We start from the raw sequence: 56,089 nt of genomic DNA on the forward strand, positions 1-56,089 counted from the left end.
TCGCCGTAGGCCAGCACCGAAAGCTGCGGCACGCTGTGGCGTACCAGCCGCGAGATCGCCGCGCGGATCCCGCCCGGGACCAGCAGGATCGCGGGTTCGCCGCGTTGTTCCTGCCGGGCCACGCACTCGCTGAGGTTCTGGTGCAGACGCTCGGCGAGTCCGGGTTCCAACGCGGCGCCCTGGCCGCTGACCGAGTCCTGCAATATGCGTTCCAATTGCGGGGCCAGGGTGAATACCGGCAATTCCGGCGCCATCCCGTTGAGCTCCTGCACGATGAACGGGCCCAGTGCGGTGCGCACGGCGGCGGTCAGCACCGACGGGTCCTGGGTATGAATGCCGTGCTCCAGCAGCGCCTCCACGATCCGGCGCATCTGCCGCAGCGGCACTTTCTCGGTCAGCAGCGACTGCAGCACCCGCACGATCACCGACAGCGGCAGCAGCTTCGGCGTCAGGTCTTCGACGAGCTTGGGCGACGCCTTGCCGACACTGGCCAGCAGCTGCTGCACCTCGTCGTGGCCGAGCAGTTCGGCGGCGCGTTCACGCACCAGATGCGACAGGTGGGTGGCGACCACGGTGCCGGCATCGACCACCGTGTAGCCCAGCGATTCGGCGTGGGCGCGCTGGCTGGGCAGGATCCAGGTGGCATCCAGCCCGAACGCCGGGTCCTTGCCGGGGATGCCTTCCAGCGGGCCGAACACCCGGCCCGGATCCAGTGCCAGCATCCGGTCCGGATGCAGGTCGCCGCCGGCCACCGGCACCCCGTGGACCAGGATGCGGTACTGGCCCGCGGCCAGTTCGAGGTTGTCGCGCACGTGCACGGCCGGGATCAGGAAGCCCAAATCCTGGGTCAGCTTGCGGCGCACGCCCTTGAGGCGGGTCAGCAGCTCGCCACCCTGCGCCTTGTCCACCAGCGCAATCAGCTTGTAGCCCACTTCCAGGCCCAGCGGCTCCACCGGCGCCACTTCGTCCCAGCTAAGTTCCGCCACCGCGCTGGAGCCCGGGGCCGCCATGTCCTGCGCCGCCGGTTCGGCGGCCGCGTCTTCGTGCTTCTTCAAGCGCCAGGCCGCGTAACCCAGGATGCCGGCGAACAGCAGGAACGGCAGGTTGGGCATGCCCGGCACGATGCCGATCAGGCCCATCAGCGCCGCCGCCACCACCAGCGCGCGGCGCTGGCCGAACACCTGCGCGCCGACCGCGGCGCCCATTTCCTGTTCGCGGGTGGCGCGGGTGACCAGCATCGCTACCGCGGTGGACACCAGCAGCGCCGGCAGCTGCGCCACCAGGCCGTCGCCGATCGCCAGCAGGGTGTAGGTCTGCATGGCGTCGCCGAAGGCCATGTCGTGCTGCAGGATGCCGATCAGCACGCCGCCGATCAGGTTGATGAACAGGATCAGCAGGCCGGCGATGGCATCGCCGCGCACGAACTTGCTGGCACCGTCCATCGAGCCGTAGAAATCGGCTTCGTTGCGCACTTCCTCGCGACGCAGCTTGGCTTCCTCGCGGGTCAGCAGGCCGGCGTTGAGGTCGGCGTCGATCGCCATCTGCTTGCCGGGCAGGGCGTCGAGGATGAAGCGCGCCGACACTTCCGAGATGCGCCCGGAGCCCTTGGTCACGACCACGAAGTTGACGATGGTGAGGATGGCGAACACCACGATGCCGACCGCGTAGCTGCCACCCACCACGAAACTGCCGAACGATTCGATGACGTGGCCAGCCGCGGCCCCGCCCTGGTGGCCGTGCAGCAGCACCACGCGGGTGGAGGCAACGTTCAGTGACAGCCGCAGCAGCGTGACCATCAGCAGCACGCTGGGGAAGACCGAGAATTCCAGCGGGCGCTTCACGTAGACGACCGCCAGCAGCACCATCAGCGACATCGCGATGTTGACGGTGAACAGGAGGTCGAGCAGGAACGGCGGCAGCGGCACCACCACCATCGACAGCATCGCCAGCACCACCACCGGCGCCGCCGCGCCGCTGCGCATCGACTGGAGGAGCGAAGACATCGAGCTGGCGCCCTGCGCGCGGTTGTCCGGGGCGGCGCTCATCGCGGCGATTTCCCGTCATCCAGCGACGGATCCACGGCAACCGTGGCCAGCTGGGGCATCGGGCCGTGCGAAGGGTGCCAGCGGCGCAGCTGGAATACGTAGGAGAGCACCTGGGCGACGGCGGCGTAGAGCTGCACGGGGATTTCCTGGTCGAGCTTGGCGTTGCGATACAAGGCGCGTGCCAGCGGCGGCGCCGCGACTGTCGCCACCCGGTGGGCGTTGCCGATCTCGCGGATCTTCAGCGCGATCTCGTCCACCCCCATCGCCACCACCTTGGGCGCCCGCATCTTGCCGGCTTCATACTTCAGCGCCACCGCGTAGTGGGTGGGGTTGGTGACGATCACGTCGGCCTCGGGTACCGCCTCCATCATCCGCCGCTGCGACATCTGCCGGGCCAGCTGGCGGACCTTGCCCTTGACCTCCGGGTTGCCCTCGTTTTCCTTGTGCTCGTCGCGCAGCTCCTGCTTGGTCATCTTCAGCTTCTGGCGCCAGTTCCAGTGCTGGTAGGGCACGTCGGCGGCGGCCAGCAGGCCCATCGCCCCGACCACCGCGACCAGCACGTGCAGCATGAAGCCCATGCCTTCGGACACCGCCGCCTCCAGCGGCATCTTCTGCAACTGCGGGATGAAGCGCAGCGCGCGGTGCACGGCCCAGGCGCCGATGGCGCCGATGATCAGGATGCGCAGGATCTGCCGGACCAGCTCGGCCGCACCTTCTTGGCCGTAGGTGCGGCGCAGCCAGGCCATCGGGCTGAGACGGTCGAAATTGGGCTGCAGCGCCTGGTTGCTGAATACGATGCCGCCCATCGCCAGCGGCGCGATGAAGCAGGCCAGCAGCGCCACAGTGAGCAGCGGCAGTACCGGCAGCGCGGCACCGGCCACCAGCAGGGCTGCGTATTTGGGCAGACGGTCGGCGTGGCCGATCAGCGTGGGGTCGAAGCTCAGCGCGCCGCGCATCCAGCCCAGCGAGGTGCGCGCCATGTAGCCGCTGCTGGCCAGGATCGCGACCGCGGTCGCGCCCAGCACCGCAACATTGGCCAGCTCGCGCGAGCGCGGCACGTCCCCGCGTTCGCGGGCTTCGCGCAGGCGTTTGGGACTGGGGGCTTCTGTCCGGTCCTCGCGATCCGCCGACTCACTCATTCCGACTCAACCCGTGATGGCGCGGGCGGCCTCGAATGCCTGCCCGAACAACGCCTCAACAGGAGGAAGCAATTCCCGTACCAGCACCATCAGCAGGAGCAGCCCGACCAGCAGCGCCAGCGGCATGCCGATCTGGATGGGATTGAACTGCGGCGCGGCGCGGGAGAGCACGCCGACCACGATGTTCACCGCCAGCATCGCCACCGTGACCGGCAGCGACAGCAGCACGGCGGTGCGCAGTACGGTAGGGAAAAATCCGGGAACCACCGCCAGGAACGCCGCAAAATCGGCGAATGGGGCGCCAATGGGCTGTGCCCGGTAGCTGTCGGCCAGCAACTTGAACAATGCCAGATGGGCATCGAGCGTGAAGAAGATCAGTCCGAAGCACAGGTAGAACCACAGCGACAGCACCGACATCTGGCTCTGGTTGGCGGGGTCGGCCATGGTGGCGAACGACAGCGCCATGTCCTGCGAGATGAACTGGCCGGCCAGGATGCCGACCTCGAAGGCCAGCCGCAGGACCATCCCGATGGCGATGCCGATGGCGAATTCACGCAGCACGTTGAGTGCCGTCAGCGCGTCCACCGCCGCCGGTGGCGGCACCGGCAGCATCCCGGACAGCGCCGCCGACACCGCCAGGGTGATGATCAGGCGTGCCCGCGCCGGCATGCCGCGGCCGCCGATGAAGGGCAGCACCTGCAGGGCAGCACCGATCCGGATCGCGTGCCACAGCACCGTGCCCAGCATCGCGAACAGGTTGACGCCCTGCGCGCTGATGAAGGTGATGTCGTCCATGCCCCGGGTGTCAGCCGATCAGGTGCGGGATCTGCTGGAACAGCTCGGTGGTGAACGACACCAGCCGTCCCAGCAGGAAGTTGCCCATCAGCGCCACCACCGCCACCAGCGCGATGACCTTGGCCACGAACGCCACGGTGGGCTCGTTGATCGAGGTGGCGGCCTGCAGGATGCCCACCACCACGCCGGTGGCCAGCACCGCCAGCAGCAGCGGCATGGCCAGCAGCAGGGCCATGTACAGCCCTTGGGCCAGCTGGGTGAGGGCGGTTTCCGGACTCATCGGCGGGCCACGTCAGATCGTGTTGAAACTGCCGGCCAGGGCGCCGACCACCAGCACCCAGCCGTCCACCAGCACGAACAGCAGGATCTTGAACGGCGCCGAGATCAGCATCGGGGAGAGCATCATCATGCCCATCGACATCAGCACGCTGGCCACCACCAGGTCGATGATCACGAACGGGATGTAGATCAGGAACGCGATCTCGAACGCGGTCTTCAGCTCGCTGGTGAGGAAGGACGCGGCCAGCACCCCGAACGGCACGTCCTGCGGCGTGGCGTAGGGTCCCGTGTTGGACAGGTTGGCGAAGGTCATCAGGTCGTTTTCGCGCACCTGCGCCAGCATGAAGGCGCGGAACGGCCCCGATGCCGCCTCCCAGGCGGTGCGGAAGTCCATCTGCTTGTCGAGATAGGGCGCGATGCCCGCGTTCCACGACTGGTCGAACACCGGCTGCATCACCATCGCGGTGAGGAACAGCGCCAGCGCCAGCAGGACCTGGTTGGACGGCGCCTGGCCGGTGCCCAGCGCCTGCCGCAGCAGGCTGAGCACGATGATGATGCGGGTGAACGCGGTCACCCCCAGCAGCAGCGCCGGCAGCAGGGTGATGCTGGTCATCAGCAGCAACACCTGCATCGGCATGCTGACCGGCTGGTTGCCGATCTGGCCGACGTTCACCGCCGGCAGCGACGGTGAAGCAGGTGCGGCCGCCGGCGCCGCCTGGACGGCTTGGGCAGCCTGTGCGAATGCGTCACCCGCGAACAGGCAGCAGACCAGTGCGCACAGGACCAGCAGCGTGCGCGGGCGGGGCAGGGACAGGGTCATGCCGGCTTTTTCCCGAGGCGTTGCGCCAGCAGTTGTGCGAACGGCGTCGGCTGCGCGGGGGCGTCGTCAGCGAGCGGGGTTTCCAGGGTGTGCAGCAACCGGGTGCCGCCGGCGCCGGTGCCGAGCAGCAGCTGGGTGCCGCCCACCTCCACCACCACCAAGCGCTCGCGCGTGCCCAGCGCCAGCGAGCGCACCACACGCAGGCCGCCGTTGCCGCGCAAGCCGGTCATGCCTGGCATCCGCCGTGCCAGCCAGGCCAGTCCGAAGATCAGGCCCAGTACCAGCGCCAGCGCGAACAGGGTGCCACCGATGCTGCCGGCCACGCTGGGCGGGGCGGCATGCGCGGGCTGCTGGACGCCTGCAATGGCCTTGGTCGGGCGCGCCGGGATGCCGGCGATGGTCTTTGCTGTCGCGACCGGTGCCGCCACGTCGGTACCGGCCGGGGCCGCTTGCGCATGCGTCGCAGTGGCTGCGCCTGGCGCCTGCGCCAGCTGCCCACTCGGGGAGGCGGCATTGGCCGGGGCGCTGGCGTCCTGCGCGGGAGCGGCGCCCGTGGGCGCGGGCCGCGACGCGTTCTGCGCAGGTGTGCTGCCGGGAAGTGCGGTGTTGTCCATCGGCTCAGCGCAGGCGCTTGATGCGCTCGCTCGGGCTGACCACGTCGGTCAGGCGGACACCGAAGCGGTCGTTGACCACCACCACCTCGCCCTGGGCGATCAGGGTGTCGTTGACGTAGACGTCCAGTGGTTCCCCGGCGGCGCGTTCCAGCTCCACCACCGAACCCTGGTTGAGCTGCAGCAGGTTGCGGATCGGGATGCGGGCATGTCCGACCACCAGTGACAGGGTCACCGGCACGTCGAGGATGACATCGAGGTTGAGGTCGACCTTCGGGCCGCTGTTGGCATTGGGATCGGTGGCGGTTCCGGCGGTCAGGGCCTCGAAGGCGGCAAGCTGGGCAGCTTCGTCGATGGATGTCATAGCGTCGGTACCGGAGTCTGTGGGGAGCGGGGGGCGTGTACGTCGGTGATCTTCACCGCGTTCCTGCCGTTGTGGACGCCGAATTCGCCGGTGAACAGCGGCAGGTGTTCGACATGCACGGGGATCTCGGGCTTGAGATCGATCGGGATCACGTCGCCGACCTTGAGCTTGCTGAGCTCGCGCAGGCTGATCTGGCGGGTGGCGAGGGTGCTCTTCACGTCCACCGCCACGTCCTGCAGCTGCGCGTGCAGCGCGCTGGTCCAGTTCTCGTCCTTCTCGACGCGGTCGCTCTGCACGCCGGCGTCGAGCTGCTCGCGGATCGGTTCCAGCATCGACCACGGCAGCGCCAGGTGCAGCTCGCCGCCACCGCCTTCCAGTTCGACGTGGAAACGGCAGACCACGATGTACTCGCGCGGACTGATGATGTTGGCGAAGTGCGGATTGACCTCGGAGTTCATGTACTCGAACTCCACGTTCATCACCGGCGCCCAGGCCTCGGCGAAGTCCGAGAAGGTCTGCTTGAGCAGCAGCTGGATCACCCGCATCTCGGTGGGGGTGAACTCGCGGCCCTCGATGCGGGTGTGGTACTTGCCGTTGCCGCCGAAGAAATTGTCGACCACGGTGAACACCAGGCGCGGCTCGAACATCACGATGCCGGTGCCGCGCAGCGGCTTCATCTTCACCAGGTTGATGTTGGTGGGGACCTGCAGCGAATGCATGTATTCGCCGAAGCGGATCATGTCGATGCCGCGCACCGACAGGTCGGCGGAGCGACGCAGCAGGTTGAACAGGCCGATCCGCCAGGTCCGTGCGAAGCGTTCGTTGATCATCTCCAGGGTCGGCAGGCGACCGCGGATGATCCGCTCCTGGGTGGCGAAATCGTAGGTCCGCGCCTCGCCCGGGGCGGGCGGTGGCTCGACGTCGACCGCGCCCGAATCCACCCCGTGGAGGAGGGCGTCGATCTCGTCCTGGCTGAGCAGGTCGGTGGTCATCGGGCTGGTCCGCCTACTGGATCACGATGCTGGTGAACAACAGTGCGTCCACCTGGTTGGCCGCATGCTGCGCCTTGAGGGTCTTCTTGACCTCGGCCAGCGCTTGCGCCTGCAGCTGTTCCTTGCCGTTGCGGCCGGTCAGCTGCTGCGAGGTCTGCTGGCCGAACAGCAGCAGCAGCTTGTTGCGGATGATCGGGGTGTGCAGCGCCACCGCCGCGGCGGTGTCCCCATCCCGGGTCTGCAGTTGCACGTCCGCCTGCAGGTAGCGCGCGCCGCCCTCGTCGGCCAGGTTGACCACGAAGGCCGGTTCCAGCGCGATGTACTGGGCAGGGCCTGTCGGCTTGGCACCGGCAGGGGCGGCGGGCTTCAGGAACCACAGCGCCGCGGCGGCACCGGCGCCGATGATCGCCACCAGGGCCAGGACGATGAACAGCATCTTCTTCGGCTTGCTCTTCGGCAGTGGCGCTTCAGGCGCGGCGGCGCCGGGCTTGGCAGTCGGAGTTCTGGCAGGTGCTGCTGGCACGGATCGGTCCATCCTTGAGCGGGCTATGCCCGACATGGTGCAAATCGCGTGCCGGCAATGCAATGGTCAATGCTGCCGGACTGCCTGCGCGGCGGGCATGGCAAGCGCTCAACGCCAGCCACGGGGCGTATGCGCGGCTTGGCGGTGCCTGTGATCAGGCGTAGACGTCGAGCAGTCCGCGGCCGCGACGGAAATCCGGCGGCAGCGGCGAACCGGCCTCCTCCGGCAGGGTCAAACCGCTGCCCTGGCCCGGCTGCGGCAGGCCGTCGCCGGACTGGCGCTGGCCGCCCTGGCCCTGGCCGACGCCGGCATGGGCCAGCTGCAGGCCGTGCTGGCCGAGCATTTCGCGCAGCCGCGGCAGGCTGGCTTCCAGCGCCTGCCGGACTTCCGGCTGGGTGCTGTGGAACTCCGCGCGCACGTTGTTGCCGTCCATCTGCAGGCGGATGTCGATGGCGCCCAGGTGCTCGGGGACCACCCGGATCTCGGCCTGGCCGATGCGTTGCCCGGCCAGCCAAGTCACGTGGCCGCTGAAGCCGTCGTCATAGCCGTTGGCGGGGTCGGCCGGCTGTGTCAGTACCGGTGCCGCGAGCGGCGCGGCTGGCGTGCTGGCCGGTTGAACCCCGGCCAGCGACTGCAGCGCGTTGATCGGGCCGGTGGCGGATGCCGCCGCAGGCGCCTCGATGGGGGTAGCGGCCTGTTCCGCGACGGGCAATACGAAGCCCGGCAGCGACGCATCGGCGCCCGCTGCCTGGTGGGCGAAGCCCGGCTGCGACAGGGCGGAGCGCGCGGCGTGCGCGGCCGGCAGGCCAGTGTCGGGCGCGGTGTCCGCCGGCAGGCCGGTCGTGGGAGAGGTGGTGGTTGCGGGCGCTGGCATGGTGATATCGGCGCCAACCAAGCCCACGCCCAGACCCGGTTGGCTGGCCGCCAGTACGGCCAGCGGCCGCGAGGCGGTGTCGGCAGCGGCGTTCGTCGTGGGCGTTGGCAGGACGGGCGCAGCCACCGGCAGCACTGCCACTTGCGGCGTTTGCGGCATCTGCGCCAATACGCTCAGCAGCGGATCGGCGGCAGGCGTTTCTTCCGGCCGTTCGCTGGTAGCGGGGCGGGTGGTGGCCGGCAGCACGCCAGCCAGCGAAATCGCGGCCGCTTCCGACTGCTCGCCCAGCAGCAGGTCGAACAGCAGGCTGGGGTTGCCGGCCGGGGTGCCGGGCGCGTCCTGCGCGGCAGTGCCCGCAGGGGGGGCGGTGGTGGCCGTTGCCGCCAGTACCGCGGCGGCGGGCGCAGCCGCAGCGGTCGGCAGCGGCAGGCTGGCGGTTTCGCCCATCATGGTTCGCTGCCTTCCTGCGCCACGCGGACGCGGCGCGCGCCCAGGTCGTCCAGCTCGCGCTGCTCGCGGCGGTCGGCCACGCGCAGTTCCTCCGCGCGATAGCTGGCGGCCAGCTGCTCCAGCACCTTGTTGTCGCGGCTGGCCAGCATCAGCCGGGCGCGCTCGACTTCGCAGTTCTGGCGGGAGGTATCGACCACCTGCGCCTGCTGCTGCAGGGCGGTATCGAGTTTGGCGCGGAACGCCACGTGGTTGGCCAGCATGGCCGGTGCCAGCGTGCCGCCGGACGGCGCGACGCTGTAGGAGTCGGCGTACTCCTTCAGCGTGTCGAGGCGCTGCTGCTGTTCGGCCAGCGTCTTGTCGCGCTCGGCCAGCATCTTCGCCACCGTGTCCTGGCGCTGCTGGGTGACCCGGAGGAGGGGGTTCAGTCGTTGCGAACGGGTCATAGGGCGATCTCCGGAGCGCCGTCGAGCAGACGGGCGAGGGCATTGCGACTGGCTTCGACGTCCGCCGATTCGGCGACATCCTGGCCAAGGAACTGGAGGATCTGCGGCCACAATGCAAGGGCGTCATCGACTACCGGGTCGTTGCCGCGCTGGTAGGCGCCGATGGCGATCAGGTCGCGCTGGGCGTTGTAGGCGGCCATCAGCTGCTTGAGGCGGCGGATGCGGCCGCGCCAAGCCGGATCGGTGATGTCCTGCATCACGCGGCTGACCGAGACCTCCACGTCGATGGCCGGGTACAGGCCGGCGTCGGCGATCCGGCGGGTGAGCACGATGTGGCCGTCGAGGATGGCGCGGGCGGCGTCGGCGATTGGCTCCTGCTGGTCGTCGCCCTCGGTCAGCACGGTGTAGAAGGCGGTGATCGAGCCGCGGCCGTCGGCGCCGTTGCCGGCGCGTTCCACCAGCGCCGGCAGGCGTGCGAATACCGACGGCGGGTAGCCGCGGGTGGTCGGCGGTTCGCCGACCGACAGGCCGATCTCGCGCTGGGCGTGGGCGAAGCGGGTCAGGGAGTCCATGAGCAGGAGCACATGCAAGCCCTGGTCCCGGAACCATTCGGCGATGGCGGTGGCGCGCAGGGCGCCGTGCAGGCGTGCCAGCGGCGGCCGGTCGGCCGGGGCGGCCACCACGACCGAACGGCGCAGGCCCTCGGGTCCGAGGGTGCTTTCGACGAAATCGCGCACTTCGCGGCCGCGTTCGCCGATCAGGCCGACCACGATCACGTCGGCGGCGGTGTAGCGGGTCATCATCCCCAGCAGCGTCGATTTACCGACGCCGGAGCCGGCGAACAGGCCGACGCGTTGGCCGCGGCCGATCGGCAGCAGGGCGTTGATGGCGCGCACGCCGACGTCCAGCGAGCGGGTGATCGGCTCGCGCATCAGCGGGTTGATCTGGACGCCCGACAGACCGACGAAATCCTCGGCGCGCAGCGGCGGGCGGCCATCCAGCGGCACGCCGTCGCTGTCGATGACGCGGCCCAGCAGGCCTTCGCCCACCGCCACCTCGCCACGGCTGGAGCCGGTGATGACGCGTGCGTTGGGCAGCAGGCCGGACAGGTCGGAGGTGGGCATCAGGAAGGTGCGATCGCCGGCGAAGCCGACCACTTCGGCGTCCACCCAGCGGCCGCCGCTGCTTTCCACGCTGCAGCGCGATCCCAATGGGGCCTCGCAGCCGGTGGCCTCCAATGTCAGGCCAACGGCGCGGCGCAGTACGCCTTCGCGGACCATGCCCATGGCCGGAATGCGCTCGGTGTCCATGCCGCGCAACCGCATCGCCAGCCGCAGGCTGCGTGCTTCGTCCCATTGTGCGGCGGCAATGCTCATCGGCTGCTTCCCGCGGGGCTGCGTTTGGCGTCCTGCAATGAATCGCGACGGACGTCACGGTTCTCCATGCCTATCCAGCGCTTTTTCGCGCAAAAGATCAAGGGCCTTGCGCACCGGTTCACGCGCCGGCTCCGGCGATGATCCGCTGCAGGGTGGCGTTGAGCCGGGCAGACAGACTGCCGTCGATGCGCACGCTGTCGGCATGCAGGCGCAGGTCGCCGCGGGCAAGGGTGGTATCGCCGCTCAGGCGCACGCCCTGCAGTGACAGCAGCTGTGGGCTGAGCATGGCCAGGTCGTCCGGATGCAGGCGCAGTTCCACCTGGCGCTGGTCGCTGCCGGCCAGCTCCAACGCTTCGCGCACCAGCGCCTCCAACAGCGCCGGCTCAACCGCATAGCTGCGGCGCAGCAGGGTGCCGGCGATGCGTACGGCGAGATCGCCAAGCGCATCGCCGACTTCACCATCCAGCCGCGCCAGCGGCCGGGTGAACGCGTCGAGGATGCCTTCCATCTGCGCGGCGATGCGACGCACCTCGGCCTGGCCCGCGGCCACCCCTTCCGCGTGCCCGCGGGCATAGCCCTCCGCGTGCGCCGCCTCCTCGATGGCCTGCAGTTCCTCCACGCTGGGCATGTGCCGCAGCGGCTCCTGCGGCGGCGGGGGCGGCGGCGGTGCGAGTTCCGGCGCGGCCCAGCGCACGGTGTTGCTCATACGAAGACCTCGGCCTTCACGGCCAGCTGGATGGTTCCGTCTTCGGCCATCTTGCGGACGATGGCGAGGATTTCCTTCTGCGCGGCTTCGACCTCGGCCAGGCGCACCGGCCCGCGGGCTTCCATGTCCTCGACCAGCATCTCTGCGGCGCGCTGGGACATGTTGGCGGCGATCTTGTCCTTGACCTTGGTGTCGGCGCCGCGCAGGGCCAGCGCCAGCCGGTCGGCCGGGACCTCGCGCAGGACCGACTGCATGGCGCGATCGTCGATCTCGGCGAGGTTGTCGAACACGAACATATGGTCGCGGATGCTGGCGGTCAGCGTTTCGTCGATCTGCGCGATGGTGCCGAGGATGACCTCGTCCTGGCCGCTGTCCATGAAGTTGAGGATATTGGCCGCCACCTTGACGCCGCCGATGGAGGAGGACTTGAGGTTCTGGTTGCCTGCGAACTGCTTGGCCATCACGTCGTTCAGTTCATTGAGCGCGTGCGGCGGGATGCCGTCCAGGGTGGCGATACGGATCAGCACGTCGGCGCGGGTGCGCTCCGGCAGGAACTTCAGCGCGTCCGCGCCCTGGTCCGGGTCCAGGTGCGACAGCACGATGGCGATGATCTGGGGGTGTTCGTTGCGCACCAGGTCGGCGATGGCCCGGGGCTCCATCCACTTCAGGGTGTCCAGGCCGGTGGTGTTGCGGCCCAGCAGGATGCGGTCGATCAGGCTGCTGGCGCGCTCCTCGCCCAGCGCCTGCACCAGCACGCTGCGGACGTACTCGTCGGCGCCGCTGCCGATATTGGGTTGCTCCAGGGTGTCCACGAAGTCGTCGATCACCTTCTCGACGTCCTGCCGGGACACGCCGCCGACCGAGGTCATGGCCACGCCCAGCTTCTGCACTTCCTTGGCGCCCATGTGCTTGAGCACCTCGGCGGCCTGCTGCTCGCCCAGCGACAGCAGGATGACGGCGGCGCGCTGGACGCCGGTCAGGGTGTAGTCACTCATCGGCATTCACCAGGTCGCGCACCACCGAGGCGACGCGCTTGGAATCGGTGGTGACGGCATCGCGCGCCACCTGCACCTTGGCTTCGAAATCGCGGCGCTTGGCGACGCGTTCCTGGGTGAGCGCCGGGGTCACCGGCTGGTCGTCGTGGTCGAGCATCTCGGTGACCTCGGCTTGCTGCGGCTCATGCTTGACCAGCACCTTCGGCGTGGTGAGCGCCCGGAAGGCGGGGCGCAGCACGAACCACACCACCGCCAGCACCGCCAGGCCGCCCAGCAGGGTGCGCAGCAGGTCGCGGGCGCGCGGGTTTTCCCAGAACGGCGCCGGCTCCGTCGCCACTTCAGGCTGTCGCGCGAAGGGCGAATTGACCACGGTGACCACGTCGCCGCGCTGGGCATCGAAACCGATTGCCTGCTGCACCAGCGACTGGATGCGTTGGACTTCCTGGGCATTGAGCGCCCGCTCGGTGGGCTTGCCGTTCTTGCCGGGGGCGCCGGCGAGGTTGTCCACCAGCACCGCGGCGGTAACCCGGCTGATGCGCCCGGGCGCCTGCCGGGTATGGGTCAGGGTGCGGTCGATCTCGTAGTTGCGCACCGAGCTGCGGCTGCCGTTGCCGGTCGCGGCGGTGGCCTGCGCGGCGTTTGCGGTGCCCGCCGCGCCGGCGGCGTTGGGATCCGGATTCGCAGCGGCAGTGGCGGCCGGGGTGTTGCTGGCGCTGCCGGGAACGCCCTGCGGGGGATTCGCCGCCGCGAGGTTGCCGGATTCGGACAGTTGCTCGCTGCGCACGATCGCGGGGTCCGGGCCGTACTTCTCGCTGGCCTGTTCGGTCTGGCTGAAATCCATGTCCACGCTCACTTCTGCGCGGACCCGGCCGGGGCCGGTCATCGGCTCCAGCAACTCCTGGATGCGGCGCACGAACACCGCTTCCTGGCGACGCTGGCGCTCGAACTGCTTGGCACTGATGGCGGCGTCGCTGTCGGGGTCGGGGTTGGACAGCAGGCGGCCGAACTGGTCCACCACGGTGACGTTGCTGGCCGGCAGGCCGGGGATGGAGGAGGACACCAGATGGACGATGGCGTCCACCTGACCCTGCTCGAGGCTGGCGCCGCTCTGCAGCTGCAGCACCACCGAGGCACTGGCCGGATCCTTGTTGCGGGTGAACGCGGACGGCTTGGGCATGGCCAGATGCACCCGCGCCTCACGGACCGGGCGCAGGTTGGAGATGGTGCGGGCCAGCTCCGTTTCCAGCGCGTGCTGGTAGCGCGCGTTTTCCACGAACTGGCTGGTGCCGAAACCCTGATCGCCCTCCATCGCGGCGAACCCACGGTCCTCGCCCGCGCCGATGCCGCCGGCTGCCAGCGCCATGCGTGCCTCGCCGATGCGGTCTTCCGGCACGGACAGCGCGCCGGTGGTCGGGTCGATCTTGAACGGCACCTGCGCAGTGCGCAGCACGTCGCGCGCCTCGCCGGCGGTCTTGACGTCCAGCCCCGGCAGCGGCGCGTAGGTCGGCTTCTGGGTCCAGAAGAACAGCCACAGGCCCAGCGCGATGGCGGCCGCGGTCACGCCTAGGGTCAGCAGCTGCCGCACCATCGGGATGTCCTGCAGGCGTCCCAGGTTCTTCAGGCCTTCGGTGGTCTTGGGAAGTGCGATGGCGCTCATGGCTGGCGGGATTCTGGCTGGAAGGGGTGTTTAGCGGCGGAGGGGGGTCGGGCGCACAGTGCCGGCGCCGGCAGTCACGCGGGTCAGACCGGCATGTTCATGACGTCCTGGTAAGCCTGGACCAGTCGGTTGCGCACTTCCACCGCCGCCTTGAACGCGACCTGGGACTGCTGCATCGCCACCATCACCCGGGCAAGATCGGCCCGGGGATCGCCGATTTCGAACGCATGCTGCAGCGCCCCGGCCTCGTTCTGGGCCTTGCTGACGCCGTCGATGGCGTTGCTGAGGGTTTTCTGGAAATCGGCGCGCCCCGGCTGCCCGGTTTCGATGGCGTTCGACGGGCGGGCGTCGACCGCCGCGGGGTTGCCCAGCGGTCCCTGCGCCCGCGTCTCGTGGGCGCGGATCTGGGAGAGGATCGAGCTGATGGCATCGGTCATCAGGGCAAGGGGACGAGGAAAGCCTGTCGCCTTTCGTGCAAAACCCATGCCGCGGTGCCGTCGGAAAACCGCCGATGGCCGACGGATTTCAATCAATTTCTTTATCTACATGAGGTTGGGAGACAAACTTCGAGCGAAATCACGAATCATCCGCTGACGACCGCACTCCTGAAGTGAATGTGCGTCAAAGGACTGCGATCGGGAAGCTTGCGCCGCCGGGGTCAATTGCCAGGCGGATGGCGGACCCGCTCAGGACTCGTGCTGGCTGTCTTCCACCGGGGTTTCGCTGCCGCGCCCGATCCCGTACTTGCGCAGCTTTTCCAGCAGGGTGGTGCGCCGCAGGCCCAGCAACGGGGCCGCGTGGGCGACCACCCCGCCGCTTTGCTGCAGGGCCTGGCGGATCAGTTCGTTCTCGATTTCGGCGATGTGCTGGCGCAGGTCCAGGCCGCCCGCCGGCAGCGATACCAGTGGTGACAGGGTGGTCGGATCAGGCGGTGGAGGCGGCAGAGGCGGTGCGGGCGCAGGCGGCGGTTGCAACGGCGGCAGCTGGTCTTCGCGAGCCGGGGCCGCGTCGCGCAGCATGTCCTCCGGAACTGCCGCGCGGTAGCGGGCGGGCAGGTCGCCGATGCCTACCCGGCCTTCCGGATGCAGTACCGCCAGTCGTTCCAGCAGGTTGCTGAGCTCGCGGACGTTGCCCGGCCAGTCGTAATGCTGCAGTGCCGCAACGGCCTCGTCAGTCAGGGCGACCCGGCCGCGCCCGGCTTCGGCCAGCTGGCGGGTGATCGCCGCCACTAGGTCCGGCAGATCGTCGCTGCGTTCGCGCAGCGCCGGCATTTCGATGGGGAAGACGTTGAGCCGGTAGAACAGGTCCTCGCGGAACCTGCCGTCGGCGATATGGGCTTCGAGATTGCGGTGGGTGGCCGCCAGCACGCGCACGTTGCAGGTGATCGGCGGACCGCCGCCGACCCGCTCGAACACGCGTTCCTGCAGCACCCGGAGCAGCTTCACCTGCATCGCCATCGGCATGTCGCCGATCTCGTCGAGCATCAGGGTGCCGCCCTCGGCCATCTCGAAGCGCCCCTTGCGCTGCGTCAGCGCGCCGGTGAACGCACCCTTCTCGTGGCCGAACAGTTCGCTTTCCAGCAGGTCCGGCGGGATCGCGCCGCAGTTGATGGCAACGAAAGGCTTGTCCTTGCGTGGCGAGCGCGCGTGGATGGCGCGCGCGGCAACCTCCTTGCCGGTGCCGGACTCGCCGAGGATGAGCACGGTGGTATCGAAGCGGGCCACCTGGTCAATGAGCCGGTTCAGGCGCAGCACCGCGGGACTGCGCCCGGTGGGGCCGATCTGCGGGACTTCACGCTGCTCGTCGTCGTTCAGGCGCTTGATGCTGGCCCGCCGCAACACGTCCTGCAGCTGGTTGCGCCGGATCGGATAGTCCAGCGTCCAGACCATTTCGGGATGCAGGTGCCGGCGCCAGCCGTCGGCATCGGCCGGCGCGGGCAGGGCGATCACCGGCGGGTGCATGGGCTGTGCCCCCAGCCAGGCGATGAATCCGTCCCAGGCGGCGGCATCGCCTACGTCGCCGGTAATGACCGCCACCCAGTCGGTAGCACGCGCCTTGCCCAGGTCGATATCCGCGGCATCGGCAACGATGCGCGGGGTGAAGTCCATGAAATCCAGCAGCGTTGCCAGCCGCTCGGTACGGGCGTCGTCGCCATCGACCACCAGGATGCGCGATTCACTCATGCGCCAGCCCCGGCCCCTGCCAGGCCTTCCAGCAACGGCAGCACTTCCTGCATGTAGTTGAGCTTGCTGACGAAGGCATCACTGCCGGCCCGCAACGCGTGCTCGCGATGTTCGGTGTCGTCGAAATGGCTGACGATGGCAACGAACGGCGGGGCGTCCTGTGCCTTGATCAGGCGGGTGGCCTGCAATCCACCCATTTCCGGCATGGCCAGGTCCATCAGCACCACGTCGGGACGCAGGGACTCGGAGCGGGCCACCGCTTCGATGCCGTTGGCCGCGGTGCCTGCGATGTCGATCCACGCATGCTTGCGCATGTGCCGGACCACCGCGTTGATGAAGCCCTCGTGGTCATCCACGAGCAGCACCCTGATCGTCTTCAACATCTTCTTCCCCTGCAGAAGATCACCCCAGCCGCGCCATCGGGGCTGGTGCCTGCTCCCGGCGGCGCATCCGCGCCGGCGCGATCGACAGCTGTTCACGATACTTGGCCACGGTGCGCCGCGCCACGCGGATGCCCTGCCGGGCCAGCATCGCGGCGATCACTTCGTCGGCCAGCGGCGCGTGCGCCGGTTCGTCCTCGATCAGGCGCCGGACCATCGCCTTGATCGCCGCACCGGATACCTCCGCGCCCTCCAGCCGCACCGCGAACAGGCGCTTGAGTTCAAGGGTGCCGCGGGGCGTCTGGATGTATTTGCCGGTGGTGATGCGCGACACGGTGGATTCGTGCACCCCGATTTCCTCGGCCACCTCCTTCAGCGTGAGCGGCGCGATGGCCTCCTCGCCCTGTTCCAGGAAGGCCTGCTGGCGCGTGACCAGCGCGCGCGCGGTCTTGAGCAGGGTTTCGTTGCGGATGCCCAGGCTGCGCAGCAGCCAGCGCGCCTCGTCCAGCAGCCCGCGCATGCCGGCGTGACCGGAGGCCTGCTCCGCATGCGCACAGAGGCGCAGGCGCGGGGCGCTGCGGGTGTTCAGGCGTACCTGCCAGCCCCCGCCGGCGCGCCAGGCGATCACGTCCGGCACGATGAAGGCGGGCTCCGGCTCCGGTGGCTGTTCCACCGGGTGCGGTTGCAGCGACAGCACCAGTGACACGGCCGCTGACAGGTCGGCGGCGGATGCCCCCAGCCGTTCGGCGATGGCGGCAAGGTCATGCCGGGCCAATGCGTCCAGCTGCTCGCCGACCATGCGCAGCGCCAGGGTGCGGGTGTCGCTGGCGGGCAGGGCGCGCAGCTGGGCCAGCAGGCACTCACGCGGATCGGCAGCGGCCATGCCGGGCCAGTCGCCGTCCAGCAGCAGGCGCTGGCGCACGGCCATCAGGCTTTCGGCATCGACCTCTGGCAGGGCGTCGCGCAGCTGCGCTGCACCCTGACGTGCCAGTTCCGTTGGTTCACCTTCCAGATAGCCACGGTCGTCGCAACAGTCCAGCCACCAGGCGGCCATGGCCAGGTCATGGGCGTTGCATCGCAGTTGCAGCTGTTGCAACAGGCGCTGGCGCGGGTCGCTGGATTCGCCGGCGGCGATCCGCGTGGTGGCGTCCTCATCCATATCGCCGGTGTAACTGCCGCCGGACAGGAACATCGGTTCCGGGAGCTCGTCCCAGGCGGCGGCTTCCAGCGCGGCGTCATCGCCATCACCGGCGGAAACGGGCTCTTCCTCGTCCGCCTCCTGTTCCAGCAGGGGGTTGCGTTCCAAGACCTGCTGGAGTTCCTGCTCCAGCTGCAGCGAGCTGACCTGCAACAGACGGATCGACTGCAGCAGCTGCGGGGTCAGCGTCATCGACTGCCCCATCTTGGCCTGCAAGCTAGCCTTCATCCCCGGCCCCCGTGGTTCCTGCCCGTGTCGCCATCTGCTGTGGTTAAGTCGCCCCTACCGCGTCGCCGCGCAATGCGTCTTGCATTCAGTGTAAGGGGAATCCAGCGGAATGGGCGCGAACGGAGTCGGAAAATCGACGCGTGCGGAGTCACTGCCGTTGGAACGGCCTTCTGGCAGCTGTCATGGGGCGGGGAGACGCGGAAGAGGGTGGGCGGCCGCTACAGATCGCGCTGGGCGCGGCGCTCGGCGACGGCGCGCCGATGCTGCCGGAACACGTGGCGCTCAAGGGCTGCGCGGGTGGATTCGGGGAGGGGGCCGAATTGCAGCCACTGGCAGGGGGTTCCGTCCTCGCCCGGCGCACAGGCGATGACCTGGGCCGGCAGCACCAGCGGCTCCGGCAGCCAGGGCGTGGCCTGCATGCGGAACAGTCCGGTGCTGCCCTCCGTGCAGTCGCTGCTGGCCGGCATGCGGACGCCCTGCGCGGACCATTTCAGCTGCACGCGCGAATCGCCGTTTGCCTGCGTGTGCAGGCTGCCGACCAGGGTCAGGAGCAGGTCCAGTTTGGCCTCGATGCGCCGCAGCGCCAGCCCCTGCGTGCCTTCTTCTTCCTCGTTGCGGCTGTCCTCGATGACGGCGATCGCCGAAAGGTGGATCTCGGCGCGGGCGCAGGTGGTTTCCACCCAGGCCGGATCCAGCGTCTGCGGCAGGAACGCCGCGCGCTGGACGTCTTCACAAGCCAGCGCGTCGCCGAACAATGCAGCATCGGCGCGCTCGTGATTCATCCCATCGCCTGCAGGTAGGCGTTGGCGCTGCGCTGATGGCGCTGCAGCTGCTGCAGCTGGTCTGCGACGAAGTCGCGCCGCTGGCCCAGCTCCTCGAGCATTGCCTGATGAGCTTCCATCAGTTTCATCCATGCCTGGATCTGGCGCGGATCCAGCAGGGCGGCATCCACAGCGGTCAGGGCCTGCCGCACCGCGCGATCATGCGCATCCACCAGCGCCGCCGCCGCGTCCAGATCGGCCCGGCCCAGCGCTTCGCGCAGGGCATCGACCGGCAGGACAGGGGGCAGGTCGGCGGTGTAGTCGGTCACCTGCCGCGCTCCGGATCGATCTGCTGCCACGCAGCCTCGATGTCGGCGATCAGGCCGTCGACTTCCTGCACCACGGCCACATCGTTGTTCACGTTGGCCTCGGTCAGCCGGCGCTGGGAGTAGTCGTACAAGGCGGCGAGCCCGTCGGCGATTTCCCCCCCGGCGGCGTGGTCCAGCGAGCCGTCAAGCTGACCGATGATCAGGCTGGCCTCGCTGATGGCCTGGCCCTTGCGCGGCAGATCACCGATCTCGATGCAGGCGCTGGCGAGCCGCAGGCGTTCGCGGACCCCTGCCAGCATCAGGCTGACCAGACGGTGCGGCGAGGCATCCAGCACGGCGCTGCTGACTGCGGTCTGGCGATAGTGCTGGGCGGAGGTGCGTGCGTTCATGGGATTGGTCAGCGGCTGTTGAGGGCGCCCAGTTGCTGGGCGATATAGCTGGAGGTGCTCTGCATCTGCGCCATCATCGCGTCCAGCGCGGTGAACTGGCGGCGATATGAAGCTTCCAGGCGTTCCATGCGGGCGTCGAGGTCTGCCCGTTGCTGGGTGACCGTTTTCATGCGGGTGTCCAGGCTCTTGCCGCGATCGGCCAGCAGCCCTTGCGCGCCCACGTAGTTGTGCAGCATGTCGCGCATGTTCTTGCCAAGATCCGCATCCTCGCCGAGCAAGCTCTTCACCGCGCCCGGGTTGGCGGCGATCGCCGCATCGAATTTGCTGCCGTCCAGGCTGAGAGACCCATCCACCGCGGTCTTCAAACCCAGTGCATTGAGCTCGGCGTAGTTGCTGCCGATCGCGTTGCGCAGCGACGCGGTGATGGAGCGTGGCGCGGCGTCGCCGCTCAGCGGGCCGGCGGTTTTGCCCTCGCCACCGGCAGCGCTTTGTGTACGCAGGGCACCCAGCGCGGTGTTGTAGGCGCTGATGAAGCCGAGCATGGAAGCTTTCAGCGTGCTGGCGTCGGAACCCACGTCCAGCGTGAACGCCTCGCCGGGCTTGGCTTTGGTCAGGGTCAGAGTGATGCCGTCGACCAGATCGCTCAGGGTGTTCGAAGACGAGGTGCGGGTAATGCCATCCACATGCACCACGGCGTCTTGCGCTGCGGTCACCTCGGTCATGCCGCCGCCAGTCGTCAGTGCCGAAAGGCCGCCGTCGCCACCGTTTGCAGTGACGGTCAGGGCGCCGGCAGCGCCGGTCGTGCCCGAACTCAGCAACAGAACCTGGCCGGAGTTGCCGTTGACCAGGGTGGCGGTCACCCCTTTGCCCGCCGCTTGGCTGTTGATGGCGTCACGGATATCCGCAAGCGTGCCTTTGCCGGCATCGATGGTCACGTCGAAGGCGTCGCCGCTGCCCACCTGCAGGGTCAACGTGCCGTTGCCCACGTGAGAGCCGGCGGTGACCGCCGCGGACTGCAGCTTGTGTGCGGTGGCAAGCTTCTCCACGATGACGGAGTAGGTCCCCAAAGCGGCCGAGGTGCCGGCGCTGGCGGTGAAGCCCGCATCGGTAGTCACGGTCGCCTTGCGGCCGGGCAGGCCGCCGGTGCCATCCAGCTTCTTCAGCGAACTTTCGATTCCGGAGAGCGCCGCCTTGATCGAACCGAAAGCGGAAATCTGCGCCTTGGTGGAGGTCTCGATGGCGTTCAGCCGGTTGTCCGACGGCGCGCGTTCGGCCGCGACCAGCTGGCCAACCAGTTCAGTGACATTCAGACCCGAGCCGATGCCCGCGCTGGTAATGGTGGCCATCTTGCCTCCTCCGTGACGACCGCAGGCGCGGCGTCGTTGCTTGCCTGGAATTTAACGGCGGTACCCGCCAATCCTTGAATCATGCAATCTTCGAGCCATCGGAGGCATGACCATCGCGACCAGCGTTACACAGGCTGGATGGATCGGGCGTGAGCCGGCGCAGGATAGGGGTGGCTTGCGACCTTGCGCCGTTCATGCTTCCTGGTCAAGCAGGCCGCGGCCGGTGGCGGCCAATCGCCTTGCGACCGTCAGCGCGGCCTCGTCGGGGATCTGCACGATGGTTTCGCCGGTGTCGGAATCCACCACCGACACCACGATGCGGTTCGCGTCCTCGTCGACCCGAAAGCGCAGGTTTGTCTGCACGCGGGAATCCGCCAGCACCTGCTCGATCTGCTTTTGCAGTTCACTGGCGGTGGGCTTGCTGCGCGCCTGCGCGGCGGCCTGTTCGATCTGGGCCTCGCTGGCCTGGCGCGCAGCCTCCGGGGAGGGTGCGCTGGCAAGCGGACGCGACAAAGCCCCGGCGCCGGGCGTCGAGGCGGGAACGGCTCCGTTAGGCGGAGCGTTGATGGGCGCGATGCTGGACATGACGGCTCATCGAAGGGATTGGGGTAACTCTCCTGCAGTCCGGCCGGAGCCTGTCCTGCCGCAATAGGTGGTGCTGTTTGAAACAGGGACTTGCCGGCGGGAGGTGGGCCCCGACGCAACCCGCGTCGGGGCCTGCCTGTCATGCCGTCGTGCGATCCAAGGCTTAGCGCAGCAGACTCAGGACGCTCTGCGGGACCTGGTTGGCCTGGGCGAGCATGGCGGTGCCGGCCTGGTTCAGGATCTGGCTGCGGGTCAGCTCCGCGGTTTCCTTGGCGAAGTCGGTGTCGCGGATACGGCTGCGCGAGGCGCTCAGGTTTTCCGAGGTGGTGTTCAGGTTGCTGATCACCGAGCTGAAGCGGTTCTGGATCGCACCCAGTTCGGCGCGCGAGCTGTTCACCGCGGTCAGGGCCGAGTCCATGATCCCGATGGCCTTCTGTGCGCCGGCAAAGGTGGAGATGTTGACGTCGTCGACTTGCGAAGCCGTGGTGGCGGCGGTGACGGCGACGGTGAGACCGCTGTTGGTGATGGTGCCGCCCACATCAGTGGCAACGCCGGCCTTCAACGATTTCAGGGTCACGCCGTTGCTGCCGTTGGCTTCCGCATACACCCCGGTTTCATCCATCTTCTCATTGATGGTGGCGGCCAGTTTGGCCGCGCCAGCGGCATCAGCAGTTACAGTCACATCACCGATGGTCTTGCCGTTGATGGTGAGGCCGGACACATTGCCGGCAGTGACGGCAGCACCAGTGACGTCGGCCGCGAAGTTAGTGGCACCCAGCGCGCTGGTCTGCGCACTGGCGATGGAGTCGACGGTGATCAGCTGGCCGGCATTGGCGCCGACCTGGAAGGCCTGGCCGGCGAAGTTGCCGTCCAGCAGCTTGGTGCCGTTGAACTCGGTCTGGCTGGCCACACGCTGGATTTCCGCCTGCAGCTGGGTCACTTCCGCCTGCAGCGCGTCGCGGTCGGTGGACGAGTTGGTGGCGTTGGACGACTGCACCGCCAGCTCGCGGATGCGCTGCAGGTTGTTGCCGATCTCGGCCAGCGCGCCTTCGGCGGTCTGGGCCAGCGAGATGCCGTCGTTGGCGTTGCGGGCCGCCTGGTTCAGGCCGCGGATCTGGGTGGTGAAGCGCTCGGAAATCGCCAGGCCGGCGGCGTCGTCCTTGGCGCTGTTGATGCGCAGGCCAGAGGACAGGCGCTGGATCGTGGTGCCCAGGCTGGCGTTGTTCGCCGCGAGGTTGCGCTGAGAGTTCAGCGACATCACGTTGGTGTTGATGATGGACATTGCGTGTACTCCGGAAGGGGAGGGCCGGCGCGGCGGTCAGGCCGCGCCGATCAAGGCTTAGCGCAGCAGGCTCAGGACGCTCTGCGGGACCTGGTTGGCCTGGGCGAGCATGGCGGTGCCGGCCTGGTTGAGGATCTGGCTGCGGGTCAGTTCCGCGGTTTCCTTGGCGAAGTCGGTGTCGCGGATGCGGCTGCGCGAGGCGCTCAGGTTTTCCGAGGTGGTGTTCAGGTTGCTGATCACCGAGCTGAAGCGGTTCTGGATCGCACCCAGTTCGGCGCGCGAGCTGTTCACCGCGGTCAGGGCGTTGTCCATGATGGAAATCGCCTGCTGGGCGCCAGCAAAGCTGGAGATATCCACGTCGCTGGTGAACTTGGACGTTGCGGCGGTGGTCGCGTTGCCGAGGCCGTCACCAGCGTTGGAGCCGGCAACCACGATGCTGGCACCTTCCTTAATGGAAGTCAGCTCGATTTCATTGCTGGAGTTGAGGCTGGCCACCACATTCGTTTCACTCGTCTTGGCGTTAATCGCTTTCACGATCGCGGCGCCAGTGCTGGCAGCGCTGCCCTGCGCCGTCACGTTGTCGATCGCCACGGTGTTGATGGTGAGGCCACTAGTCGCCACGTCCGTCGCTGCTGCTGCACCGGTAACGCCGGCCAGCAAGGTGTCGCCCAGCGCGCTGGTCTGCGCACTGGCGATGTTGTCGACGGTGATCAGCTGGCCGGCATTGGCACCGACCTGGAAGGCCTGACCGGCGAAGTTGCCGTCCAGCAGCTTGGTGCCGTTGAACTCGGTCTGGCTGGCCACACGCTGGATTTCCGCCTGCAGCTGGGTCACTTCCGCCTGCAGCGCGTCGCGGTCGGTGGACGAGTTGGTGGCGTTGGACGACTGCACCGCCAGCTCGCGGATGCGCTGCAGGTTGTTGCCGATCTCGGCCAGCGCGCCTTCGGCGGTCTGGGCCAGCGAGATGCCGTCGTTGGCGTTGCGGGCCGCCTGGTTCAGGCCGCGGATCTGGGTGGTGAAGCGCTCGGAAATCGCCAGGCCGGCGGCGTCGTCCTTGGCGCTGTTGATGCGCAGGCCAGAGGACAGGCGCTGGATCGTGGTGCCCAGGCTGGCGTTGTTCGCCGCGAGGTTGCGCTGAGAGTTCAGCGACATCACGTTGGTGTTGATGATGGACATTGCGTGTACTCCGGAAGGGGAGGGCCGGCGCGGCGGTCAGGCCGCGCCGATCAAGGCTTAGCGCAGCAGGCTCAGGACGCTCTGCGGGACCTGGTTGGCCTGGGCGAGCATGGCGGTGCCGGCCTGGTTGAGGATCTGGCTGCGGGTCAGTTCCGCGGTTTCCTTGGCGAAGTCGGTGTCGCGGATGCGGCTGCGCGAGGCGCTCAGGTTTTCCGAGGTGGTGTTCAGGTTGCTGATCACCGAGCTGAAGCGGTTCTGGATCGCGCCCAGTTCGGCGCGCGAGCTGTTCACCGCGGTCAGGGCCGAATCCATGATGGAGATGGCCTTCTGGGCGCCAGCGAAGCTGGAGATGTCGACGCTGCTGACGTAGGTGGCATCGCCCGCGGCCAGTGCGGTGTTCGTGAAAGTGCCGCCCGCCAGCGTCGAGGTGATCTGGTCACCCACTTCGCCCGATTGCAGCGAGCTCATGGTCACGGTGCCGGTGGCGCTGTCGATCGACGCCACCACGCCGGCTTCGGCGGACTTGGCGTTGATCGCTGCAACAATTGCATTACCTGCGGCGTTGCGGCCCGCGAGCGTCGCCTCGGCTTGAGTTGCGTAGGTGTCATCCGCAATGAGGGGCACGTCGATCTGCGCGAAATTGGTGGTTTTTCCATTCGCAGTAACCGTGAAAGCCGCAATTGTTTGCGCTGCCACGCCATATGCACCGTCAGTGTCGCCGTCGGCTGATGCGTCAGCGCGCTGATACGTGGCATCCGCAAACAGCGTGGCACCCAGTGCACTGGTCTGCGCACTGGCGATGGAGTCGACGGTGATCAGCTGGCCGGCATTGGCGCCGACCTGGAAGGCCTGGCCGGCGAAGTTGCCGTCCAGCAGCTTGGTGCCGTTGAACTCGGTCTGGCTGGCCACACGCTGGATTTCCGCCTGCAGCTGGGTCACTTCCGCCTGCAGCGCGTCGCGGTCGGTGGACGAGTTGGTGGCGTTGGACGACTGCACCGCCAGCTCGCGGATGCGCTGCAGGTTGTTGCCGATCTCGGCCAGCGCGCCTTCGGCGGTCTGGGCCAGCGAGATGCCGTCGTTGGCGTTGCGGGCCGCCTGGTTCAGGCCGCGGATCTGGGTGGTGAAGCGCTCGGAAATCGCCAGGCCGGCGGCGTCGTCCTTGGCGCTGTTGATGCGCAGGCCAGAGGACAGGCGCTGGATCGTGGTGCCCAGGCTGGCGTTGTTCGCCGCGAGGTTGCGCTGAGAGTTCAGCGACATCACGTTGGTGTTGATGATGGACATTGCGTGTACTCCGGAAGGGGAGGGCCGGCGCGGCGGTCAGGCCGCGCCGATCAAGGCTTAGCGCAGCAGGCTCAGGACGCTCTGCGGGACCTGGTTGGCCTGGGCGAGCATGGCGGTGCCGGCCTGGTTGAGGATCTGGCTGCGGGTCAGTTCCGCGGTTTCCTTGGCGAAGTCGGTGTCGCGGATGCGGCTGCGCGAGGCGCTCAGGTTTTCCGAGGTGGTGTTCAGGTTGCTGATCACCGAGCTGAAGCGGTTCTGGATCGCACCCAGCTCGGCGCGCGAGCTGTTCACCGCGGTCAGGGCCTTGTCGGCGATCGAGATCGCACGCTGCGCACCGAGGAAGGTGGAGATGTTGAGGTCTTCGACTTGGGTGGCTGTGCCGGCCGAAGCGGCGGTCGTCGCTGCGGTGAGACCGCTGTTGGCCACAGTGCCGCCGACAACGGTATCGGTATCGGCTTTCAGCGCTTGCAGATTCACGGTGGCGCCATCGACGATGGCGAACACGCCGGTATCACCAGACCTCTTGTTGATTGCTGCTGCCAGCTTGGCCGCACCGGCGGCGTCAGCAGTGACGGTCACATCTTCGATTGTCTTGCCATTGATGGTCAGGCCCGACACGGTACCGGCAGTCAATGCAGCGCCATCGACGTCAGCTGCAAAGTTGCCGTTGCCGAGTGCGCTGGTCTGCGCGCTGGCGATGGAGTCGACGGTGATCAGCTGGCCGGCATTGGCGCCGACCTGGAAGGCCTGGCCGGCAAAGTTGCCGTCCAGCAGCTTGGTGCCGTTGAACTCGGTCTGGCTGGCCACGCGCTGGATTTCCGCCTGCAGCTGGGTCACTTCCGCCTGCAGCGCGTCGCGGTCGGTGGACGAGTTGGTGGCGTTGGACGACTGCACCGCCAGCTCGCGGATGCGCTGCAGGTTGTTGCCGATCTCGGCCATCGCGCCTTCGGCGGTCTGGGCCAGCGAGATGCCGTCGTTGGCGTTGCGGGCCGCCTGGTTCAGGCCGCGGATCTGGGTGGTGAAGCGCTCGGAAATGGCGAGGCCGGCGGCGTCATCCTTGGCGCTGTTGATGCGCATGCCCGAGGACAGGCGCTGGATCGTGGTGCCCAGGCTGGCGTTGTTCGCCGCGAGGTTGCGCTGAGAGTTCAGCGACATCACGTTGGTGTTGATGATGGACATTGCACTTGTCTCCTGGGTAAGCGAATCCGGCGCGGATCGGGGTTTGGCCGGTGGACCGCAGGGGTTCTTGCGCCGTTCGTTCGGCCCTGTCCTCTGCTGTCACCTGTAACGGCGCTGCGTTGGCTGGCTTGAGGGAGATGTTCGAATCTGTGGCGGGATTCGCAGAAATAAAAAAATTTCCGTGAACGCCCTAAAGATTCCCTCAAGCCTGTTTGCGCGGTGCAATCACTGGCCTGCAATGCGTTATCGGCCGCGTACCGGCAGGCTGTAGTCAAGTTCGGCAGAGGGTGTAGCTGGGTGCGTTCAGCGCGCAACTATCGCGCCGCACGCTGCCAGGCTTGGGCGCCGCCGCGCTACGCCCTGGAGGTGCCTGATGAAACGTTCGCACCACAGCGTGGCGTTGTCGTATTGGGCCTGGTCAGCCTGTTGATGGACACGTCCCCGGAGATGGTGCACAGCGTGTTGCCGCGGTGTGCCTGGTCAGCCTGCCGGGTGTAGCCGGGCCGGCCATGACCTGTGCCGCAGGTGCCGTCTTCTCCAGCTCGCGCTGCTCTGGCTGGCCGGGGTCACGCGCCGAGCGGGGGGTTCCGCCGCCCGACCACTGCGATCGCGCCGTGGGCGGGAATCAGGCCCGGTGGCTTCAGAGCTTGTTGAACAGCGACATGCCCTGCGTCTGCAGCATGGTCTTCTGCGCGGCTTCCAGCGCCAGCATCTGCATGTTGAGGCGGCTGATGGCTTCGGCCAGGTTGGTTTCGCGCAGGCTGGCCAGCGATTCCGACAGGGTGAGGCTCTGCAGGCTGCGGCCGTCGTCGGCGGTGTCGATGTCGTTCATGCGGGCGCCGACGCCGGAACGCAACGACAGCATGTGGCCCTGCGCGGTGGTGATGTCGCCGATGGCGCTGCCGAAGGCGTTGGCGCGACGGGCGTTGTCGGCCGGACTGCCGCCCGGAAGCATGAGTGCGTCGGCGAACGCCTGCAGGGTGGCGAATACATCCTGGTTGGGCGCGGTTTCCACGCTGAAAGTGTCGCCGGTAGCGGGGCTGCCGCTGATCCTGAACTCCACGCCGAGCCCTGACGATGGCGGTGGCACGGCGCTGCCGCTGGTCCAGCTGCCGGTCACTGGCGGCGCCAGCGGATTGCCGCCGGCGTCGACGATTTCGTAGGCATCGGGGGCGGTGAAGCGCAGGGTCAGGGTGTCGCCGTTCCAGGTGCTGGCGTCGGTGGCCTGCGCGCTGTTCAGCAGGCCGCTGCCGGTGTTGCCGGCGCCGGCGCTGCCGCGGGCGTAGCCGTCGCCGGTGCGCACGCGCAGGAACACCGCGCTGCCGGGGTCGCCGTCCTCGATGGCGACATCCGGCCCCACCTCCACCGCGTTGCGGCCGTCGTCGCCGTGGTAGATCACGCTGCCGGCGTTGTCGGTGAAAGGGATCACGCCATCGCGGGTGCCGGCGAACAGGCGTCGGCCGTTGCCGTCATCGCGGTTGGCGATGTCCAGCAGGTTGCGGCGCAGCTGCAGCACTTCGGTGGCGATGGCCTTGCGATCATCCGGCCCCAGCGCGCCGCTGTTGGCCTGGATGGCCAGTTCGCGGGCACGGGTGAGGCTGTCGTTGGCATCGACCAGCGCGTTTTCCTGCATGCGCAGGCGGTGGTCCACGCGCTGGGCATTGCTGCCGTACTGGGTCAGCGCGGCCTGCAGGTGGTCCAGGCGCTGGGCCGTGGCCATGCCCACGGGATCATCCTTGCCCTGGGTGAGCTTGACGCCGCTGCTGATCTGCTGCTGCAGGCGGCCGATTTCACTCTGCCGGCCGAGCAGGCTGTTCAGGCCTTGCATGTACAGGCTCTGGGTGGACAGGCGCAGGGTCATGGGGCCTCCTTCATGGCATCAGCGGCGCACGGCGCCAAGCAGTGCCTGGAACATGGTATCGGCAGTGGCGATCACCTGCGCAGCAGCTTGGTAGGCCTGCTGGTAACGCAGCATGTTGGTGGCTTCCTCGTCGAGGTTGACCCCGGAAACCGACTCGCGCTCGGCCAGGATCTGGTCGTCCATGACCTGTTGCGCATCGAGGTTTAGCTGGGCGTGGCGGGCGTCGCCGCCAACCCGGGCGGTCAGCTGCGACATGCCCGCGGTGACGTCGGTGCGGCCGCCGTTCAGTACGGCCTTGGCATCCACCGCTGCGAGCAAACGCGCGTTGGCGTTGTCGGAGGAGCGCGGGCCGGTGCGGCCGAGGTTGATTTCATCGCCGGCGGCGGGATTGCCCTTCAGGACCAGCGACCAGCCGCTGCCGGTGATGGTGTCGCCGGGCGCATAGGCGATCGGTGGACCGCCGTCGACGGTATAGGTATTGGCGTCGATGAAGCTGATGTTGGCGCTGGTGAAACCGGCGAACAGCGCCGGATCGGTCACGCTGGCGGTGCCGCCGCTGACGTTGCCGATGTTGCCGGCGTCCAGCCCGACCGTCATCGGCGCGGCGGCGGCGATCTGGCCGGGATCGGTCAGCGCCAGCTGGATACCGCCGGCGGCTGCGGCGGTGGGTTGCAACAGGAAGCGGTCGCCGGCCGTGGCCGCGCCCGACAGCACCAGGTTCACGCCATCGACCACGAACGGGTCCGCGCCGGTGCCCGTGCCGGTCATCGGCACCGCTTGGCCGGTATCGGCGCGGGCGGCGCTCCAGGCGGCGCCATCGAAGCGCAGCAACAGGTTGTTGCCGGTCAGCGCGCCAACGTCGGCAACGCTGGTGGCGAAGCTGGCGGTGGAGGCGGCGGCATTGCCGCTGTGCGGGTAGACCTTGGGATCGGGCAGGGTGAAGAAATCGGTGCCCGGATTGCCGGCGTAGTCCACGCCGCCGCGCTGGGTGGCGTTGAAGGTCTCTGCGAAGGCGGTGGCCAGGCGGCCGAGTTCGGCGCGCGCCGGGTCCAGCACGTTGCTGCGGAATTCCAGCAGCCCGCCGATGGCACCGGACACCGCCCCGGCTGGCAGGGGCACGGGGCCGGCCGGCGACTGCACGGCCAGCTGGGCGCGGTTGGCCTGATAGGGATCGGCGACGGTGGACAGCTGCATGGCGCGCGCGCCGAGCACCATCGGCTGCCCGCCGATGGTGAACACGTTCATCGCGCCGTCGTCCTGCAGCACGCCTTCGGTACCGACCAGCGCCGACAGTTGGCCCACGCGCAGGTCGCGCTGGTCCAGCAGGTCGGGCGAGGCGTTGTCGCCGGAAGCGATGATGTCGCGGTTGAGGTTGGCAATCTCGCCGGCCAGCTGGTTGGCGGCGGTGATGTTGTCCCTGAGGCTGGCCTCGACCTCGTTGCCGAGCTGGCCAAGGTGCCCGTCCAGCGAGCGCCAGCGCGTGGCCAGCTGGCCGCCGGTGGTCAGCATCTGGCTGCGCGCGGCGCTGGAGGTGGGGTCGGCCACCACGCCCTTGGCGGCACTGAAGAAGCTTGACCAGGACGTGGCCAGGCCGGTGGTGGGATCCGAAATCAGTTTGTCCACCCGCGACGACAACCCGGACATCTGGGTCAGGCGGCCCATTTCGCCTGCGCTGTCGAGCTGGCGCGCGTACACCAGGCCGTCGGCAAGCCGGCGCAGGTTGTCGACATCCACGCCTTGGCCGATGCTGATCCGCCCCGGTTGGCCCGCCCGCGCCTCGAACTCCACCCGCTGGCGGCTGTAGCCGGGGGTGGTGGCATTCGCCACGTTGTGGCCGACGGTGGACATCGCCCGCTGGAAGGCCAGCAGGGCGGATGCACCGGTTCCGAGTACGCCGCCAGTCGGCATCGTTTAGCCCTCCAGTCCGGCCAGCGCACGACGCATGGTAGCGCCGTCGGCAATCGCCACGATCTTGGCCGCGTAGGCCGGGTCGGTGGCGTAGCCGGCGCGCTGCAGCGCCTTCGCGAAATGATGGACGTCGCCGCCGGTGCCGCGCGCTTCGCTGTAGCGCTGGTTCTTCAGCAGGCGGGTGTAGTCGGCGAAACTGTCGGCCGGGCTGCCGTAGCTGCGGAAGGCAGCGCGTTCGCTGACCCGCTGGCCATTGACGTATTCATGGGTGGCGGCATCGACCTTGCCGCCGCGCCAGCTGCCGGTGGCCTTGATGCCGAACAGGTTGTGCGAGGTGACGCCTTCGCGCCCGGCCAGCCGACGGCCCCAGCCGGTTTCCAGCGCCGCCTGCGCCACCAGCGCCTTGGCTGGCACGCCCAGTTCCGCGGCGGCCTTGCGCGCATGCGGCCAGACCGAGCGGGCGAAGGCTTCGGGACTGCTGCAGTCCAGCGGCGCGTTCTCATCGCAGGTGTCGACCGCGGTGGCCAGCGGCGGGCGCGGCGGCATCGCCATCGCCTGCAGGGAGGTGCCGCTGCTGGCCGGTGCCAGCGTCAACGAACTGCCACGCAGGCCCGCCGGCAAGGGCAGCCCGGAGGGGGTGTCGGCGGCAGGCAGCGCCAGCGGCGCATTCGGCTGTCGCAGCGGCAGCCCGCCGAGGGGCGACTCCGGTGTGGTGGTGCTGCCGGACAGCTGGCGCGCGATCATCGGCTGCAGGCCCAGCCCGCGGCCCTTGGTCAATTCCTTCGCCAGCGCCTGGTCGTACATGTCGCGGTAGCTGTTGTCGCCACCGAACGGATCGCCCGGGGTCGCGCTGCGCATGCTCTTGATCAGCATCTGCGCGAACTGGCTCTCCAGGCCGCGCGCGGCTTCCTCCACGCGGGCGCGCGGGGTCGCCTCGGGACGTTGCAGGGGGAAGGCGGTGGCGACGGGCAGGCGCATGTCAGGATGGATGCAAAGGGCATGCCATCGGGATCAGATCACTTCCAGCTCGGCACGCAGCGCACCGGCCTGCTTGAGTGCTTCCAGGATGGCCACGATGTCGCCCGGCGCCGCGCCGACCGCGTTCACCGCGCGCACGATCTCCTCCAGCGAGGTGCCGCCCTTGAACATCACCATGTGGCTGCCCTGCACGTCGGCACTGACGCTGGACTGCGGCGCCACCACGGTGCTGCCGCGGCCGAACGGCTCCGGCTGGCTGACCTGGGTGGCTTCGCTGATGGTGACGGTGAGCGAGCCGTGCGCCACCGCGGCCGGCAGCACGCTGACCTGGCCGCCCATCACCACGGTGCCGGAGCGGGCGTTGACGATGACCTTGGCGGCGGCGGTGCCGGGATCCACGTCCAGGGATTCCAGTGCGGCTAGGAAGCTGATCCGGTCGCCCGGCGGCGGTGCGATTTCGATGGTGACGCCGTCCAGTGCGCGGGCGCTGCCGGCGCCGAAGCTGCGGTTCACCGCCGAGACAATGCGCGAGGCGGTGGTGAAGTCGGCTTCGTGCAGGTTCAGCACGACCTTGTCGCTGGCGTTGGAAGACGGCACCGAGCGTTCGACGATGGCGCCGGACGGAATCCGGCCACCGTTGGGGGCGTTGACCGAAATGCGCGAGCCGTCGCGGCCGGAAGCGCCGAAGCCGCTGACCACCAGGCTGCCCTGGGCAATCGCGTAGACCTCGCCGTCGGCGCCCTTGAGCTGGGTCATCAACAGGCTGCCGCCGCGCAGCGAACCGGCGTTGCCGATCGAGGATACGGTCACGTCGATCGGCTGGCCCGGCTTGGCGAACGCCGGCAGTTCGGCGTGCACGGCCACCGCGGCCACGTTCTTGAGCTGCGGATTGACGTTGGGCGGGATCGAAACGCCCAGCTGGTCCAGCATGGTGCGCAGGCTCTGCACGGTGAAGGGGGTCTGGCTGGTGCGGTCGCCGCTGCCGTCCAGCCCCACCACCAGGCCGTAGCCGATCAAGGGGTTGCCGCGCACGCCGGCCACCTGCGCCAGATCCTTGACGCGCTCGGCCTGTGCGGGCGGCGCCAGCGCCAGGGTGCACAGCAGGGCGGCCAACGCGGTTGCGATACGTTTCATCGTCGGCGGCCTCAGTACGGGAACAGCGCGGAGTTGAAGAAGCGGCCCAGCCAGCCAATCGCGTTGGAGCGGGCGAGGGTGCCGCGGCCGCCATAGACGATGCGGGCGTCGGCCACGCGGTCGGAGGTCACGCGGTTGTCGGAGCCGATGTCGGCGCGGCGGACGATGCCCTGCACCTGCACCAGCTCGTCGCCCTGGTTCAGGCGCAGCTGCTTGTCGCCGCGCACCAGCAGGTTGCCGTTGCCGAGGTCCTGCACCACTCGCACGGTCAGCTGGCCTTGCAGCTGGTTGCTCTGCGCGCTGTTGCCGTTGCCGGCGAAGTCGCGCCCGCCTTCCACCGATGCCGACAGCAGGGACTTGCCGTTCAGCGTGACCTGCTGGCCGGCGAGGGTCGGCGCCGCCATGTCGACGCCGGTCTTCTTGGTGATGGCGGTATTGGCCTTGGTGGTGGCGCTGGTGCTTTCCACCAGCACGATGGTCAGCAGGTCGCCGATGTCGCTGGCCTTGTTGTCCTGGAACAGCCGCATCGGCTTGCCGCTGCGGCCGGCGTAGATCGAGCCGCCGCCGTCGCCCGGACCGGGCGCGGCGCGCACCGGCTGTGGCGCCGGTTCCGCGTACTGCGCGACCGGGGCGTCGAACGGACGCACGTCGCCCTGCAACCGGTTGGCCGTGGCGCAGGCCGACAGGCCGGCAACGGCGGCAGCCAGCGTGGCGGTGCGGGCGAGGAGGGCGGCGCGGCTCATGGCGGTACTCACACGTTGTTGTTCAGGAACGCCAGCATCTGGTCGGTGGTGGAGATCGCCTTGGCGTTGGTTTCGTAGGCGCGCTGGGTCTCGATCATCGACACCAGCTCTTCCACCACGTTGACGTTGGACGCTTCCAGCGCGCCCTGGATCAGCCGGCCAAGGCCGCCGGTGCCGGGGCCGCCGGTCTGCGCCGGGCCGCTGGCGCCGGTTTCGGCGAACAGGTTCTCGCCCAGCGCCTGCAGGCCGGCCGGGTTGACGAAATCGGCCAGGGTCAGCGCGCCGATCTGCACCGGCTGCGCCTGACCGGCCAGTTGCACGCTGACCGTGCCGTCGGCGCCGATGGTCACGCTCTGCGCGCCCTCCGGCAGCTGCAGGCCGGGCTGCACCGGGTAGCCTTCGTTGGTCACCACTTCGCCCTGCGCATTGATCTGGAAGCTGCCGTCGCGGGTGTAGGCGGAGCTGCCGTCGGGCATCAGCACTTCGAAGAAGCCGCGGCCGTTGATGGCGGTGTCCAGCGCGTTGCCGGTCTGGTTCAGGCTGCCCTGCACGAACTGCTTGGCGGTGGCCGCCACCCGCACGCCGGTGCCGATCTGCAGGCCGGTGGGCAGCTGGGTCTGTTCCGACGTGGCGCCGCCGGGCTGGCGGATGGTCTGGTACAGCAGGTCTTCGAAGCTGGCGCGGTCGCGCTTGAAGCCGGTGGTGTTGGTATTGGCGAGATTGTTGGAGATCACCGCCATCTTGGTCTGCTGGGCATCGAGGCCGGTCTTGGCGATCCACAGGGACTGGGTCATGGCGTTGGTCCTTTCAGTTCAATTCGGGGTTGCAAGGCGTCGGCGTCAGCGCATCGATACCAGCGAAGCGCTGGCGCGCGCGTTCTCGTCTGCACGTTGCAAGAGCTGTACCTGCATTTCGAACTTGCGTGCCAGTTCGATCATCGACACCAGCGCGTCGGCGGGACGGACGTTGCTGTCCTCCAGCGTGCCGGAGGTCAGCGAGGCGCCCGTGGCGGGCTGCGCGGTGACGCCGGCGCGCGGACGCATCAGGCCGTCGTCGCCGCGCTCGAGGTCGGTGGTCTTGGCGGAAACGAGCTGCAGCCGGCCGGCCTCGGCGATGGTCGAGGGCGGCTGGCCCAGCGGGACGGTCGAGATGGTGCCGTCGGCGGCGATCTCCAGGCTCTGGCTGGGCGGGATCGCCAGCGGCGCCCCGTCGGCGCCCAGTACCAGCTGGCCGTTGGCGGTGGACAGCAGGCCATTGGCATTGATGGTCAGGTCGCCGGCGCGGGTGTAGGCAGTGGCGCCGTTACCGTCCTGCACCGCCAGCCAGCGCTCCTGGTGCAGGGCGATGTCGAGCGGGTTGCCGGTCTGCCGGATCGCGCCCATGCGCGCGTCGATGCCCAGCGTGCGCGCCTCCGTGGCCACCCGCGAGGGATAGCCCGGCCCTTCGATGGGCTTGGCCGAGGTGGCTTCCAGCGTGGCCTGGAAACCCACCCGGTCTGCATTGGCGAGGTTGTTGGCCACGGTGGCCTGGCCGCGCAGCATTGCGCTGGCGCCGGTCATCGCAACGTAGAGGGCTCGGTCGGTCATGGCAGCCTCCGGTCGCCCCCGCGCTGGCGGGGGCGGGGCGGTTCATCAGCGGATGTTGATCACCGTCTGGGTGATCTGGTCCTGGGTCTGGATCATCTGCGCGTTGGCCTGGAAGTTGCGCTGCGAGGTGATCATGTTCACCAGTTGCTCGGTCAGGTCCACGTTGGAGGCTTCGAGGCCACCGCCCTGGATCATGCCGAAGTCGGCGGTGCTGGCCTGGCCGCGGCGCGGCTCGCCGGAGTTGTAGGTCTCGGCCCACACGTTGTCGCCCAGCGACTGCAGCCCCTGCGGGTTGACGAAGTTGGTCATCGCCACCTGGCCCAGCGGCTGTACCACGCCGTTGGTGTAGCGTGCCGACACCACGCCTTCCGGAGACGTCTCCACGCCGGTCAGGCGGCCGGTGGTATGGCCGTCCTGGGTCAGTCCCAGCACGCTGAACTTGTCGCCGTACTGGGTGGAGCGGCCCAGGTCCAGCACCATGTTGAGCGCCGCCGAACCATTGGTGGTGGCATAGGCGGGCAGGGCGATCTGGCCCGGCGACGGCGAAGTCAGCGCACCGGTATCCGAATATTGCAGGGTCTGCGGGCCGCCGACCGCGTTGCCGTCGACAAGGGTATGCACCTGCCACTCGTTCGGGTTGGCGGTCTTGACGAAATACAGCGACTGGCTGTGCGCGGCGCCCAGCGAGTCGTACACCGTCACCGCGGTGGTGTGGTTGTAGCTGAGCGGGTCCAGCGGGTCGAACGGGGCGACCGTAGGGGCGGTGGCGGCGGCCGGCAGGTTGGTTTCCACGGTGACGTTGCCGGTGGCGGCCGGCGGGGCATCGCCGGTGGGCAGCTGCAGGTCGCCCATGCGGCCGGTGTCGAAACCGCCGGCGGCATTGGGCTGGAACACCTGCAGGCGATGCCCGGACGGATTCACCACGAAGCCCTCGCGGTCGGCGCCGAAGTTGCCGGCGCGGGAATAGACCGTGGCGCCGTTGCTGGAGAGGGTGAAGAAGCCCTGGCCGGAGATCGCCATGTCCAGCGCACGGCCGGTGAAGTCGATGTTGCCCTGGCTGAACTGCTGCGCCACCGTCTGCAATCGCGAGCCCGCACCCGTGGCCACGTTGGACAGGCCGTAGGCGGAGACTGCGAACAGATCACCGAACTCCGCGCGGGACTGCTTGAAGCCCGTGGTGTTGACGTTGGCGATGTTGTTCGAGGTGATGTTCAGGTCCTGGCTGGCGGCGTTCATGCCGCTGACGGAGATGCGAAAGCTCATGGTGCGCTCCTTGGGAAGGGTTGGACGGTGGTCAGCCGATGCGACGGACGGAGGACAGCGGCATGCTGCCGAGGCCCGCAAGGTTCAGGACCAGCCCGGTCGGCTCGATCGAGACGCTGTCGATGCGCGCGGCCATCCGCACGCCCAACGCTTCGCTCGAGTCGCCGCTGCCGCTGCTGGCGCGGAAGGTGTAGGTGCCGGCGGGCAGCGCGTTGCCATCGCCGTCCTTGCCGTCCCAGGCGAACTGCACGGGTCCGGCACCGGCGGCTTCGACGCTGATCCGGCGCACGACCTGACCGCCGGCCCCGACCACCTCCAGCTGGACTGGGCCGGAATGGGTAGCGACGATCTCGCCGTTGGCGCCTGCGCCTTCGGCCAGCTTCACCTTGTCCACTTCCACCAGCGCGTCGCGGCCGACCAGGCTGGCGGCGCGCAGCGACTGGTCGTTCTCCATCACGCTGGCCATGGCGGACATCGCCTGCTGCATGTTCTCGATGCCCTGCACCGTTGAGAACTGCGCCAGCTGGCCGAGGAACTCGTTGCCCTTGAGCGGGTTCAACGGGTCCTGGTTCTTCATCTGCTCGGTCATGAGGCGCAGGAAATCGGCCTGGCCCATGCCGTCGGTCTTGCTCTTGCTGGCAGTCGGGAAGGCGTACTGCGCATAGGCGCTGTCGCTGCCCGCTGAGGGATTCACGGTGCTCATGTTCAGCGGCCCATGTTGAGGGTGGCGACGGCCAATTCCTTGGCGCTGTTGAAGACCTCCACGTTGGCCTGGTAGCTGCGCGAGGCGGAGATCATGTCCACCATCTGCGCCACCGGATCCACGTCGGGGGCATAGACATAGCCCTGCGGGTCGGCCAGCGGGTTGCCCGGGTCGTAGCGGCGAATCGGCGCGGCGTCGCTTTCGCGCACCTCCAGCACCTGCACCCCGGCCAGCGCCGGGTCCGCAGCTACCGGTTCGGCGGAAAACACCGGCTGCTTGGCGCGGTAGGCGCCCTCGGCGGTGCCTGCCACCGTATTGGCGTTGGCCAGGTTGCTGGCTACGGTGCTCAGGCGCACTGACTGCGCCTGCATGGCGGAGCCGGCGACGTCGAAGATCGGCAGATTGCTCATGGCGCGTCCCCTTACTGGCCGGTGATGGCGGTGAGCATGGTTCTCACCTTGGATTCGACGAAGGCCATGGAGGCGCGGTATTCCAGCGCGGCCTGCGCGTAGGTGGCCTGCTCGCGCTGGGTGTCCACGGTATTGCCGTCCATGCTGGGCTGGACGCCGGGGCGTGCGTAGGTGGCCCCGCTGGCGGCAGCCTGCAGCGCATCGACGTTCTCGCGGGAAGCTGGCAACAACGCAGCCTGCAGGGCGGTATTGAAGTCGAGGTCTCGCGCCTGGAAGCCGGGGGTATCGGCATTGGCCAGGTTGGAGGCGAGCACCTGCAATCGCTGCTCGCGCAGCGCCAGTGCAGTGCCGTGGATGCCAAGGAAATCGCTCATGCGCCCCTCCGAAGGGGTTTGTCCGCATGAGTCAATGCAACGCGTGTGCCATCGCCGTAATCGGGGCGATGGCAGGCGTCAGTCCGTCAGAAGTTAATCATTCAAATACAATTACTTGAGAGACATTCATCAGGAAACAGCGGAAAGCCTGCTCGCGATCCGGTCTGCCAATTCCTGCTGCGAGTACTTGGGCACGAAGTCGTCTGCGCCCACCCGCTCGACCATTGCATGGTTGAACACGCCGGACAGCGAGGTGTGCAGGAGCACGTACAGGCCGCTCAAGGCGGGGTCGCGACGGATTTCCGACGTCAGCGTGTAGCCGTCCATCGCCGGCATCTCGATATCGGAGATCACCATGCCGTAGCGCTGCACCGGGTCCTGCCCGGAGGCGACCAGCTGCTTGAGGTGGTCCAGCGCCTGGCGGCCATCGGACAGCTGGGTGCAGCCCACCCCGAGCTGGTCGAGCACGTGGCGGATCTGGTTGCGCGCCACCCGGGAGTCGTCCACCACCAACACCTCGCGGCTGCCGGCGTGGGCGATCGGGGCGATCTCGATCTTGCCGGCCGGTGGCGGCAGGGCTTCGGCCAGCACGCTTTCCACGTCCACCAGCTGGATCAGTTCGTCGTGGTAGCGGGTCACGCCGGTCAGGTAGTGCGGGTCGTTGCCCAGCTCCGGCGGCGGCTGCACATCCTCCACCGCGATGTTGACGATCCGGTCCACCGCCGACACCAGGAAGCCCTGCACGGTGCGGTTGAACTCGGTGACCACCAGATAATTGGCCGGCCCCTCGGCAGGCTGGCCGATGGCACTGGCCAGATCCAGCACCGGCACGCTGCGGCCACGGATGTCGGCGGCGCCGAGGAAGCCGGCCGGCAGCTGCGGCATGGTGAACAGCGCCGGGCGCGGCAGCACTTCCTGCACCTTGAATACGTTCACGCCAAAAAGCTGACGCCCTCCCAGCCTGAACAGCAGCAGGGCAAGGCGGTTGTGGCCGGCCAGGCGGATGCGTTGGTCGATGCGGTCGAGCAGTTGATTGCGTTGCATGACGCCGTTGTCGGCCCGGATCGTCCGGGCTTGAGTCCGGCACGCTTCTTGCGTCCACTCCGGCGAATGCCGTGCTCACGAGAAACCCCGATGGATCGTCCCCGCAAGTTCCTGGCTTGCCTGCTGCTGGCGACCGCCCTGCCCGCAGCAACCGCCGCGGCGCAGGAGGCGCAGCCGCTGCAGCCCATCCGCGACGCCGCGCTGGCGGCGCTGCAGGCGGATGCGACCACGCAGGCGATGGTCGCCCCGGGCCTGCGTCTGCCAGCCTGCCGGCAGCCACTGGCGGCCACCGCCAGCAGCCCCACCGTGGCAGACGTGCGCTGCCCGGACAGCCCCGGTTGGCGGCTGTTCGTGCCGTTGCGCCAGGGCGCGCAGGCGCGCACGGCGCGGGGGACTGAAGAAATCGCGGAATCGGCCGTCATGGTCAAGCGTGGTGACCCGGTCGTGCTGCGTGCCAGTTTCGGCGGGACCGAGGTCCGGATGGGCGGCCGGGCGCTGGGGCAGGCCCGTGCGGGAGGCATCCTGAACGTCGAGAATGACAGCTCGCACCGGATCATCCGCGGCCGTCTGGCAGCTGACGGGTCGGTGGAGGTGGTCAATTGATGTTTTTTGCGATATTCCCCTAAAGTCGCACGTTGGCCTGCCGATACAGATTGCGAACCCTGACCGGAGTCACATTCCCATGACCACGAAAATCGAAGGCGGCCTGCCGGCGAAGCCCGTGGAGGCTTCGGTTGTCAGTGATTCCGGCCCGGTTCGCGCCGGCGGCGCGCGAGACGCGGCGGTCGTCGCGGCGCCGCCCGCGGACAGCCTGCGCCTGACCGGGGAAGCGGTGGGCCTGAAGGCGATGGCACGCGACCTTGCCACCCCCGCCAAGCTGGACATGGCGCGGATCAAGGAAATCCGCAGCGCCATCGACTCCGGCACCTACGAGATCCATCCGCAGGAAATCGCCACCCGGTTGCTGGCGCTGGAACGCGAGCTGCTGGGGTGAGCCTGGCCGTGCATCCGCTGGACGCGCTCGAGTCGGCCCTGCAGGCCGAACGTCGCGCCCTGCTGGAGCACGACGTGGATGCGCTGCTGCGCTCCACCCAGGCCAAGCTGGAGGCTCTGGCCGACGCCGAGCGCACCGCCGGCGCCGAGGACATGGCGCGGGTCTCTGAACTGCACGAACTCAACCGCGCCAACGCGGTGCTGCTTGCGCGCCGCCGCCGCGAGGTGGCGTGGACGCTGCGGCACCTCGGCCGCAGCGAGGCCAGCGGCGTCTACAACGGCGCCGGGTATGCCAGCGCGCAGACCCAATCCAGGTGGCTGGGGAGCGGATGAACATGGACGCCGCGCCGTCCCCCCTGTGGAGTGACGACGCCATCTGGGCTGCGAGCACGGTGCGGTTCCCCGTGCTGTTCCTTGACGGCAGCCGCAGGTTGCACGCCGCCAATCCGGCGGCCTCGGCGCTGGCGGAGAAGCTGGTGCCGGGCAGCGGTCCGGAATCGCTGGTGGCGATGATGTCCGATCAGGACTGGGCCGAAACGGTCCGGAGCGGGCATTGGCATGGCGCAGTGCGCCCGCCGGCGGCATCGCCGTTGGCCCTGGAGATCCATTGCGGCCACGCCCCGCACAGTGACCACTGCTTCATGGTGGTGCTGGACATCAGCGAACGCGATGAGCGACGGCGGCAGTACGAGGAGTTGCAGCGCACCGTCGACCGCCTGGCCAGCACCCAGGAGCAGTTGCTGCAGTCGGAGAAGATGGCCTCGATCGGCCAGCTTGCCGCCGGTGTCGCCCACGAAATCAACAACCCGATCGGCTACGTGGGCTCCAACCTCGGCACGCTGCAGGATTATTCGACGGCCCTGCTTGCGCTGGTACAGAAGTACCACGAGGCGCTGTTCTCGGAAGACCCGGTCGCGCGCCGCGAGGAGCTGTTGCAGGCGCGCCAGCGTCTGGACATCGACTACATCGTCGGCGACCTGCCGAACCTGCTGAAGGAATCACGCGAAGGCATCGAGCGCGTGACCAAGATCGTGCAGGACCTGAAGGACTTCTCGCGCGTTGGGCGCGATCAGCAGATGCAGCCGGCGGACCTGCTGCAGGGGCTCGACTCCACCCTCAACATCGTCTGGAACGACCTCAAGTACAAGATCCGGCTGGAAAAGCACTACGGCAGCCTGCCGCAAGTGGAATGCCTGGCGTCCGAAATCAACCAGGTGTTCCTGAACCTGCTGCTCAATGCCGGCCAGGCCATCGAACAGCGCGGCACCATCGAGCTGGCCAGCGGTTGCGACGGGCAGGAAGCCTGGATCAGCATCACCGACAGCGGCTGCGGCATCCCGCCGGAGGCCCTGCCGCACCTGTTCGACCCGTTCTTCACCACCAAGCCCATCGGTCGCGGCACCGGGCTGGGGCTGGCGATCTCCTACGGCATCGTCGCCAAGCACCATGGCCGCATCGACGTGTCCAGCCGGGTGGGGCAGGGCAGCACCTTCCGCGTGGTGCTGCCGATTCGCCAGCCGCGCGAAGAGGCGCCGGCGACGGACTGAGGTCAACCTGCCGCGCTAGTCGCGGTGGTGGCCGGCGTACCGTTGTTCCACCAGCCGGAATGCCGCGCGCACATGCTCGCGCAGGTCGGCATCGTCCCAGGGCTTGATCAGGAAGCGGTAGGCCGCGTCCTGGTTGATCGCCTGGCTGATCGTCTCAAGGTCGGTATAACCGGACAGCGCCAGTCGCACGGTATCCGGATACAGGTCACGCACGCGGGCCAGGAACTCGGTGCCGCTCATGTCCGGCATGCGCTGGTCGGAAAGCACTACCTGCACGTCGTTCCTGGCCAGCAGGTCGAACGCCTCGCTGACGCTGCTCGCGGTCAGCAGGCGGTAGCCGTCGCGTCGCAGCAGCCGGACCAGCGAGCGCAACACGTTTTCCTCGTCGTCCAGCAGCAGCAGGGTGCGGGTAGGCTGCATCGCGGCGCTGTCCTGGAACACATGCGGCAGCAGGAAGCGCTGGCGCAGCAACTCGTCGATGTCGGTGCCGGGCAGGGGCGGGCTGAACAGGTAACCCTGGAAGAAGTCGCAATGGTTGCGGCGCAGGAAACCGAGTTCGGCATCGGTTTCCACGCCTTTCGCCACCAGCGTCATGCCCAGTTGGTGGCCCATCGCGATGATGCCGCGTACCAGCGCCGCGCTGCGTGGGTTGGTGGTGATATTGCGCAGGAAGCTGCGGTCGATCTTGAGCCGGTCCAGCGGGAACTGCGCCAGCGTGGCCAGGCTCAGCCCGCGCATGCCGAAATCGCCCAGGGTCAGCACCGCGCCCATGCCGCGCAGGCCTACGAGGTTGGCGGCTACGTGCGGTGCATCCAGTGTCAGGACCGATTCGGAAACCTCGAACTCGATCGCGGCGCCGGCCACGTCGTAACGGTGCAGCAGTTCGCCGATCAGGTCCAGGCATTCGGCGCGGCTCAACAGCACGCCTTCCAGTGGTACCGACGCGTTGAGGTAGTCGATGCCCATGCCGCGCCAGCGCTGCACCTGTCCGATCGCGGTTTCGATCGTCCACAGGCCCACCGCGCCCGCCAGGCCGGCGCGCTCCACCGCTGGCAGGATGCGGTTGGCGCGCAGCACGCCCTCCTGGGTGTTGTGCCAGCGCAGCAGTGAACTGCAGGCCACGATGCTGCCGTCCTGCGCGCTGACCACCGGCTGGTAGTACAGGCGGAACTCGCTCTGCGCGATGGCATCCACGAAGCGATGGCCCTGGTGCTCGCGGCCCGGGTCGTTCGCGGGGTCGGGCAGGGCATCGGGCACGTGGATGGCCTGTCCACCCGGCCCGCTGCGCTTGGCCCGGCGCATGGTCTGCTCGGCGGCCACCAGCAGTGCGGCGGCATCGTGCGCATGGTCGGGATAGAGCGCGATGCCGATCGACAGCGTCACATCCAGTACGAACGGCTGCACCTGTACCGGCGCGTCGAAGGCCTCGCGCAGCCGCTCGGCCAGGGTTTCTCCGTCGCTCTCGCCATCGCGGTAGGCAATGGCGGCGACGAACTCCTCACTGCCCAGGCGCCACAGCCACGCGTCGTCTGGCACTGCGTGCACCAGTCGGCGGGCCACCACCCGCAACGCCTGCTCGACGATGTTCTCCCCCAGCGTGGCGTTGATCGCGCCGATGCCATCGACGTCGATGTGAAGCAGGGCGAGCTTGCGGTTGGTACCGTCCACGGCGGCGAGCACCGAGTTCAGGCTGGGGCCGCTGGCGCCGAGGCGATAGATCTCGGACTGCCTGGACCCGGCCCCCATCGTTCCTTCGGCCAAGGGCAGGGTGCTCACAGCCAGAGTGCCTCGAGGTTGCCCAGGCCCCATTGCTCCGAGCTTTCCGGGGAAACGATGCTGTCCCGGCAATCGCCAGCCGCCAGGTCGATGGTCTGCGGCAGGATCTTCTCGCGCGAGCGGATCGAGTAGAAGGCGCGCACCGTCGGCTTGAGCAACGAATCGACGCCGGGCTCGAGGATCACCGCCAGACGCTCGGAGGCAAGCCTGACCAGCGAGCCGACCGGATAGATGCCCACCGACTTCACGAAGGCATTGAAGACCCGGGTATCGAAATGTCCGTCCCAGCGCGCCATCTCGCGCATCGCCATCGCCGGATCCCACGGGCGCTTGTACGGGCGCACCGAAGTCACTGCGTCATAGACATCGCATACCGCACCCATCCGAGCCAGCAGCGAAATCTCGTCTTCGCGCAGGCCGTGCGGATAGCCGCGGCCGTCCATGCGTTCGTGGTGGTGCAGGACGATGTCGACCACGTCCGCTTCGCAGCCGCCGTCCTGCAGCGCCTGCGCGCCCGCGCCGGAGTGCTGCTTCATGACCTCGAACTCCTCGTCGGTCAGGCGCCCCGGCTTGTTGAGGATCTCCAGCGGCATGAACGCCTTGCCAAGGTCGTGCATCAGCCCGCCGATCCCGGCGATGCGCACCAGCCGTTCGTCCAGCTTCAACTGGCGGGCCAGTGCCAGCATCAGCGCGGAGACCGCCACCGAATGCAGGTAGCTGTAGTCGTCGTGGGTCTTCAGGCGAGCCACGCTGATCAGCGCGGCGGGGTTGCGCCAGACCGAAGCGGCGATCTCATCGACCAGTGGCAGCACGGATTCCTGGCTGACCGTCTTGCCGAGCCGCAGCTCGGCGAACATTTCCTCCACCTGCGCCTTGCCGGCGAGGCAGATGTCGCGCGCGCGCGCCAGTTCCGCCTCCAGCGGGACATCCGCGGCCGTTGCCCGCGCGCGCAAGGCGGCAGTAGCTGGCGCGGATGATGCCCCGGTCTCCGGCAGGTCCGGTCGGCCCGTGCCGGCATCCGTCGCATTCGCGTAGGGAGCCTCCCCGATCGCCTCCACGTCCTGCAGCGGATCGCCCCGGGATTCATCGATCCACACACTGTCGATGCCGGCCTCGACAATGCGGCGCACGTCTTCCGGATTCACCAGCAGGAAACTGTTGCGCAGGAACGGATGACTGAGCCAGGAGCCCCCGATCTTGTGCAGATACATGCCGGTGCGCAGGCTCGCGGCCGGAATGCGCCGGATGGAGGACATCGTGACTTTTCTCGCCCCTGATTGTGCAGAAGCGAGTCTATAGCGGGCGCGCCGGCGACGGAACGCCGCCGGTGCATGATTGGCGTCGATGGACGCGACGTTACTGGTTCAGCTGCCGCCTGCTGCCTGCGTCGAATGACCCGCCGTGCGAGCGTCGGGCTTTGCAAGCGTCGCGTGCGTCCAGTCCAGGAAGTCGCGCGCCATCGCATCGCTGATGCCATGGCCGCCCGGATACAGGCGCAGCGCGTGTGCCACCTCGAGCCTCCGCAACAGCGCGTCGGCCCGTTCTGCCCAATCGACCGGCAGCTTCATGTCGTCGCGGCCGTGGGCGATCAGGGCTTGCACGCGGGCGAGCTGTTCGCGTGGCGCCAGCAGCGGCTCAAGTTCGGGCAGGATGCGCCCCGAGAGCACCCCGAATCCCGCCACCGACGCGGGCGCTGTCAGTCCGACGCTGGCGCTGAGGATGCCGCCCTGGCTGAAACCGGCAATCAGCGTGCGTGCCGGGGCGATACCGTGCGCAGCCTGCAGTTGGGCGATGAAGCGGACCAGCGACTGCCGGCTTGCTTCCGCTTCTTCGGCGACGATCTGCGGCCCTGCGGGCGTGAACGCCACCCGGAACCAGGCGTGCTGGGCGTCGCCCAGGGTGAGCGGGCCGCGCGGCAGCACCACCAGCACATCGGGCGCAATGCCGGCGGCAAGGCCGGTAAGGTTGGTTTCGTTGCCGCCCACGCCGTGCAGCAGGAGCAGCAGCGAGGTGGGCTGGACGGGTGCCGGATTGCGAACACGATAGGCCAGCGCGAACGCCGGATCCTCCGCCAGCATGGACAGATCGCTCATGCAGGCTCCTGCCGCAAGGCCGACTCTGGCAAGCCGAACCCGAACGAATCCATCGAGAGGACACCGTAGGTCATGCCGCCTTCGATCAGGCTTGCGCGCTCGTCCACACGGCTGGCGCCCAGCGCCACCAGCAGCGGCAAATAGTGTTCATCGCTCGGATGCGCGCGCAGCGCATGCGGTGCGCGTTCGCGGTAGTGCACCAGCGCATCGGTGTCGCCGCGGCGCAGGGCGTCGGCCACCCAGTCGGCGAAGGCCTGTGCATATTCCGGGTCGCGGATGTGGCTGCGGAACTCGAACAGGTTGTGGGTGAGGCTGCCGGAGCCCACCACCGCCACCCCGCGCTCACGCAGCGGCGCCAGCGCCTGCCCCAGCCGCAGCGCGCCGGCGGCATCGAGGTCATGCGGCATCGAGACCTGCAGCACAGGCACGTCGGCCTCCGGCTTCAGATAGCGCATCGGTACCCACGCACCGTGGTCAAGGCCGCGGCCGGCATCGGTGGTGGCGTCGAAGCCGGCGTCGGCCAGAATGCGGGCGATGTCTGCAGCCAGGTCCGGCGCGCCCGCCGGCGTGTAGTGCAGCGCATACAGCGGGGCAGGGAAGCCACCGAAATCATGGATGGTCGCGGGGGCGGTGGTGGCAGCCACGCGGACGCCCTGCGTCTGCCAGTGGGGCGAGACCACCACCACCGCTTCAAGACCGACCAGCGTGCGGCCGATCACCTGCAGCGCAGGAACCGGGCTCGGTAAACCTGTGATTATACGCTCACTGGCTTTTCTCATATGAATCAATGGCCTTGGCGAAAACGTCTTTTCCGCGGTGACCAGTTTGAGCTGTCACACCGAGCTCAGTAAAGCTGTTATTTCCCCGGGGGGATCGGCAAAATTGTGACTTTCCCGAGCAGCAGTATTTCGCCGCGGAACAGTCAAGAATCTGCTCATTCGACATTGGAGCAATGTCTTGAACGATGCGGACGTTGAGTGCTACATCCCTTGGGCCGAGGACGCCCTACTCCCGGGCGAGTCGCCCTATGCCCTGCTGAACAAACTGGCTTGGTTCGCCTGCCGAGGCCCAGTTCAATTGATGCGGGATCTCCGTGCGACCGAGGGCACCCCCTACCCAAACAGCCCCAGTAAGATCGATTTCAGCACAAGCGCCGAGGAATGGAGTCTCAAGGCCAACGCGCGTATGTGGCCAATCAATGCGGGGAGGTTACGCGAGTACTTTGACCGCACACGTTTCGATGTCTTGAAGGAGTACAGCTATTCATCTTACGAATCGGAATTCCTGCGCTTCTGTCCAGAATGCGTAGCAGTGGGGATGCACTTCACGATCACACAGCTCTTGCTGGTCGAAAATTGTCCCTATCACCATCGGCGTCTGATTTCATGTTGCCCGGAATGCGGGGAAAGAATCGGATACCGAAGCGGGGTGCTGAATGACGCATTCGGTTGCAAGGAATGTGGTCGCTCCTTGCTTGAGGCTGGCCTGACTGACATACGGGTCAATCGGCGCTATCGCTGGCGCGTTTCCCGCTCTCATCTGAAATTGGCCAAGACGCTCAAATCCGCACCGATGATTCACTGCCCCGTGAAAGGGTTTCGGGATAGCGTGGTCCCATATCACGGCCTTAAAGAGGCGATGACTCCGCTCCTTCATCCTGACAGGCCGTCATCCGAGAGATCTCCTTCCACGTCTCATTACGTTATCGTGAAAGTTGGGCGCAATGAGCGGGGGCAGCCCTGCATTCAGCCCGTTTCGCGGCTAGAGCCCTTCGAGCCACCATTGACGCCTTCACCGCTCGACGATGGCCAATTTCATGCAGTTGCCCAAATGCGAGCAGGGGCTTGGGCACTGCAGACTTATCGCGACCATCGAGCATGCATTTGCGCGGCGCGGGAGGCCATGAAATGCAGCAGACATAGTCGATTCGCCCGCAGTGAACGACCATTGATCTGCTGTGTAGGGAAGGGGTTTGCCGTGTGGGAGGCCGGACGCAACGAGCGGGAAAGAAAGCAGCTTTCCAATGACCTGTGGGAGGCATGGGAACTCGGAGATGCGCGAGAAAAGGCCTTTGCTTCGTACGTACTCGAAAAGGCATCCTTGTCGGGCACGATCATGGCTTTCCTTCGAAGCGAATCCCTTCTTCTGTCCCCTTGGGAGAACCGAGACCTGATGTCCGACTTCTCGTGTTGGAATACGACGTCGCGCCAGGGCGAGCAGCAGGCAATCCTGTGGCAGGATCTGCGCCACATCGACGTTTCGGATGCGTGCGATCTGTCGAGCTATGGTGAGCCTGCGCGGTGGACGTGGTTGGAATCGGTGTGCGCTGACCTGCAGGGCAATTCGAAGGGCGAGCTAGAAGGTCAGATGCGTGCACACCTGGCGATCGACAGTCTGACCAATGACTACGCAGCCCACCAGCGAGCGTTGCTGACTATGCCGACTTTGCGCCCGAGGATGGACGGCTGCGGCGCGGCAGTTTGGTAGCGCGTCGGTCACTGTCTCGATTCCCGACGGGCTTGCTGCGCGTAGTTTTCATAACGGGAGTGCTCTGCAGCGAGTCCTCGTATTCGCGTTCGACATCTGCGTGCACTCGGAGCACATTGGATTTCAAGGCCAGTAAAGCGGCCGCAATGCTCGCTGGTGCGGGCGTATGCGATGAAATTCCATCGCACGTGACTTCAATGGCGCCTTCCTGATAGCGTTCCGGAAGCGGCCGCCCCATGCACTCGTACCACTCCTCACCGGCCGCGTGCAAGCACGCACAGGCGTCCAGCATTTCCCGGCTCTTTTCCATCAAAAAGGGAAGGGCTGAGAGATCCTCTAGCGATGGTACGAACTTGGAGGGCGCGCACCGGTCGCCCCATACCACGACATTGGCGACTGCATCGACTAGAGGTCCATGAAGGCGCTGGGCAAGCATGTCGGCGTCATCAAACTCCCTTCGAGAAAACGAGGTGGTGAACTCATCCACGGCATCGTATGCCAGTCGCCCGGACGCTTCGACATCGTGACGTCGTCGCCAAGTCATTTCGTGAAGAAACGCGATAACAAAGATCAGCGTTTCCGGGGTGGCTGCTTTTACCAGGGCCTTAGCGCAGCGTTGCTCCAGGTCGGCATAGAGGACAGGGTCCAAGTGTTTCACGGCCGATACGACGCGTCCTGGCACGAAAAGGAGTCCCCGCTGATAGGTGTAGCCCATCAGCCGTGTGCGCGATTCCAGGATGGGGGCCGGATCGGGTTGCACGTAGCCGATGAAGTCGCGCAGCAACCACGGTCGCGACTTCGGCACGCGTTCGCACACGCGCTCGAACAGATTGAATTTCCCGCCGCTGTTGCCGTATTCCGCCCAGTACGCGCCGTCCGGATTCTTGCCCTTCTCGTGGATGTCCTCAAAAACACGCGGCGCCAAGCGCTCAGACAGCGAGCCTGATGGCTCGGTCGTTGGCAGTAACAAGGTTTGGTTCAACCACCGCACGTCGCAGTCCTGCGATTTCAGCAGGAAGCGCGTCCACGTCATGGCGCCGCCGGTGCGGAGTGCGCTAGCAGAATCGATCGCCATAGACAAGGCTTGGATTCAATTTCAAACCACCTGCCGCGGTTTGTTTGGGCGCGGTCGCTGCGGGTTACGCTAGGGGCTAGCCATCAATGGAATTAACAATTTACTAATAAAAAAGAGCTCGCCACTGCAATGGTCGAGCTCTTGGGCCAGGTCGTTGGAGGACCTGTTGATGCCAAAGTCACTATACACCCCTTCCCGCCACGCGGGTCAAGGCCGTACCCGCTTACCTGCGCAGCGCCGAGCGACGGGGTCGCGGTCGTAATGGCCAAGCCATCGAAGACGCCTGCCCAGCAGCAGCGCAACAAGTACATGGCCTCGGTTCGGGCCCGTGGGGCCAGTGGCCACAACTTATGGTTTGTTTCGCCTCCGCTGGACCCGGCGGAATTGTCGCTGACCCTGTGTTCGGACCTGGAGTTTGAGACCTTCCTCTATCTGGAAGGCTCGCCGGATCTACCCAGTGTGGACTATGCACCCTTGCGTCTGCAGGAGGCGGCTGCCGGTCCCAACCCACGGCATTTCGCCACCGCCACCACCCTTGATGGCACGCGGCTGGATATCGAACTCAGGCCGGAGGCCACTCAGCCTTCGATAGCCGGTAGACGCATGATTAATCTGGCGGTGCTGACGGCTGCCAAGACTCGCATTGAGAGTTGGCGGGCGATCGTGCCGGCGATCAATCGCTGCCGTTCCCATACGCTCAATCCGGTGATATTTCGCTGCCGGCAACTGCTGCAAGACAGCGGGGAACGGACCGTCCTGGATATCAGCCGTGAATTGGCATCTGAGAACACGGCCCTGGTCGTCGGCGCGCTGGCCACCATGCTGCGCACACGCGAGCTCCAAAGCGATGTGGACCACCAGCTCTGGGGACCGCAGACGCGCGTATGGGAGCGTGGGCATGGGTAAGCGCTTGACCCGCTCAACCACCCCTCCTGAGCGCCTGGTGCTGACGAGTTGGCCCATGCCCAACATCACCGGCCTGAGCAGCGAGCAGAGGAAGCGCTTCTACGCCCTGAAAGACGCGCTCACCGCCTACGTGGAAGGACAAACCATCACCCCATTGCTGAAAGGACTGGGCATTTGGGGCGAGGTGTTCTATCGGGCCTATGACAAATGCGTCGCGCTGGACGAGCGCGGCAAGCCGTTCGGGTGGGTGGGGCTATTGCCGTACTTGGAGATCAAGCCGCGCCGACGGACCGCGCCCTTGGTGAAGCGAGGCCGGGGGGGACTTGCGGGCGCATTGATGCAGTTCCTGGACACCCACAGCGACATCGCCGAGGCGCTAGAGGCTTACCTGCTTCTCAACGCCACCCGCAAACGCGGCGGCGAAGCGGGCATTCGCCACAAGTCGGCCCACATGGAGTTCTTGCGCCTGTGTGCGCTCAAGGATCCTCAAGAGAGCGATTGGCCATTCACCTCACGCCGTCAGGCGGCTGGGGCGGTTCGAGATTTCACCAATGCGTACATGAGGAACAACTACGACAAGATCGTGGCCACCCAGTACGGCCAGAAGGCGGCGACCAAGGCCAAGGCGGGCAATGGCCGCGTATCACGGCTCATCGCATGCATGCCCTTGGACATCGTCGAGATGGACGAGCATTCGATGGGCTTCATCGGCACGGTTCGGATCCAGACGCCAGAGGGCTCGCGGTTCGTCGACGCCGGGCGCATGACGCTTTTGCTGCTGACTGACCGCCACAAAGGCTGGATTCTGGCGTTCAAGGTGATCTGTCGGGAAGCAGCCAACAGCGGCGATGCCATGGACGTGCTGCACGCCGGCATGGTGGGCGAGACCGACTGGGCCCATCGCAAGCAGGAGCACCCGCCTAAGCAGCCCTTGGTCGAACTCGATGTCCGCTTTGGCTGGTGCGGCTTCAATTGCCTGCTGCTGGATAACGCCTTGATCCACCTGGCGGACGAACTGGTGACCCGGGTCTCGGCCCTGACCGGATGCGCCGTCAACTTTGGACCGGTGAAAACCCCGGCCCGACGCCAGCTGGCCGAGCGGTTCTTCAACGAACTGGAGCGCTCCGGGTTCAAGCGTCTGCCGCAAACCACCGGTTCAGGCCCTCAGGATCCGCAACGACAGAAGCCGGAAGCCGCGGCACGAGACTGCATCCTCGCCGAGACGGAGATTGTGGCACTGGTCGCCGACTTGGTGCGCAAGCACAACGCCAACATCGGAAAGCAGAATCTGGCAGCGAGTCCGGCCCAACGGATGGCATCGCTGATCTACGGGGAGGAGCGCGATCAGTATTTGTTCCCATTCCTGCCGCCGCTGCGTCAGGGCGAGGCCGACCTGTCCAAGTCGCTGGTGGCGGCTCCCATCCGGGGCAACCTGAAGACAGGCCGACGGCCGTATTTCTCCTATCTGGAAGTGGACTATACCAATCCCAAGTTGGCCAATGACTGGAACCTGCTGAAGGCGACTGTCGTCTTGCATGTGGTGCGTTCCAACATCCGCTTGATTGAAGCCTTCGTCGGGGATCGACCATTGGGCGCTTGCTCGGCGGGTGGACGATGGCGCTGGAGCGACCATTCGGCGGATTTGAGGCGTCAGATCAATCAGCTGCTTCGCGAGGGCTACATCGAGAACGACAGGAACGACGACGTTGTGGCCGCGTTCCTGCGGAAGATTGCTGACGACTATGCCCCTTCGAAAAAGAACCAGAAGCCGATCAAGGCGGCCGTACGGCAGATGGGCGATCACAACAACCGACGCGACGTGCCCGAGGACGCTCCACACAGCACTACCCAGGTCCAGGACGCCGAAGCAGCGGTCAACGACCTGCTGGAGCGGGCCAGCGAAACGACAACGTCCCACTACATGACGTGGGATGACATAGGCGCATTCAACGGAGACCGGCATGACTATTGAGGAAATTCAGCGTTTGCGGGATCAAGTGTGGGACGAGCATCCGCTGATCATTGAGCGGGCCGTGTTACCAACCTTTGCGATCAAGGACGCGCTGGGACGCGTCTGGGGCTTGGGCAGGAAGGGAAGGGGGTCGATCGCGTTCTATGCTCAACCGTTGTCAGGCAAGAGTTCCTGCGCGGAGATCGTGATGGTGGAGATGCGTCGCAAGAAACCCGGTTGCGGTGTGTTGATCTTCGAAGTGGTGGAAGACACCAACCCCGCCGAAGGGCGCTTGCTTTCAGAGATTCTCAACCAGATCGACTATGCGCCCAAGATCGCCCGGGACCTGGCCGGCAAGCGGACCCAAGTGCATCGCGCTTTGCTCGCGCTTTCTGGGGAGGCGCGCCATCTGTTTCTCATTTTCGATGAAGCCCAGGAGCTCAGCTGCGATGAGTTCGCTTGGCTTAAGTCAGTGATCAATCGTCTCGTGCGGGATCGGGTCAAGGTGACAGTCGTATTGTTCGGGCAGGTTGAGCTGAAGGAGAAGCGACAGCAACTGAAGGCGGCACGATCGGATCTGGAGAAGCGATTCATATCGACCTTGAATGAACTCAAGGGCATCCAGAGCGCGGACGAGCTCGAACCAATGCTGGTCGCCATTGATGAGGCATCAGAGTTCCCTGCCGCCTCGGGACTGACCTATCTGCAGCTGCTGCTACCTCGCTTCTATCAGGGCGGGGGGCGTCTTCAGGCCTATCAGAGCCAGATTTGGCGTGAGCTGAAAAAACAGCGGTTGCCCGGCGTAGGGACCGTGGTGGCCATGGTGAGCGTGGCCGGCTACTTGGCGAACCTGTTCATTCATCTTCGGAATCTGGATGACGAAGAATTGAAGATCTCGGCGGAGATGTTTCAAAAGGCAGGCGGTGAGTAGCCAGATCGATACCGCGCAGTGGGTGCCCAGCCTGCCTGAGTACTGGAAGTACTCATTGCTCGGGACTCTGTTTGCCATCGGTCGCTTCAATCTGTGCAGCGGCTTCGACATCGCTCGCATCGTCGATGCACAAGTGGCCGCCGCGTTCGCGCCACTCAAGCCACCTCCGATCAGCCACCTGACCGCCTTCATGCACTGGGCAAAGACCGTGCAACCGTCACCCCCAGATGAAGAGGTCTCGTTTCTGAAGCGGGTGCTGGCGCGTGCGCAGCGCGATAGCGATGAGGTGCCACCCGAGTGGTTGTCGACCGACCTGCGTTGGTGCCCGCAATGTGCGAAAGAGGACGTTCACTTGATCGCCCATCAACATCGCGCCCTCCACCATTGCCCGGTGCACCATGTGCCTTTGCAACAGTTCTGCGACTACTGCGGGCTGATGTGTCGCTATCGCATCGTGCGGGGCATGGCGTTCCTCGAGTGCCCGCGCTGTTCGAGGCGTTCGTCGCCACCCGACTGGGAGCGGGACGACACGGTGAGCGCGCTGGCCGGGACAGCGACGTGCAATCCCCGCATCGTCGCCGAGCAGGTCGTGATCCCGGGTCTGCCGATCAGCGCCGATCCATTGGGGGCCCGCGGCATTAGCCCGCAGGATCTTCGGCTCCTCTATGTAGAACGAACGCTGCCAAGGACGTTGCAATCCCCGCAAACCCAGGTGCTGAGCCGGTATTTCTCTTTTGAATCCTCTCCATGTGCAGTGTCGAACCCCTCGGCCAGCCACGAGGAGGGGGTGCACCGCATCATGTCGCGCGCGCATGCGTTGGCGGTACTCTCAGGGCATACATGCGTGTCCGAACCTCCCGGCACACAGTCTGAAGAGGGTCCACCCTGTCCGTGGCACGCAGGATTTCAACTGTGGGCCCGGCGTGTAGACGCGGGCCTGTTCGCCCGTGCGCAGCGCCAGACTGGCATCGATGCCCAGACCTATGAAGGGGCGCACCTGGGGCTGTGCCTGTCGGCCGCGTGGTTTGCCGACGCTCAATTCAGTGCCGCTCAGGACCACGATGCATATCGCGTGCTGCTCAGTTGGCTGGAGCCGGGGATCCTACGGTGGCTGCCTGCCGGCGATGAAGAACGGCTCCCACAGGGTACAACCCTAGGACTGCTCCGCCATGACTACCAATGGTTCTGCTTGCCCTGTCGCAAGAAGCCCCGGGATGTGATCCGGCTCCGGCGTCAGCTCGATTCCGTCAGGCAACAGTGTGCCGATGAGCTTGTTGGTGACGTGCTCCAGGACGCCAGGTGGATCATGGACCAAATGCGTATTGCACCAACATTGTCTTGAATAGGAGCGCACGCCTTTATGGTCAAGCGACGATGGGGGCATCGTTTGGAAAGCTTCGCTCGGCCTCATCGATCAGCACCTGGAGCGCATGATCGGTCGACGTCGAAGCCCAGCTATTCAAATGGATCAGAGGTGTGAGGAAATAGGGTGGAAGCATTGTATGCCCTGTGCCGGTCGCCACGTTTCGGCGCGTCAAATCAGTGTGAGTGCCGGCGGCGATATCCAGAATTCGTCACCCAGCCGTGTTGCGATACCAGCAAAAGCTGTAGTCAGCGAACACGTTGGAAGCGAACGGGACGGCGAAAAGCAGAGTTTTCCTTCCGTAGCCCCCTGCGCGATTAGAAGTCGGCGCGGAAGTTCGCTGGCGAGGGTGAACTTGAGGAGTTCGACGTTGCCCGGATATTGCAACGAAACCGATGCCATACTGCGTACGGCCGCCCAGCACGCATAGCGCCAGTGTCCTAGGCTGTAGCGCGATTCGTTGGCCACTAGCAGCGGACTGAGTTCCGAAAGATAAGAGTCGCCGAACTGGTGAATGCGGAGTTGATGCTGAAGGTAGGCGGTAACTTCCTGCGGAATCAGCTCCTGCCAAATGCCCAACCAGGTCTCCGCATACGATGGGCTGCGGCCTTCGCCCGACAGATAGTCCCGAAGGAGCCCCTCAAGTTCCGCGAATGGAACCGACGGCCAGGTATAGGACCAAGCCCCCTTGCCGCCACCCGCTGCGCGGCTCTCGGTATGCAAACGACGGTCAACACGAATAACGCCGAGCGCGTCCAGTACGGAAAGAACCGCCTGGGTTCCCTCCATGGTGGGCGCGATGTCTATGCGGGCATGGTGGGCTTGTACGAGAGCTAGCAGATAGAGCGCGCCCCGACCGCCAAGATGTGGGACAGAACTGATAGTGGGGGCATCCGGACGCCTGCCATCGGGAGCTTGCGGCTTTGAGTTCATCATGGAGTCGACAAAGGCACGCACATTGGTCGATGTGCGGGCACGCAAGATACCTGTGGCTCGTTGCTTGATATCTAAGAATAACTTAGTATGCAGGAGCCTGTCACTTCCGCCATCCTTACGCCCTCACCTAGGGGGCTGAAGTGGCTGGGCGAACGACTGAACACCCGGTTTTTGCGAGGCGGCTAACACAAGCGCGTGAGCTGGCCGGGCTATCGCAGAAGCAGCTCGGCATCCTCGCCGGCTTGGACCCCGCCGTGGCCTCACCGCGTATCAATCAGTACGAACGGGGCAAACATGAGCCCCAGTTCAAGACAGCCAAGCAGTTGGCCAATGTGCTCGGAGTCCCCGAGGCGTTCCTCTATACCGAAGACGAACTTCTTGCCAAGCTGCTTTTGAAGTGGAACACCCTGACTATCCGCCAGAAGAAAAACATCCTTAAGGGCATCGAACAGGCCTCGGCACGACCACGAAAAGTGCCGTCACGTTAGCGCTCGTGGCGTCAGCTTGGGGGCAGGCACTGCCGGCGCGCTCAAGTGCTGAAGCAGAGGGCGCATGTGTCTTTTTTGGTCCTGAGCGAGGTTGCGGCCTAATAATGGTGGTCCGGAGCAAGCAGTGTCTTGCTCGCGCAATGGGCAGCAAGCTACTCGACTCGAACCGCCATTGAACTAGTCGCGTTGAAGCAGCCATGGTTTTACCGCGTGAACCATTCGATTGAACCAGATCAGGTCACTAAGCGTGATGAAGTGGAGGTGCCCGATGCGTCACGAATCGCTGCTTACACTGGTCGAGCAGTACGAGATCGCGAACAACGCGCTTGATGCACAGCGACGACGGGTGTGGAACGCCATCGAAGCGGTGGAGCCTGGGTTGGCAGAGGAACTTCTACAACTGTTCTCCACGTCGGATGCCGCGTCGCTTTGGCTGTTGAAGGCCTCTGGGGCCAACCAGCCGTGCCCGGCCCAGGCAATTGCAGAGGGCGGTGCAGCACAGGTGCGTGAGCGGGTGCTGCGAACGCTCCATGGGAGCACTGCCTAAGCATGCGAAATCCTAAGGCATTGATTTGGAAGGCCATAAAATTATGGTCGCGACCATAGTTGCACTGTAAAAAGCTCGGCTCTGATGAACCCCAATGTCAGTCCCAGAATGTCTGACCGACGGCCGCGGTTGGCTTGAGCTAGCGATTAGGGATGCTTATCGTGGGTAGGCTTGCGATGCGTAACACCTCCACAATTTCACACCGTATAGCGACGCCAAGAGACACCTGATGTCGGTTCGACGCGTTGATCTACGGTCCTTAGGAAAACTCCTACGCGTTCGTGCGCAACATTCCTATCGCATCGCGTGCTCCAACGGCGCACCATCTCTTCGTGGTGAAGCAATGGCACCCGGCAAGGAATCAGATCGGATCACGCACTCTGTCATCACGGAGCGCGCCGTGAAGGGGGCAGCGGGAGTAACAGCTCGCACAACAATGCGTCACCATCAGCGCCGCCCCACGGGCGGCGCTGCCATTTTGCAGGTTGCTAAACGCATTCCAGACGTGCACCCTGACTTCCCTTCGCAACCGTGCAGTGGCAGCCGTTCTATGACCGAGCAAGGGCTGTTGGGCCCCGGCCTCCGGACGTTTTTCCGCATAGCCGA

58 protein-coding genes (2 of these 58 only partly in view) are annotated in these 56,089 nt (G+C 66.8%); 12 read left to right on the forward strand and 46 right to left on the reverse strand.

The window, feature by feature from the left end; genetic code table 11:
• From flhA to ICG51_RS14200, 40 genes are all read right to left on the reverse strand, one after another.
• A protein-coding gene (gene flhA / locus ICG51_RS14005) for a flagellar biosynthesis protein FlhA (RefSeq protein WP_190282504.1) crosses the window boundary here: on the reverse strand, positions 1-2,003 show its 5' portion. Its footprint begins 46 nt before the window's first position; 2,003 of the gene's 2,049 nt are visible here — the first part of the coding sequence; its start codon is at positions 2,001-2,003; the stop codon falls past the left edge of the window.
• Between the two features lie 38 nt (positions 2,004-2,041).
• The gene (gene flhB / locus ICG51_RS14010; RefSeq protein ID WP_190280926.1) at positions 2,042-3,184 is read right to left on the reverse strand and encodes a flagellar biosynthesis protein FlhB; all 1,143 of its coding nucleotides are present in this window, start codon (positions 3,182-3,184) and stop codon (positions 2,042-2,044) included.
• 6 nt (positions 3,185-3,190) lie between these two features.
• Positions 3,191-3,979: a flagellar biosynthetic protein FliR gene (fliR, locus tag ICG51_RS14015; RefSeq protein WP_190280927.1), complete on the reverse strand. Its 789-nt coding sequence runs from the start codon at positions 3,977-3,979 to the stop codon at positions 3,191-3,193.
• A gap of 10 nt (positions 3,980-3,989) precedes the next feature.
• Entirely contained in the window at positions 3,990-4,259 is a 270-nt protein-coding gene (locus ICG51_RS14020) for a flagellar biosynthetic protein FliQ (protein WP_190280928.1), read from the reverse strand.
• 12 nt (positions 4,260-4,271) lie between these two features.
• Entirely contained in the window at positions 4,272-5,078 is an 807-nt protein-coding gene (fliP, locus tag ICG51_RS14025; protein WP_190280929.1) for a flagellar type III secretion system pore protein FliP, read from the reverse strand.
• On the reverse strand, positions 5,075-5,443 hold the full coding sequence (fliO, locus tag ICG51_RS14400; RefSeq protein WP_223809639.1) for a flagellar biosynthetic protein FliO: 369 nt from the start codon (positions 5,441-5,443) through the stop codon (positions 5,075-5,077). Before fliO ends, fliP begins: the two co-directional genes overlap by 4 nt.
• Before the next feature lie 253 nt (positions 5,444-5,696).
• Positions 5,697-6,053 (reverse strand): flagellar motor switch protein FliN, encoded by a 357-nt coding sequence (gene fliN, locus ICG51_RS14035; RefSeq protein WP_190280931.1) that lies wholly within the window; start codon positions 6,051-6,053, stop codon positions 5,697-5,699.
• Positions 6,050-7,045 (reverse strand): flagellar motor switch protein FliM, encoded by a 996-nt coding sequence (gene fliM, locus ICG51_RS14040; RefSeq protein ID WP_190280932.1) that lies wholly within the window; start codon positions 7,043-7,045, stop codon positions 6,050-6,052. The genes fliN and fliM overlap by 4 nt, the downstream gene beginning before the upstream one ends.
• Positions 7,046-7,058: 13 nt before the next feature.
• Positions 7,059-7,568, reverse strand: a complete 510-nt coding sequence (locus ICG51_RS14045; protein WP_190280933.1) for a flagellar basal body-associated FliL family protein — start codon at positions 7,566-7,568, stop codon at positions 7,059-7,061.
• A 154-nt stretch (positions 7,569-7,722) separates the two neighbouring features.
• Positions 7,723-8,892, reverse strand: coding sequence for a flagellar hook-length control protein FliK (locus tag ICG51_RS14050; RefSeq protein WP_190280934.1), 1,170 nt, complete (start codon positions 8,890-8,892; stop codon positions 7,723-7,725).
• Positions 8,889-9,335, reverse strand: coding sequence for a flagellar export protein FliJ (gene fliJ, locus ICG51_RS14055; protein WP_190280935.1), 447 nt, complete (start codon positions 9,333-9,335; stop codon positions 8,889-8,891). Before fliJ ends, ICG51_RS14050 begins: the two co-directional genes overlap by 4 nt.
• Positions 9,332-10,711: a flagellar protein export ATPase FliI gene (gene fliI / locus ICG51_RS14060; protein WP_190280936.1), complete on the reverse strand. Its 1,380-nt coding sequence runs from the start codon at positions 10,709-10,711 to the stop codon at positions 9,332-9,334. The genes fliJ and fliI overlap by 4 nt, the downstream gene beginning before the upstream one ends.
• Before the next feature lie 118 nt (positions 10,712-10,829).
• On the reverse strand, positions 10,830-11,417 hold the full coding sequence (locus tag ICG51_RS14065; RefSeq protein WP_190280937.1) for a FliH/SctL family protein: 588 nt from the start codon (positions 11,415-11,417) through the stop codon (positions 10,830-10,832).
• On the reverse strand, positions 11,414-12,397 hold the full coding sequence (gene fliG, locus ICG51_RS14070; RefSeq protein ID WP_190282505.1) for a flagellar motor switch protein FliG: 984 nt from the start codon (positions 12,395-12,397) through the stop codon (positions 11,414-11,416). The genes ICG51_RS14065 and fliG overlap by 4 nt, the downstream gene beginning before the upstream one ends.
• Positions 12,398-12,404: 7 nt before the next feature.
• Positions 12,405-14,069: a flagellar basal-body MS-ring/collar protein FliF gene (gene fliF, locus ICG51_RS14075; protein ID WP_190280938.1), complete on the reverse strand. Its 1,665-nt coding sequence runs from the start codon at positions 14,067-14,069 to the stop codon at positions 12,405-12,407.
• Positions 14,070-14,152: 83 nt separating this feature from the next.
• The gene (fliE, locus tag ICG51_RS14080; RefSeq protein ID WP_190280939.1) at positions 14,153-14,506 is read right to left on the reverse strand and encodes a flagellar hook-basal body complex protein FliE; all 354 of its coding nucleotides are present in this window, start codon (positions 14,504-14,506) and stop codon (positions 14,153-14,155) included.
• Between the two features lie 249 nt (positions 14,507-14,755).
• Positions 14,756-16,252 (reverse strand): sigma-54 dependent transcriptional regulator, encoded by a 1,497-nt coding sequence (locus tag ICG51_RS14085; protein WP_190280940.1) that lies wholly within the window; start codon positions 16,250-16,252, stop codon positions 14,756-14,758.
• Positions 16,249-16,632 carry a response regulator transcription factor gene (locus ICG51_RS14090; protein ID WP_190282506.1) on the reverse strand — a complete coding sequence of 128 codons (384 nt, stop codon included), beginning with the start codon at positions 16,630-16,632 and terminating at the stop codon, positions 16,249-16,251. The genes ICG51_RS14085 and ICG51_RS14090 overlap by 4 nt, the downstream gene beginning before the upstream one ends.
• Before the next feature lie 22 nt (positions 16,633-16,654).
• Positions 16,655-18,058 carry an RNA polymerase factor sigma-54 gene (rpoN, locus tag ICG51_RS14095; protein ID WP_190280941.1) on the reverse strand — a complete coding sequence of 468 codons (1,404 nt, stop codon included), beginning with the start codon at positions 18,056-18,058 and terminating at the stop codon, positions 16,655-16,657.
• Between the two features lie 218 nt (positions 18,059-18,276).
• Positions 18,277-18,840 (reverse strand): PilZ domain-containing protein, encoded by a 564-nt coding sequence (locus ICG51_RS14100; RefSeq protein WP_190280942.1) that lies wholly within the window; start codon positions 18,838-18,840, stop codon positions 18,277-18,279.
• Positions 18,837-19,148, reverse strand: a complete 312-nt coding sequence (locus ICG51_RS14105; RefSeq protein ID WP_190280943.1) for a hypothetical protein — start codon at positions 19,146-19,148, stop codon at positions 18,837-18,839. Before ICG51_RS14105 ends, ICG51_RS14100 begins: the two co-directional genes overlap by 4 nt.
• On the reverse strand, positions 19,145-19,537 hold the full coding sequence (gene fliS, locus ICG51_RS14110) for a flagellar export chaperone FliS (protein ID WP_190280944.1): 393 nt from the start codon (positions 19,535-19,537) through the stop codon (positions 19,145-19,147). Before fliS ends, ICG51_RS14105 begins: the two co-directional genes overlap by 4 nt.
• A gap of 8 nt (positions 19,538-19,545) precedes the next feature.
• On the reverse strand, positions 19,546-20,883 hold the full coding sequence (fliD, locus tag ICG51_RS14115) for a flagellar filament capping protein FliD (RefSeq protein ID WP_190280945.1): 1,338 nt from the start codon (positions 20,881-20,883) through the stop codon (positions 19,546-19,548).
• Between the two features lie 192 nt (positions 20,884-21,075).
• Positions 21,076-21,468: a flagellar protein FlaG gene (locus ICG51_RS14120; protein WP_190280946.1), complete on the reverse strand. Its 393-nt coding sequence runs from the start codon at positions 21,466-21,468 to the stop codon at positions 21,076-21,078.
• Between the two features lie 163 nt (positions 21,469-21,631).
• Positions 21,632-22,750, reverse strand: a complete 1,119-nt coding sequence (locus tag ICG51_RS14125; protein ID WP_190280947.1) for a flagellin — start codon at positions 22,748-22,750, stop codon at positions 21,632-21,634.
• 57 nt (positions 22,751-22,807) lie between these two features.
• The gene (locus ICG51_RS14130; protein ID WP_190280948.1) at positions 22,808-23,926 is read right to left on the reverse strand and encodes a flagellin; all 1,119 of its coding nucleotides are present in this window, start codon (positions 23,924-23,926) and stop codon (positions 22,808-22,810) included.
• A 57-nt stretch (positions 23,927-23,983) separates the two neighbouring features.
• Positions 23,984-25,207 carry a flagellin gene (locus ICG51_RS14135; RefSeq protein WP_190280949.1) on the reverse strand — a complete coding sequence of 408 codons (1,224 nt, stop codon included), beginning with the start codon at positions 25,205-25,207 and terminating at the stop codon, positions 23,984-23,986.
• Positions 25,208-25,264: 57 nt separating this feature from the next.
• A complete protein-coding gene (locus ICG51_RS14140; protein ID WP_190280950.1) occupies positions 25,265-26,386 on the reverse strand; it encodes a flagellin in 1,122 nt (373 codons plus the stop codon).
• 640 nt (positions 26,387-27,026) lie between these two features.
• Positions 27,027-28,247, reverse strand: a complete 1,221-nt coding sequence (gene flgL, locus ICG51_RS14145) for a flagellar hook-associated protein FlgL (RefSeq protein WP_190280951.1) — start codon at positions 28,245-28,247, stop codon at positions 27,027-27,029.
• An 18-nt stretch (positions 28,248-28,265) separates the two neighbouring features.
• On the reverse strand, positions 28,266-30,155 hold the full coding sequence (gene flgK / locus ICG51_RS14150; RefSeq protein WP_190280952.1) for a flagellar hook-associated protein FlgK: 1,890 nt from the start codon (positions 30,153-30,155) through the stop codon (positions 28,266-28,268).
• Between the two features lie 3 nt (positions 30,156-30,158).
• A complete protein-coding gene (flgJ, locus tag ICG51_RS14155; RefSeq protein ID WP_190280953.1) occupies positions 30,159-31,133 on the reverse strand; it encodes a flagellar assembly peptidoglycan hydrolase FlgJ in 975 nt (324 codons plus the stop codon).
• A 33-nt stretch (positions 31,134-31,166) separates the two neighbouring features.
• On the reverse strand, positions 31,167-32,267 hold the full coding sequence (locus ICG51_RS14160; RefSeq protein ID WP_190280954.1) for a flagellar basal body P-ring protein FlgI: 1,101 nt from the start codon (positions 32,265-32,267) through the stop codon (positions 31,167-31,169).
• 11 nt (positions 32,268-32,278) lie between these two features.
• Entirely contained in the window at positions 32,279-33,010 is a 732-nt protein-coding gene (gene flgH, locus ICG51_RS14165; protein WP_190280955.1) for a flagellar basal body L-ring protein FlgH, read from the reverse strand.
• Between the two features lie 8 nt (positions 33,011-33,018).
• Positions 33,019-33,804 (reverse strand): flagellar basal-body rod protein FlgG, encoded by a 786-nt coding sequence (flgG, locus tag ICG51_RS14170; protein WP_190280956.1) that lies wholly within the window; start codon positions 33,802-33,804, stop codon positions 33,019-33,021.
• 45 nt (positions 33,805-33,849) lie between these two features.
• Entirely contained in the window at positions 33,850-34,596 is a 747-nt protein-coding gene (locus tag ICG51_RS14175; protein ID WP_190280957.1) for a flagellar basal body rod protein FlgF, read from the reverse strand.
• Between the two features lie 45 nt (positions 34,597-34,641).
• Complete coding sequence (gene flgE / locus ICG51_RS14180; RefSeq protein WP_190280958.1) at positions 34,642-35,859, reverse strand: flagellar hook protein FlgE; 1,218 nt, start codon at positions 35,857-35,859, stop codon at positions 34,642-34,644.
• Between the two features lie 31 nt (positions 35,860-35,890).
• The gene (locus ICG51_RS14185) at positions 35,891-36,562 is read right to left on the reverse strand and encodes a flagellar hook assembly protein FlgD (RefSeq protein WP_190280959.1); all 672 of its coding nucleotides are present in this window, start codon (positions 36,560-36,562) and stop codon (positions 35,891-35,893) included.
• Between the two features lie 2 nt (positions 36,563-36,564).
• The gene (flgC, locus tag ICG51_RS14190; RefSeq protein WP_190280960.1) at positions 36,565-36,972 is read right to left on the reverse strand and encodes a flagellar basal body rod protein FlgC; all 408 of its coding nucleotides are present in this window, start codon (positions 36,970-36,972) and stop codon (positions 36,565-36,567) included.
• Positions 36,973-36,983: 11 nt separating this feature from the next.
• On the reverse strand, positions 36,984-37,346 hold the full coding sequence (gene flgB, locus ICG51_RS14195) for a flagellar basal body rod protein FlgB (protein ID WP_190280961.1): 363 nt from the start codon (positions 37,344-37,346) through the stop codon (positions 36,984-36,986).
• A 129-nt stretch (positions 37,347-37,475) separates the two neighbouring features.
• Positions 37,476-38,390, reverse strand: coding sequence for a chemotaxis protein (locus tag ICG51_RS14200; protein ID WP_190280962.1), 915 nt, complete (start codon positions 38,388-38,390; stop codon positions 37,476-37,478).
• Between the two features lie 90 nt (positions 38,391-38,480).
• Between ICG51_RS14200 and ICG51_RS14205 the strand changes: the two genes are divergently transcribed.
• From ICG51_RS14205 to ICG51_RS14220, 4 genes are all read left to right on the forward strand, one after another.
• Positions 38,481-38,993: a flagella basal body P-ring formation protein FlgA gene (locus tag ICG51_RS14205; protein WP_190280963.1), complete on the forward strand. Its 513-nt coding sequence runs from the start codon at positions 38,481-38,483 to the stop codon at positions 38,991-38,993.
• A gap of 79 nt (positions 38,994-39,072) precedes the next feature.
• Positions 39,073-39,384: a flagellar biosynthesis anti-sigma factor FlgM gene (flgM, locus tag ICG51_RS14210; RefSeq protein ID WP_190280964.1), complete on the forward strand. Its 312-nt coding sequence runs from the start codon at positions 39,073-39,075 to the stop codon at positions 39,382-39,384.
• The gene (locus ICG51_RS14215) at positions 39,381-39,716 is read left to right on the forward strand and encodes a flagellar protein FlgN (protein WP_190280965.1); all 336 of its coding nucleotides are present in this window, start codon (positions 39,381-39,383) and stop codon (positions 39,714-39,716) included. The genes flgM and ICG51_RS14215 overlap by 4 nt, the downstream gene beginning before the upstream one ends.
• Entirely contained in the window at positions 39,713-40,930 is a 1,218-nt protein-coding gene (locus ICG51_RS14220; protein WP_223809473.1) for an ATP-binding protein, read from the forward strand. The genes ICG51_RS14215 and ICG51_RS14220 overlap by 4 nt, the downstream gene beginning before the upstream one ends.
• 15 nt (positions 40,931-40,945) lie before the next feature.
• Here ICG51_RS14220 and ICG51_RS14225 read toward each other — a convergent pair whose 3' ends face one another.
• The 4 genes from ICG51_RS14225 to ICG51_RS14240 form a co-directional block, all read right to left on the reverse strand.
• A complete protein-coding gene (locus tag ICG51_RS14225) occupies positions 40,946-42,676 on the reverse strand; it encodes an EAL domain-containing protein (protein WP_190280966.1) in 1,731 nt (576 codons plus the stop codon).
• Positions 42,677-42,702: 26 nt separating this feature from the next.
• On the reverse strand, positions 42,703-43,962 hold the full coding sequence (locus ICG51_RS14230) for an HD-GYP domain-containing protein (RefSeq protein WP_190280967.1): 1,260 nt from the start codon (positions 43,960-43,962) through the stop codon (positions 42,703-42,705).
• Positions 43,963-44,070: 108 nt separating this feature from the next.
• The gene (locus ICG51_RS14235; RefSeq protein ID WP_223809474.1) at positions 44,071-44,784 is read right to left on the reverse strand and encodes a PHB depolymerase family esterase; all 714 of its coding nucleotides are present in this window, start codon (positions 44,782-44,784) and stop codon (positions 44,071-44,073) included.
• Between the two features lie 11 nt (positions 44,785-44,795).
• Entirely contained in the window at positions 44,796-45,578 is a 783-nt protein-coding gene (locus ICG51_RS14240) for a class III extradiol ring-cleavage dioxygenase (RefSeq protein WP_190280969.1), read from the reverse strand.
• Between the two features lie 178 nt (positions 45,579-45,756).
• On the opposite strand from ICG51_RS14240, the gene ICG51_RS14245 reads away from it, so the two are divergent.
• On the forward strand, positions 45,757-47,286 hold the full coding sequence (locus ICG51_RS14245; RefSeq protein ID WP_190280970.1) for a hypothetical protein: 1,530 nt from the start codon (positions 45,757-45,759) through the stop codon (positions 47,284-47,286).
• Here ICG51_RS14245 and ICG51_RS14250 read toward each other — a convergent pair.
• Entirely contained in the window at positions 47,234-48,361 is a 1,128-nt protein-coding gene (locus tag ICG51_RS14250) for a hypothetical protein (RefSeq protein ID WP_190280971.1), read from the reverse strand. The genes ICG51_RS14245 and ICG51_RS14250 overlap by 53 nt on opposite strands.
• 261 nt (positions 48,362-48,622) lie before the next feature.
• Between ICG51_RS14250 and ICG51_RS14255 the strand changes: the two genes are divergently transcribed.
• The 4 genes from ICG51_RS14255 to ICG51_RS14270 are packed head-to-tail and all read left to right on the forward strand — an operon-like array spanning position 48,623 to position 53,491.
• Positions 48,623-49,267 carry a hypothetical protein gene (locus tag ICG51_RS14255; RefSeq protein WP_190280972.1) on the forward strand — a complete coding sequence of 215 codons (645 nt, stop codon included), beginning with the start codon at positions 48,623-48,625 and terminating at the stop codon, positions 49,265-49,267.
• 55 nt (positions 49,268-49,322) lie between these two features.
• Positions 49,323-51,239, forward strand: coding sequence for a hypothetical protein (locus ICG51_RS14260; protein ID WP_190280973.1), 1,917 nt, complete (start codon positions 49,323-49,325; stop codon positions 51,237-51,239).
• Positions 51,229-52,149, forward strand: a complete 921-nt coding sequence (locus ICG51_RS14265; protein WP_190280974.1) for an ATP-binding protein — start codon at positions 51,229-51,231, stop codon at positions 52,147-52,149. Before ICG51_RS14260 ends, ICG51_RS14265 begins: the two co-directional genes overlap by 11 nt.
• A complete protein-coding gene (locus ICG51_RS14270; RefSeq protein WP_190280975.1) occupies positions 52,142-53,491 on the forward strand; it encodes a TniQ family protein in 1,350 nt (449 codons plus the stop codon). Before ICG51_RS14265 ends, ICG51_RS14270 begins: the two co-directional genes overlap by 8 nt.
• A gap of 192 nt (positions 53,492-53,683) precedes the next feature.
• Here ICG51_RS14270 and ICG51_RS14275 read toward each other — a convergent pair whose 3' ends face one another.
• Positions 53,684-54,493, reverse strand: a complete 810-nt coding sequence (locus tag ICG51_RS14275; protein WP_223809476.1) for a hypothetical protein — start codon at positions 54,491-54,493, stop codon at positions 53,684-53,686.
• Between the two features lie 95 nt (positions 54,494-54,588).
• On the opposite strand from ICG51_RS14275, the gene ICG51_RS14280 reads away from it, so the two are divergent.
• The 3 genes from ICG51_RS14280 to ICG51_RS14290 form a co-directional block, all read left to right on the forward strand.
• Entirely contained in the window at positions 54,589-54,936 is a 348-nt protein-coding gene (locus ICG51_RS14280; protein WP_190280976.1) for a helix-turn-helix transcriptional regulator, read from the forward strand.
• A gap of 268 nt (positions 54,937-55,204) precedes the next feature.
• Entirely contained in the window at positions 55,205-55,483 is a 279-nt protein-coding gene (locus tag ICG51_RS14285; protein ID WP_190280977.1) for a hypothetical protein, read from the forward strand.
• 343 nt (positions 55,484-55,826) lie between these two features.
• A protein-coding gene (locus tag ICG51_RS14290; RefSeq protein WP_190280978.1) for an antitoxin Xre/MbcA/ParS toxin-binding domain-containing protein crosses the window boundary here: on the forward strand, positions 55,827-56,089 show its beginning. It continues 310 nt past the right edge of the window; only the first 263 of its 573 coding nucleotides appear in the window; it begins with the start codon at positions 55,827-55,829; its stop codon lies beyond the right edge, outside the window.

It is taken from the genome of Thermomonas sp. XSG (assembly GCF_014678725.1).
Lineage (GTDB): Bacteria > Pseudomonadota > Gammaproteobacteria > Xanthomonadales > Xanthomonadaceae > Thermomonas.

Bases quoted from the DNA above. Each gene is read 5' to 3' on its own strand.
- ICG51_RS14085 (WP_190280940.1), bottom strand. From the start codon at position 16,252: ATGAGTGAATCGCGCATCCTGGTGGTCGATGGCGACGACGCCCGTACC.
- flhB (WP_190280926.1), bottom strand. From the start codon at position 3,184: ATGAGTGAGTCGGCGGATCGCGAGGACCGGACAGAAGCCCCCAGTCCC.
- ICG51_RS14260 (WP_190280973.1), top strand. From the start codon at position 49,323: ATGCCCAACATCACCGGCCTGAGCAGCGAGCAGAGGAAGCGCTTCTAC.
- ICG51_RS14230 (WP_190280967.1), bottom strand. From the start codon at position 43,962: ATGTCCTCCATCCGGCGCATTCCGGCCGCGAGCCTGCGCACCGGCATG.
- fliS (WP_190280944.1), bottom strand. From the start codon at position 19,537: ATGAACGCACGCACCTCCGCCCAGCACTATCGCCAGACCGCAGTCAGC.
- ICG51_RS14265 (WP_190280974.1), top strand. From the start codon at position 51,229: ATGACTATTGAGGAAATTCAGCGTTTGCGGGATCAAGTGTGGGACGAG.
- ICG51_RS14200 (WP_190280962.1), bottom strand. From the start codon at position 38,390: ATGCAACGCAATCAACTGCTCGACCGCATCGACCAACGCATCCGCCTG.
- flgJ (WP_190280953.1), bottom strand. From the start codon at position 31,133: ATGCGCCTGCCCGTCGCCACCGCCTTCCCCCTGCAACGTCCCGAGGCG.
- ICG51_RS14130 (WP_190280948.1), bottom strand. From the start codon at position 23,926: ATGTCCATCATCAACACCAACGTGATGTCGCTGAACTCTCAGCGCAAC.
- ICG51_RS14065 (WP_190280937.1), bottom strand. From the start codon at position 11,417: ATGAGCAACACCGTGCGCTGGGCCGCGCCGGAACTCGCACCGCCGCCG.
- ICG51_RS14250 (WP_190280971.1), bottom strand. From the start codon at position 48,361: ATGGCGATCGATTCTGCTAGCGCACTCCGCACCGGCGGCGCCATGACG.
- flgL (WP_190280951.1), bottom strand. From the start codon at position 28,247: ATGACCCTGCGCCTGTCCACCCAGAGCCTGTACATGCAAGGCCTGAAC.
- ICG51_RS14120 (WP_190280946.1), bottom strand. From the start codon at position 21,468: ATGTCCAGCATCGCGCCCATCAACGCTCCGCCTAACGGAGCCGTTCCC.
- fliN (WP_190280931.1), bottom strand. From the start codon at position 6,053: ATGACATCCATCGACGAAGCTGCCCAGCTTGCCGCCTTCGAGGCCCTG.
- ICG51_RS14050 (WP_190280934.1), bottom strand. From the start codon at position 8,892: ATGATGGGCGAAACCGCCAGCCTGCCGCTGCCGACCGCTGCGGCTGCG.
- fliD (WP_190280945.1), bottom strand. From the start codon at position 20,883: ATGGCCACCATTACCAGCGCGGGCATCGGCTCGGGTCTGAATGTCACT.
- ICG51_RS14220 (WP_223809473.1), top strand. From the start codon at position 39,713: ATGAACATGGACGCCGCGCCGTCCCCCCTGTGGAGTGACGACGCCATC.
- ICG51_RS14240 (WP_190280969.1), bottom strand. From the start codon at position 45,578: ATGAGAAAAGCCAGTGAGCGTATAATCACAGGTTTACCGAGCCCGGTT.
- ICG51_RS14100 (WP_190280942.1), bottom strand. From the start codon at position 18,840: ATGAATCACGAGCGCGCCGATGCTGCATTGTTCGGCGACGCGCTGGCT.
- rpoN (WP_190280941.1), bottom strand. From the start codon at position 18,058: ATGAAGGCTAGCTTGCAGGCCAAGATGGGGCAGTCGATGACGCTGACC.
- flgB (WP_190280961.1), bottom strand. From the start codon at position 37,346: ATGAGCGATTTCCTTGGCATCCACGGCACTGCACTGGCGCTGCGCGAG.
- flgG (WP_190280956.1), bottom strand. From the start codon at position 33,804: ATGACCCAGTCCCTGTGGATCGCCAAGACCGGCCTCGATGCCCAGCAG.
- fliI (WP_190280936.1), bottom strand. From the start codon at position 10,711: ATGAGCATTGCCGCCGCACAATGGGACGAAGCACGCAGCCTGCGGCTG.
- fliF (WP_190280938.1), bottom strand. From the start codon at position 14,069: ATGAGCGCCATCGCACTTCCCAAGACCACCGAAGGCCTGAAGAACCTG.
- ICG51_RS14285 (WP_190280977.1), top strand. From the start codon at position 55,205: ATGCGTCACGAATCGCTGCTTACACTGGTCGAGCAGTACGAGATCGCG.
- ICG51_RS14255 (WP_190280972.1), top strand. From the start codon at position 48,623: ATGGCCAAGCCATCGAAGACGCCTGCCCAGCAGCAGCGCAACAAGTAC.
- ICG51_RS14235 (WP_223809474.1), bottom strand. From the start codon at position 44,784: ATGCTGGCGGAGGATCCGGCGTTCGCGCTGGCCTATCGTGTTCGCAAT.
- ICG51_RS14185 (WP_190280959.1), bottom strand. From the start codon at position 36,562: ATGAGCACCGTGAATCCCTCAGCGGGCAGCGACAGCGCCTATGCGCAG.
- flgH (WP_190280955.1), bottom strand. From the start codon at position 33,010: ATGAGCCGCGCCGCCCTCCTCGCCCGCACCGCCACGCTGGCTGCCGCC.
- ICG51_RS14020 (WP_190280928.1), bottom strand. From the start codon at position 4,259: ATGAGTCCGGAAACCGCCCTCACCCAGCTGGCCCAAGGGCTGTACATG.
- flgM (WP_190280964.1), top strand. From the start codon at position 39,073: ATGACCACGAAAATCGAAGGCGGCCTGCCGGCGAAGCCCGTGGAGGCT.
- fliM (WP_190280932.1), bottom strand. From the start codon at position 7,045: ATGACCACCGACCTGCTCAGCCAGGACGAGATCGACGCCCTCCTCCAC.
- ICG51_RS14125 (WP_190280947.1), bottom strand. From the start codon at position 22,750: ATGTCCATCATCAACACCAACGTGATGTCGCTGAACTCTCAGCGCAAC.
- flgK (WP_190280952.1), bottom strand. From the start codon at position 30,155: ATGCCGACTGGCGGCGTACTCGGAACCGGTGCATCCGCCCTGCTGGCC.
- ICG51_RS14160 (WP_190280954.1), bottom strand. From the start codon at position 32,267: ATGAAACGTATCGCAACCGCGTTGGCCGCCCTGCTGTGCACCCTGGCG.
- ICG51_RS14225 (WP_190280966.1), bottom strand. From the start codon at position 42,676: ATGGGGGCCGGGTCCAGGCAGTCCGAGATCTATCGCCTCGGCGCCAGC.
- ICG51_RS14135 (WP_190280949.1), bottom strand. From the start codon at position 25,207: ATGTCCATCATCAACACCAACGTGATGTCGCTGAACTCTCAGCGCAAC.
- ICG51_RS14140 (WP_190280950.1), bottom strand. From the start codon at position 26,386: ATGTCCATCATCAACACCAACGTGATGTCGCTGAACTCTCAGCGCAAC.
- flgC (WP_190280960.1), bottom strand. From the start codon at position 36,972: ATGAGCAATCTGCCGATCTTCGACGTCGCCGGCTCCGCCATGCAGGCG.
- fliE (WP_190280939.1), bottom strand. From the start codon at position 14,506: ATGACCGATGCCATCAGCTCGATCCTCTCCCAGATCCGCGCCCACGAG.
- ICG51_RS14205 (WP_190280963.1), top strand. From the start codon at position 38,481: ATGGATCGTCCCCGCAAGTTCCTGGCTTGCCTGCTGCTGGCGACCGCC.
- fliP (WP_190280929.1), bottom strand. From the start codon at position 5,078: ATGACCCTGTCCCTGCCCCGCCCGCGCACGCTGCTGGTCCTGTGCGCA.
- fliR (WP_190280927.1), bottom strand. From the start codon at position 3,979: ATGGACGACATCACCTTCATCAGCGCGCAGGGCGTCAACCTGTTCGCG.
- fliJ (WP_190280935.1), bottom strand. From the start codon at position 9,335: ATGACCCGTTCGCAACGACTGAACCCCCTCCTCCGGGTCACCCAGCAG.
- flgE (WP_190280958.1), bottom strand. From the start codon at position 35,859: ATGAGCTTTCGCATCTCCGTCAGCGGCATGAACGCCGCCAGCCAGGAC.
- ICG51_RS14175 (WP_190280957.1), bottom strand. From the start codon at position 34,596: ATGACCGACCGAGCCCTCTACGTTGCGATGACCGGCGCCAGCGCAATG.